The sequence below is a fragment of the Sulfitobacter sediminis genome, from assembly GCF_040811725.1.
GTDB classification, from domain to species: Bacteria; Pseudomonadota; Alphaproteobacteria; order Rhodobacterales; family Rhodobacteraceae; genus Sulfitobacter; species Sulfitobacter sediminis.
In genome coordinates this window covers 115,344-168,688 of record NZ_JBFNXX010000010.1, presented here as the reverse complement: position 1 = coordinate 168,688, position 53,345 = coordinate 115,344, and the positions used below count along the sequence as shown (strand labels likewise).

The 53,345-nt window shown below is 64.2% G+C and carries 55 protein-coding genes and 1 pseudogene (1 of these 56 only partly in view); 27 read left to right on the top strand and 29 right to left on the bottom strand.

Annotation, left to right across the window (positions count from 1 at the left end):
- Positions 1-202 precede the first annotated feature (202 nt).
- The gene (locus AB2B41_RS14415; protein ID WP_367878510.1) at positions 203-1,123 is read right to left on the bottom strand and encodes an NAD(P)-dependent oxidoreductase; all 921 of its coding nucleotides are present in this window, start codon (positions 1,121-1,123) and stop codon (positions 203-205) included.
- A gap of 55 nt (positions 1,124-1,178) precedes the next feature.
- On the opposite strand from AB2B41_RS14415, the gene AB2B41_RS14410 reads away from it, so the two are divergent.
- Complete coding sequence (locus tag AB2B41_RS14410) at positions 1,179-3,647, top strand: penicillin acylase family protein (RefSeq protein WP_367878503.1); 2,469 nt, start codon at positions 1,179-1,181, stop codon at positions 3,645-3,647.
- Positions 3,644-4,207 carry a pseudouridine synthase gene (locus tag AB2B41_RS14405; protein WP_367878502.1) on the top strand — a complete coding sequence of 188 codons (564 nt, stop codon included), beginning with the start codon at positions 3,644-3,646 and terminating at the stop codon, positions 4,205-4,207. The genes AB2B41_RS14410 and AB2B41_RS14405 overlap by 4 nt, the downstream gene beginning before the upstream one ends.
- A 2-nt stretch (positions 4,208-4,209) precedes the next feature.
- Here AB2B41_RS14405 and AB2B41_RS14400 read toward each other — a convergent pair whose 3' ends face one another.
- From AB2B41_RS14400 to trkA, 5 genes are all read right to left on the bottom strand, one after another.
- Positions 4,210-4,611, bottom strand: a complete 402-nt coding sequence (locus AB2B41_RS14400) for a DUF2177 family protein (protein WP_367878501.1) — start codon at positions 4,609-4,611, stop codon at positions 4,210-4,212.
- 97 nt (positions 4,612-4,708) lie between these two features.
- Positions 4,709-6,007 carry a GTPase HflX gene (gene hflX / locus AB2B41_RS14395; RefSeq protein ID WP_367878500.1) on the bottom strand — a complete coding sequence of 433 codons (1,299 nt, stop codon included), beginning with the start codon at positions 6,005-6,007 and terminating at the stop codon, positions 4,709-4,711.
- Entirely contained in the window at positions 6,004-6,243 is a 240-nt protein-coding gene (gene hfq, locus AB2B41_RS14390) for an RNA chaperone Hfq (RefSeq protein ID WP_007119530.1), read from the bottom strand. Before hfq ends, hflX begins: the two co-directional genes overlap by 4 nt.
- A 156-nt stretch (positions 6,244-6,399) precedes the next feature.
- Entirely contained in the window at positions 6,400-7,938 is a 1,539-nt protein-coding gene (locus AB2B41_RS14385) for a TrkH family potassium uptake protein (protein ID WP_367878499.1), read from the bottom strand.
- A gap of 15 nt (positions 7,939-7,953) precedes the next feature.
- Positions 7,954-9,330, bottom strand: a complete 1,377-nt coding sequence (trkA, locus tag AB2B41_RS14380; protein ID WP_367878498.1) for a Trk system potassium transporter TrkA — start codon at positions 9,328-9,330, stop codon at positions 7,954-7,956.
- 142 nt (positions 9,331-9,472) lie between these two features.
- On the opposite strand from trkA, the gene AB2B41_RS14375 reads away from it, so the two are divergent.
- On the top strand, positions 9,473-9,946 hold the full coding sequence (locus AB2B41_RS14375; RefSeq protein ID WP_367878497.1) for a hypothetical protein: 474 nt from the start codon (positions 9,473-9,475) through the stop codon (positions 9,944-9,946).
- A 54-nt stretch (positions 9,947-10,000) separates the two neighbouring features.
- Here the strand turns inward: AB2B41_RS14375 and ntrX are convergent, their stop codons facing one another.
- From ntrX to dusB, 5 genes are all read right to left on the bottom strand, one after another.
- The gene (gene ntrX / locus AB2B41_RS14370; RefSeq protein WP_367878496.1) at positions 10,001-11,416 is read right to left on the bottom strand and encodes a nitrogen assimilation response regulator NtrX; all 1,416 of its coding nucleotides are present in this window, start codon (positions 11,414-11,416) and stop codon (positions 10,001-10,003) included.
- Positions 11,409-13,658 (bottom strand): sensor histidine kinase NtrY-like, encoded by a 2,250-nt coding sequence (locus tag AB2B41_RS14365; RefSeq protein WP_367878495.1) that lies wholly within the window; start codon positions 13,656-13,658, stop codon positions 11,409-11,411. The genes ntrX and AB2B41_RS14365 overlap by 8 nt, the downstream gene beginning before the upstream one ends.
- 112 nt (positions 13,659-13,770) lie before the next feature.
- Complete coding sequence (locus tag AB2B41_RS14360; RefSeq protein WP_367878494.1) at positions 13,771-15,144, bottom strand: response regulator; 1,374 nt, start codon at positions 15,142-15,144, stop codon at positions 13,771-13,773.
- Positions 15,145-15,147: 3 nt separating this feature from the next.
- Positions 15,148-16,233, bottom strand: a complete 1,086-nt coding sequence (locus AB2B41_RS14355) for a two-component system sensor histidine kinase NtrB (protein ID WP_367878493.1) — start codon at positions 16,231-16,233, stop codon at positions 15,148-15,150.
- Positions 16,230-17,216 (bottom strand): tRNA dihydrouridine synthase DusB, encoded by a 987-nt coding sequence (gene dusB / locus AB2B41_RS14350; RefSeq protein WP_420014300.1) that lies wholly within the window; start codon positions 17,214-17,216, stop codon positions 16,230-16,232. The genes AB2B41_RS14355 and dusB overlap by 4 nt, the downstream gene beginning before the upstream one ends.
- Positions 17,217-17,410: 194 nt before the next feature.
- Here dusB and ispF point away from each other — a divergent pair.
- The 4 genes and pseudogenes from ispF to AB2B41_RS14330 all read left to right on the top strand — a co-directional run.
- Positions 17,411-17,893 (top strand): annotated as a pseudogene (gene ispF / locus AB2B41_RS14345) (2-C-methyl-D-erythritol 2,4-cyclodiphosphate synthase); the annotation flags it as partial.
- Positions 17,890-18,384, top strand: a complete 495-nt coding sequence (locus tag AB2B41_RS14340) for a phosphatidylglycerophosphatase A family protein (protein ID WP_367878492.1) — start codon at positions 17,890-17,892, stop codon at positions 18,382-18,384. The pseudogene ispF and the gene AB2B41_RS14340, both read left to right, overlap by 4 nt.
- Complete coding sequence (locus AB2B41_RS14335; protein ID WP_367878491.1) at positions 18,381-18,863, top strand: CinA family protein; 483 nt, start codon at positions 18,381-18,383, stop codon at positions 18,861-18,863. The genes AB2B41_RS14340 and AB2B41_RS14335 overlap by 4 nt, the downstream gene beginning before the upstream one ends.
- A 137-nt stretch (positions 18,864-19,000) precedes the next feature.
- Entirely contained in the window at positions 19,001-20,182 is a 1,182-nt protein-coding gene (locus tag AB2B41_RS14330; RefSeq protein ID WP_367878508.1) for an ammonium transporter, read from the top strand.
- Here the strand turns inward: AB2B41_RS14330 and AB2B41_RS14325 are convergent.
- Together AB2B41_RS14325 and AB2B41_RS14320 are read right to left on the bottom strand one after the other, a co-directional pair.
- Positions 20,164-21,444 carry an MmgE/PrpD family protein gene (locus AB2B41_RS14325; RefSeq protein WP_367878490.1) on the bottom strand — a complete coding sequence of 427 codons (1,281 nt, stop codon included), beginning with the start codon at positions 21,442-21,444 and terminating at the stop codon, positions 20,164-20,166. The two genes, AB2B41_RS14330 and AB2B41_RS14325, sit on opposite strands and share 19 nt — an antisense overlap.
- The gene (locus AB2B41_RS14320) at positions 21,441-21,902 is read right to left on the bottom strand and encodes a type II toxin-antitoxin system RatA family toxin (RefSeq protein WP_367878489.1); all 462 of its coding nucleotides are present in this window, start codon (positions 21,900-21,902) and stop codon (positions 21,441-21,443) included. Before AB2B41_RS14320 ends, AB2B41_RS14325 begins: the two co-directional genes overlap by 4 nt.
- Before the next feature lie 78 nt (positions 21,903-21,980).
- On the opposite strand from AB2B41_RS14320, the gene hpt reads away from it, so the two are divergent.
- The 4 genes from hpt (at position 21,981) to AB2B41_RS14300 (ending at position 24,182) form a co-directional block, all read left to right on the top strand.
- Positions 21,981-22,517 carry a hypoxanthine phosphoribosyltransferase gene (gene hpt / locus AB2B41_RS14315; protein ID WP_367878488.1) on the top strand — a complete coding sequence of 179 codons (537 nt, stop codon included), beginning with the start codon at positions 21,981-21,983 and terminating at the stop codon, positions 22,515-22,517.
- On the top strand, positions 22,514-22,690 hold the full coding sequence (locus tag AB2B41_RS14310; protein WP_367878487.1) for a hypothetical protein: 177 nt from the start codon (positions 22,514-22,516) through the stop codon (positions 22,688-22,690). The genes hpt and AB2B41_RS14310 overlap by 4 nt, the downstream gene beginning before the upstream one ends.
- Before the next feature lie 127 nt (positions 22,691-22,817).
- Positions 22,818-23,291 (top strand): c-type cytochrome, encoded by a 474-nt coding sequence (locus AB2B41_RS14305; RefSeq protein ID WP_367878486.1) that lies wholly within the window; start codon positions 22,818-22,820, stop codon positions 23,289-23,291.
- Between the two features lie 3 nt (positions 23,292-23,294).
- Entirely contained in the window at positions 23,295-24,182 is an 888-nt protein-coding gene (locus tag AB2B41_RS14300; protein ID WP_367878485.1) for a c-type cytochrome, read from the top strand.
- Here the strand turns inward: AB2B41_RS14300 and lipA are convergent.
- From lipA to AB2B41_RS14285, 3 genes are all read right to left on the bottom strand, one after another.
- A complete protein-coding gene (lipA, locus tag AB2B41_RS14295) occupies positions 24,179-25,132 on the bottom strand; it encodes a lipoyl synthase (protein WP_367878484.1) in 954 nt (317 codons plus the stop codon). The genes AB2B41_RS14300 and lipA overlap by 4 nt on opposite strands.
- 92 nt (positions 25,133-25,224) lie before the next feature.
- A complete protein-coding gene (locus AB2B41_RS14290) occupies positions 25,225-25,833 on the bottom strand; it encodes a hypothetical protein (protein ID WP_367878483.1) in 609 nt (202 codons plus the stop codon).
- A 113-nt stretch (positions 25,834-25,946) separates the two neighbouring features.
- Positions 25,947-27,056, bottom strand: coding sequence for a DUF6456 domain-containing protein (locus AB2B41_RS14285; protein ID WP_367878482.1), 1,110 nt, complete (start codon positions 27,054-27,056; stop codon positions 25,947-25,949).
- A gap of 187 nt (positions 27,057-27,243) precedes the next feature.
- On the opposite strand from AB2B41_RS14285, the gene AB2B41_RS14280 reads away from it, so the two are divergent.
- Positions 27,244-27,606: a DUF6477 family protein gene (locus tag AB2B41_RS14280; protein ID WP_420014299.1), complete on the top strand. Its 363-nt coding sequence runs from the start codon at positions 27,244-27,246 to the stop codon at positions 27,604-27,606.
- Here AB2B41_RS14280 and AB2B41_RS14275 read toward each other — a convergent pair.
- The gene (locus tag AB2B41_RS14275; RefSeq protein WP_367878481.1) at positions 27,599-29,137 is read right to left on the bottom strand and encodes a trimethylamine methyltransferase family protein; all 1,539 of its coding nucleotides are present in this window, start codon (positions 29,135-29,137) and stop codon (positions 27,599-27,601) included. The genes AB2B41_RS14280 and AB2B41_RS14275 overlap by 8 nt on opposite strands.
- Before the next feature lie 195 nt (positions 29,138-29,332).
- On the opposite strand from AB2B41_RS14275, the gene guaA reads away from it, so the two are divergent.
- From guaA to AB2B41_RS14250, 5 genes are read left to right on the top strand one after another with little or no spacing between them, the layout of a single operon-like run.
- Positions 29,333-30,907, top strand: coding sequence for a glutamine-hydrolyzing GMP synthase (gene guaA, locus AB2B41_RS14270; protein WP_367878480.1), 1,575 nt, complete (start codon positions 29,333-29,335; stop codon positions 30,905-30,907).
- Entirely contained in the window at positions 30,898-31,176 is a 279-nt protein-coding gene (locus AB2B41_RS14265) for a putative quinol monooxygenase (RefSeq protein ID WP_367878479.1), read from the top strand. Before guaA ends, AB2B41_RS14265 begins: the two co-directional genes overlap by 10 nt.
- Positions 31,173-32,036 carry a DMT family transporter gene (locus tag AB2B41_RS14260; RefSeq protein WP_367878478.1) on the top strand — a complete coding sequence of 288 codons (864 nt, stop codon included), beginning with the start codon at positions 31,173-31,175 and terminating at the stop codon, positions 32,034-32,036. Before AB2B41_RS14265 ends, AB2B41_RS14260 begins: the two co-directional genes overlap by 4 nt.
- Positions 32,037-32,077: 41 nt before the next feature.
- Positions 32,078-32,995 (top strand): DMT family transporter, encoded by a 918-nt coding sequence (locus AB2B41_RS14255; protein WP_367878477.1) that lies wholly within the window; start codon positions 32,078-32,080, stop codon positions 32,993-32,995.
- Positions 32,996-33,019: 24 nt separating this feature from the next.
- Positions 33,020-33,874, top strand: a complete 855-nt coding sequence (locus tag AB2B41_RS14250) for an ATPase (protein ID WP_367878476.1) — start codon at positions 33,020-33,022, stop codon at positions 33,872-33,874.
- Between the two features lie 3 nt (positions 33,875-33,877).
- On the opposite strand, the gene AB2B41_RS14245 is transcribed toward AB2B41_RS14250, so the two are convergent.
- Positions 33,878-34,435 (bottom strand): hypothetical protein, encoded by a 558-nt coding sequence (locus AB2B41_RS14245; RefSeq protein ID WP_367878475.1) that lies wholly within the window; start codon positions 34,433-34,435, stop codon positions 33,878-33,880.
- 130 nt (positions 34,436-34,565) lie between these two features.
- On the opposite strand from AB2B41_RS14245, the gene metA reads away from it, so the two are divergent.
- Genes metA through AB2B41_RS14225 form a run of 4 tightly spaced genes read left to right on the top strand, consistent with a single transcriptional unit; the run spans position 34,566 to position 37,990 of the window.
- Positions 34,566-35,486: a homoserine O-acetyltransferase MetA gene (gene metA, locus AB2B41_RS14240; RefSeq protein WP_367878474.1), complete on the top strand. Its 921-nt coding sequence runs from the start codon at positions 34,566-34,568 to the stop codon at positions 35,484-35,486.
- A 13-nt stretch (positions 35,487-35,499) separates the two neighbouring features.
- Entirely contained in the window at positions 35,500-36,459 is a 960-nt protein-coding gene (locus AB2B41_RS14235; protein WP_367878473.1) for an alpha/beta fold hydrolase, read from the top strand.
- Positions 36,460-36,510: 51 nt separating this feature from the next.
- Positions 36,511-37,380 carry a polyphosphate kinase 2 gene (ppk2, locus tag AB2B41_RS14230; RefSeq protein ID WP_367878472.1) on the top strand — a complete coding sequence of 290 codons (870 nt, stop codon included), beginning with the start codon at positions 36,511-36,513 and terminating at the stop codon, positions 37,378-37,380.
- Positions 37,373-37,990: a TetR/AcrR family transcriptional regulator gene (locus AB2B41_RS14225; RefSeq protein ID WP_367878471.1), complete on the top strand. Its 618-nt coding sequence runs from the start codon at positions 37,373-37,375 to the stop codon at positions 37,988-37,990. The genes ppk2 and AB2B41_RS14225 overlap by 8 nt, the downstream gene beginning before the upstream one ends.
- Here AB2B41_RS14225 and AB2B41_RS14220 read toward each other — a convergent pair.
- The 4 genes from AB2B41_RS14220 to AB2B41_RS14205 form a co-directional block, all read right to left on the bottom strand.
- On the bottom strand, positions 37,987-38,985 hold the full coding sequence (locus AB2B41_RS14220) for an LLM class flavin-dependent oxidoreductase (protein ID WP_367878470.1): 999 nt from the start codon (positions 38,983-38,985) through the stop codon (positions 37,987-37,989). The genes AB2B41_RS14225 and AB2B41_RS14220 overlap by 4 nt on opposite strands.
- Before the next feature lie 208 nt (positions 38,986-39,193).
- Positions 39,194-39,697, bottom strand: coding sequence for a 30S ribosomal protein S9 (gene rpsI, locus AB2B41_RS14215; protein ID WP_367878469.1), 504 nt, complete (start codon positions 39,695-39,697; stop codon positions 39,194-39,196).
- A 2-nt stretch (positions 39,698-39,699) separates the two neighbouring features.
- A complete protein-coding gene (gene rplM / locus AB2B41_RS14210; protein ID WP_367878468.1) occupies positions 39,700-40,161 on the bottom strand; it encodes a 50S ribosomal protein L13 in 462 nt (153 codons plus the stop codon).
- Positions 40,162-40,318: 157 nt separating this feature from the next.
- Entirely contained in the window at positions 40,319-41,749 is a 1,431-nt protein-coding gene (locus AB2B41_RS14205) for an aminotransferase-like domain-containing protein (RefSeq protein ID WP_367878467.1), read from the bottom strand.
- A 98-nt stretch (positions 41,750-41,847) separates the two neighbouring features.
- Here AB2B41_RS14205 and AB2B41_RS14200 point away from each other — a divergent pair, with 98 nt between their 5' ends.
- Complete coding sequence (locus AB2B41_RS14200; protein WP_367878466.1) at positions 41,848-42,078, top strand: YjiS-like domain-containing protein; 231 nt, start codon at positions 41,848-41,850, stop codon at positions 42,076-42,078.
- Positions 42,079-42,138: 60 nt separating this feature from the next.
- Here the strand turns inward: AB2B41_RS14200 and AB2B41_RS14195 are convergent, their stop codons facing one another.
- Positions 42,139-42,567 carry a PaaI family thioesterase gene (locus AB2B41_RS14195; RefSeq protein WP_367878465.1) on the bottom strand — a complete coding sequence of 143 codons (429 nt, stop codon included), beginning with the start codon at positions 42,565-42,567 and terminating at the stop codon, positions 42,139-42,141.
- Positions 42,568-42,626: 59 nt separating this feature from the next.
- Between AB2B41_RS14195 and AB2B41_RS14190 the strand changes: the two genes are divergently transcribed.
- The 4 genes from AB2B41_RS14190 (at position 42,627) to gluQRS (ending at position 46,477) form a co-directional block, all read left to right on the top strand.
- Positions 42,627-43,412 carry an enoyl-CoA hydratase gene (locus AB2B41_RS14190; protein ID WP_367878464.1) on the top strand — a complete coding sequence of 262 codons (786 nt, stop codon included), beginning with the start codon at positions 42,627-42,629 and terminating at the stop codon, positions 43,410-43,412.
- A gap of 249 nt (positions 43,413-43,661) precedes the next feature.
- Positions 43,662-45,014: a methylenetetrahydrofolate--tRNA-(uracil(54)-C(5))-methyltransferase (FADH(2)-oxidizing) TrmFO gene (trmFO, locus tag AB2B41_RS14185; RefSeq protein ID WP_367878463.1), complete on the top strand. Its 1,353-nt coding sequence runs from the start codon at positions 43,662-43,664 to the stop codon at positions 45,012-45,014.
- A gap of 9 nt (positions 45,015-45,023) precedes the next feature.
- Entirely contained in the window at positions 45,024-45,632 is a 609-nt protein-coding gene (locus AB2B41_RS14180) for a class I SAM-dependent DNA methyltransferase (RefSeq protein ID WP_367878462.1), read from the top strand.
- On the top strand, positions 45,632-46,477 hold the full coding sequence (gene gluQRS, locus AB2B41_RS14175) for a tRNA glutamyl-Q(34) synthetase GluQRS (RefSeq protein ID WP_367878461.1): 846 nt from the start codon (positions 45,632-45,634) through the stop codon (positions 46,475-46,477). Before AB2B41_RS14180 ends, gluQRS begins: the two co-directional genes overlap by 1 nt.
- Before the next feature lie 14 nt (positions 46,478-46,491).
- Here the strand turns inward: gluQRS and hisI are convergent, their stop codons facing one another.
- Positions 46,492-46,848, bottom strand: a complete 357-nt coding sequence (gene hisI / locus AB2B41_RS14170; protein ID WP_367878460.1) for a phosphoribosyl-AMP cyclohydrolase — start codon at positions 46,846-46,848, stop codon at positions 46,492-46,494.
- Between the two features lie 78 nt (positions 46,849-46,926).
- Here hisI and AB2B41_RS14165 point away from each other — a divergent pair, with 78 nt between their 5' ends.
- Positions 46,927-47,388: an iron-sulfur cluster assembly scaffold protein gene (locus AB2B41_RS14165; protein ID WP_367878459.1), complete on the top strand. Its 462-nt coding sequence runs from the start codon at positions 46,927-46,929 to the stop codon at positions 47,386-47,388.
- Between the two features lie 289 nt (positions 47,389-47,677).
- Here the strand turns inward: AB2B41_RS14165 and AB2B41_RS14160 are convergent, their stop codons facing one another.
- The 5 genes from AB2B41_RS14160 to sciP all read right to left on the bottom strand — a co-directional run.
- On the bottom strand, positions 47,678-47,806 hold the full coding sequence (locus AB2B41_RS14160) for a hypothetical protein (RefSeq protein WP_367878458.1): 129 nt from the start codon (positions 47,804-47,806) through the stop codon (positions 47,678-47,680).
- Between the two features lie 96 nt (positions 47,807-47,902).
- Complete coding sequence (gene recG / locus AB2B41_RS14155; RefSeq protein ID WP_367878457.1) at positions 47,903-49,993, bottom strand: ATP-dependent DNA helicase RecG; 2,091 nt, start codon at positions 49,991-49,993, stop codon at positions 47,903-47,905.
- Complete coding sequence (gene ligA / locus AB2B41_RS14150; RefSeq protein ID WP_367878456.1) at positions 49,990-52,275, bottom strand: NAD-dependent DNA ligase LigA; 2,286 nt, start codon at positions 52,273-52,275, stop codon at positions 49,990-49,992. The genes recG and ligA overlap by 4 nt, the downstream gene beginning before the upstream one ends.
- A gap of 88 nt (positions 52,276-52,363) precedes the next feature.
- Positions 52,364-53,071 (bottom strand): response regulator transcription factor CtrA, encoded by a 708-nt coding sequence (gene ctrA, locus AB2B41_RS14145; RefSeq protein ID WP_367878455.1) that lies wholly within the window; start codon positions 53,069-53,071, stop codon positions 52,364-52,366.
- 96 nt (positions 53,072-53,167) lie between these two features.
- Positions 53,168-53,345 carry the 3' portion of a CtrA inhibitor SciP gene (sciP, locus tag AB2B41_RS14140; protein WP_367878454.1) on the bottom strand. It continues 101 nt past the right edge of the window, so only the last 178 of its 279 coding nucleotides appear in the window; the start codon falls outside the window, past its right edge; its stop codon occupies positions 53,168-53,170.

Genomic DNA, 53,345 nt, shown 5'->3' with positions numbered 1-53,345 from the left:
CTCTACACCCCGCAAGAATGCTGGAACTACTTTTGCGAGGCCGGATATGCTTCTACGTAAACTGGAAAAGCTTTAGAGCCCATTCACCGGGATTTCATTCACGCGCCGTGGGCAATGAAGGCACCTTTGCCCCCTCTTTTTGGCCGCATAAAGTCCCGGAGGTTTGGAGGCAGAGCCTCCAAATGCCCCGCAGGGGCATCCATCACCCCATCGCCCGCAGCCGCTTGATCAGGCTCGAAGTATCCCAGCGCCCGCCGCCCAGCTTCTGCACGTCCTTGTAGAACTGGTCAACGAGCGCCGTCACCGGCAGGCTCGCCCCGTTCTCATCCGCCGTGCGCAGGCAGATACCGAGATCCTTGCGCATCCAGTCCACCGCGAAACCGTGGTCGAAGTGGTCGTCCAGCATGGTCTCGTAGCGGTTCGACATCTGCCATGACCCGGCCGCCCCTTGCGAAATGACCTCGACAACCGCGCGCCCGTCGAGCCCCGACTTCTCGGCGAAATGCAGCGCCTCCGACAGCCCCTGCACGAGCCCGGCGATGGCGATCTGGTTGCACATCTTGGTCATCTGGCCGGCACCGCTCTCGCCGATGCGGCGGCAGATCTTGGCGTAGACATCCATCACCGGCAGGGCGCGATCAAAGGCGCCCGCGTCCCCGCCGCACATGATCGAGAGCTGCGCGTTCTCGGCACCCGCCTGGCCACCCGAGATCGGTGCGTCGACAAAGCTGATCTGCGCCGCGTCGGCAGCGGCATAAAGCTCACGTGTGACCGCCGCCGAGACCGTCGTGTGATCGACAAAGATCGCCCCGGCCTGCATCCCCGCAAAGGCCCCATCCTCGCCCAGGCACACCCCGCGCAGGTCGTCGTCGTTGCCGACGCAGGCCATAACGAACTCCGCACCCTGCGCCGCCTCGCGCGGCGTCGCGGCGGAAGCACCGCCGTATTCCTTCACCCAGGCCTCGGCCTTGGCCGCCGTGCGGTTGTAGACGGTGACCTCGTGACCGGCCTTCTGCAAATGGCCCGCCATCGGTCCACCCATTACCCCAAGTCCCAGAAACGCGAGCTTTGCCATTTGCTTTTCCTTGCTATTCAGTTGCGCTATGCCCGATCTACCTATCATCCCTCGCGCGGCGGTCAATCTGGACCATGCCGCGCGGCCCTTGCCGGAGATCTGAATGGCGCTGATATTCCGTTGGCTCATCCGCCTCACGGCGGGGCTCATTCTGCTAAGCGTGCTGAGCGTGGTGACTGTCTACTGGCTCGCCTCCCGCTCGCTGCCGGACTACGACGATGCGGTGACCGTGCAGGGCCTCTCGTCTCCGGTGGAGATTGTCCGCGACAATGCCAACGTGCCGCATATTTTCGGAGCAACCGATCACGACGTCTTCTTCGGGCTGGGCTTTGCCCATGCGCAGGACCGGATGTGGCAGATGATCATGTTGCGCCGCACCGCTCAGGGGCGGCTGAGCGAGGTTTTCGGAACCGCCACGCTGGAGATCGACAAGGTGCTGCGCCGCTTCGACATCTACACGCTGTCGGTTCAATCGGCCGAGGCGCTCGATCCCCGGACCAGGGCCGCGCTGGAAGCTTATGCCGCGGGCGTGAACGCCCGACTTGAGCAGATCAATACCGAGGCTCTGGGGCGCGGCGCGCCCGAGATGCTGCTGTTCAATGCGCCCATGGCGCCCTGGCGTCCGGCGGATTCCATTGCAATCACCAAGTTGATGGGCGTCCAGCTTTCGGGTCATCTGGAAGCCGAGGTAATCCGGGCCCGCACCTCGCTGGCGCTGCCCGATCAGGATCGGCTCAAGGACATCCTTCCCGACAGCCCCGGCCAGGGTGTCGCGGCCTTGCCCGAGTATCAGGCGCTGGTTCCGGGCGCGCCGCGCCACGCCGGGAACATACCGCTGAACCCGCACCCGCTCTCACCCTTCAAGCCCCGCGAACTGGCCGGTGCATCGAACGCCTGGGCCGCCGCCCCTTCCCGCTCTGCCTCCGGCGGCACGCTGCTCGCGAACGATCCGCACCTCGGCTTCACCGCGCCCGCGATCTGGTATCTTGCCCGGCTGGAGTTGCAGTCGGGTGGCGTGATCGGCGGCACGATCCCCGGCATGCCGGTGGTACTGACCGGCCGGAGCGCAGACCTGGGGTGGGGCCTCACCTCGGCCTACCTCGACGATCAGGACATCTTCATCGAGGAGCTCAACCCCGATAACCCGGAAGAATACCGCACTCCGGACGGCTTCAAGCCTTTCGAGACCCGGCCCTCGATCATCACTGTCAAGGATGCCGACCCCGTCACCCTTACCCTCCGCTGGACCGACAACGGCCCCGTCCTGCCCGGCACCCACTACAACCTCGCCAGCATCACGCCCCCCGGCCATGTGACCACCGTCAGCTGGACCAACCTCAGCCCACGCGACACTTCGCTCGCCGCCGCCATGCGGCTGATGGAAGCAAAGTCGGTCGAGGAAGGGCTCGCCGCCGCCGAAGGCTATGTCGCGCCCGCCCAGAACCTCACTCTGGTCGATCGCGAGGACATCGCGATGAAGATGATCGGTGCCATGCCCCGACGCGACGCCCAGCACCAAAGCCAGGGCCGCCTGCCCGCGCCCGGCTGGATCGCCGCGAACCGCTGGCAGGGCCGGATGCCCTATGCCGCCAATCCCGAGTTCGTGGCACCCGCCGGCGGTATCCTCGGCAATACGAACAACAAGACGGTCAACCGCCCCTTCCCGAACCATGTCTCCTTTCTCTGGGGTGACACGCAGCGTGTTCAGCGCTGGCAGCGCCTGATGCAGAACCGGCAGGTCCATACGCGCGACAGCTTCATCGAGGCACAGCTTGACACTGTCAGCTTCACCGCCCGCTCGCTCCTGCCGCTCATGGGCGCGGAGCTGTGGTTCACCGGAGAGGCCGCGCCTGACGGCACGCCCGAGCGCCAGCGCCAGCGCGCTCTCATACTGCTGGCGGGCTGGTCGGGCGAGATGAACGAACATCTGCCCGAGCCGCTGATCTACGCCGCCTGGCTGCGCAGCCTGCAGGCGCGGCTCATCCAGGACGAACTCGGCCCGCTGGCCGAGGAGTTCACCCATGTCCAGCCGCTCTTTATCGAGCGCGTGTTCCGGGACGTGGAAGGTGCGGGTGTCTGGTGCGACGTGATCCAGTCCACCCGGGTCGAGACCTGCCCCGAGATGGCCCGGCTGGCGCTGGACGACGCGCTGATCTGGATCAACGAGACTTGGGGCGACAACCTTGAGAGCCTGCGCTGGGGCGACGCGCATCAGGCAACCCACGACCACCAGGTTCTGGGCGAAGTGCCGGTGCTGCGGTATTTCGTGAACATTCGCCAGTCGACAAGCGGCGGGGACAACACCCTGCTGCGCGGGCGCACCAAGGGCACGATGCCCAATCCCTTCTACAACGTGCACGGCGCGGGCTATCGCGGCGTCTATGATTTCGCCGATCGGGATTCTTCGGTCTTCGTCACCTCGACGGGCCAGTCGGGGCATTTCCTGTCGCGCCACTACGACGACATGGCCCAGCTCTGGCGGCGCGGCGAATATATCCCGATGTCGCTGGACGAAGACCTTGCCCGTGCTGCCGCCGTGGGCGTGACTGTTCTGACACCCGCCCCCCGATGAACCGTGTGATCCTTTTCAACAAGCCCTTCGGTGTGCTGTCGCAGTTCACCGACAAAGGGACCGAGGGCAGCACCCGCCCCACCCTGTCCCCCTTCATCGACCAGCCGGGGTTCTACCCCGCCGGGCGGCTCGACAGGGACAGTGAGGGCCTGTTGGTCCTGACCGACAACGGCGCGCTGCAGGCCCGCATCGCGCATCCGAAATACAAGCGGCCCAAGACCTACCTCGTACAGGTCGAAGGCACGCCAGACGGAGCCGCGCTCGAGGCGCTGCGCAAGGGCGTCGATCTGAAAGATGGTCGCACCAAACCGGCGGAGGTGGCTGAAGTCGATCCGCCCGAAAACCTGTGGGAGCGCGATCCCCCCGTCCGGTTTCGCAAGACGGTGCCGGATGCCTGGCTGCGCATCACCATCCGCGAGGGGCGCAACCGGCAGGTGCGGCGCATGACGGCACATGTAGGGCTTCCGACGCTGCGGCTGATCCGCGAGAGCGTGGGGGACTGGCGTCTGAACGACCTGCGCCCCGGTGCATGGAGATGGGCGTCGGAGACGGGCGGCTGACGCTAGCCGACCGCCCGCGTAACAGCGACCCCGATCACGGCGACTACGCCGGTCAGGCACGTCCCCCAGGTGAAATCCGTCAACACCATTTGCCAGGTCCAGTCCTTCATCACGGCGAGCGATGTGAACTCATAGGTGCCATAGCCCGCTGCGCCGATCAGTGCCGCGTTGCCAAAGACCCAGAGCAGTGACTTGTCCTGTTGCAGCGCTGGCCAGGAGACGAACCAGAGCACCACGGCTACGAAGAAGGCATAGAACGCGAAGGCTGGGCCGATACGGATCTCCTCGGCCAGCAGGTGTCCGATGTCACGGTCGAAGACAGGTTTGATGAGATAGCTGAGGCCGACATAGTCGATGGCCAGGAAGGCCACGAGGCTGGTGAGGTACAGGATCAGGACGGTCATGGCAGGCTCCGAAATCGGGTTGGTGCGCTTCGAGATGGGGCGGGATCCGGAAAATTCGAATTTTCCGGCCCGAAGTTTTCGAAAACTTCGCCCGCGCTCAAAGCCGCTGGAACTGCGCTTCCTGTTTCGCGGACCAGCGCACGGTCAAATCGAAGCCGTCCTCGGTCTGTTTCTCCTCGACCACCACGTCCTGATCGAAAAGCCAGGCGCGCTTCTTGCCCTCCTTGAAATCCAGATGCAGATCCGCCTCGCGCACCGCGCCCTGCAGGGCTTCGGCGATGACACGCTGCAAGGCGTCCAGCCCCTCGCCCGTAATGGCAGAGATCGCCAGCACCGCGTCGTCGCGCCCTGCCCGCGCCCGCACGGCGTCCGCACGGTCGGGCGGGAGAAGATCGACCTTGTTCCAGACCTCGAATGTCCTGGTGTCTTCAAGCACCCCCAGCGAGACGAGGATCTCGCGCACGTCCTCGGCCTGTTCCTCGGTCTCGGCATGGGAGATATCGCGGACGTGCAGGATGATATCGGCGGCCAGCACTTCTTCCAGCGTGGCACGAAAGGCGGCGACAAGTTCGGTGGGCAGATCGGAGATGAAGCCCACGGTATCCGACAGGATCACCTCTGGCCCATCGGGCAACACAAGGCGACGCATGGTCGGATCGAGCGTGGCGAAGAGCATGTCCTTCGCCATCACCTCCGCCCCGGTCAGGCGGTTGAAAAGCGTGGATTTCCCGGCGTTCGTATAGCCCACGAGTGCAACGATGGGATAAGGCACCTTGGCCCGCGCCGCACGGTGCAGCGCGCGGGTCTTGACCACCTTCTCCAACTGCCGCTTCAGCCGGACGAGTTGTTCGTCGATGGCGCGGCGGTCCGCCTCGATCTGCGTCTCACCGGGACCGCCGACAAAACCGAGGCCGCCGCGCTGCCGCTCAAGGTGGGTCCAGGCGCGCACGAGCCGCGTGCGCTGGTAGTTGAGAGCCGCCATTTCGACCTGCAGAACACCCTCGCGGGTGGCCGCGCGGTCCGAGAATATCTCGAGGATCAGGCCCGTCCGGTCGAGAAGCTTCACCCCCCAGACCTTCTCGAGGTTGCGCTGCTGGACAGGGGTCACCGGACCATCGACCAGCACCAGTTCGATCTCGTTCTCCTTCAGCCGCTCCTGAAGGTCCGCGATCTTGCCTTTTCCTAAGAGCTTGCCCGCGTCGACCGTCCGCAATTGCACAACCTCGGACCCGACCACCTCGAGCGCCGGCAGCGCACGGGCAAGCGCGACAGCCTCGGCCAAAGCCGGCTCGGGCGCACGGCGCTCGGGATCGGTACGGATATCGGGATGCAAGACCCAGGCGCGGGTGACCCGCGGCCCCTCGGTCTCGTCAATCTGGAATGGCGCTTTGCTCAAGAAGCGTCTTCGCCCTCATACAGGCTGATCGGCTGGCTGGGCATGATAGTCGAAATCGCGTGTTTGTAGACAAGCTGCGACTGCCCGTCGCGGCGCAAAAGCACGCAGAAGTTGTCAAACCACGTGATGACACCCTGAAGTTTGACGCCGTTGATCAGGAAAATCGTGACCGGTACCTTGGTCTTGCGTACGTGGTTCAGGAACGCATCCTGAAGGTTCTGTCTGTCAGACGCCATCGGTGTTCTCACTTCATTTTTTCTTGCTGGCGCCCGCGTATCGGGCCCCCCCGTCCGAGCAACTATGTCGTGGAGTAAGCCGAGTTTCCACCCCAAATTTTGCGCACCTGCAGAAAATCCGGACCGGGTCGTCTCTACTTCTCGATTGTAGGTTTCCTAAGAACGCCACAGATCCGGGGTCAGGAGGGCGATGATCGCCAGCGTTTCAAGGCGTCCGAGGACCATCGCGGCACAGAGGATACCCTTGGCCATGGCGGTAAGCTCGATCAGGCGAATGGGCGCATCCGCGCCGTATTCGGTCAGCGGTCCGGTGGTTGAAAGGCTGGCCACAGACAGAACGATGGCCTGTTCAAAGGTGCTGCCCGTCAGCGTAAAGGCCAGCGTGATTCCGGCAAGCGAGATCGCGAAGAGCATGAAGAAAATCCAGGCGATGAAGGCGCCGTTGCTTTGCAATCGCCGCCCAACCGCGCCTGCCCCGCTGACCGAACTGGGATGAACCAGGCGCTCCATCTCGCGCGTGCCGTTCTGATAGAGCGCGAAAACGCGCAACAGCTTGACCCCGCCCGCCGTCGTGGCCACCCCCCCGCCGATGAGCGATAGCCCAAGCAGTATGAGCCCCGGCGTGCCGAGCCCCGACCAGTCCTGCGCGGCTGCCCAGTGTTCGGAGACAAACCCGGTGGTGGTCAGAAAGGACATCACCGTGAAGATCGACCCCCAAAGCGCGTATCCCGCATCCGACAGCTGCTCCATCGCGGCAACATCGAAGGCCCCGAGGAAATGCCGTGCAAAAATCAGGATCGGCACAGCGATCACCACGAAAATACCGATCCGGAATTCGGGATCGGTCATCAGCCCGCCCTGCGTGGCGGTCACGGTGTCCTTGGAAAAGGTCAGCCGTGACAGGGCAAAAAGCATGAAAAGGACCATCACCGCCTCGCCCGTCACGCCCACGCCGGATTCCTGCACACCGCCGATGGGAGAGATGCCCGACGTGGCCATGACCGACATGGCATGGCAAAGCGCGACCAGCGTCACCTCCCCACCGAACAGCAGCAACAGCCACAGCAGCAGCGTCAGCCCCGCGTAGATCGGGAAGAACGCGGTGAAGGCGCGCAGCAGCCGCTGGCGCGGGTCGATGGTCGCGGCGCGGCTGCTCAGCGCGCTGTCGCGCCTGCCGGGCTCGGCCTGGGCCGTGACCTCAAAGCCGCCGAGATGGAGCGGCGCAAGGATCGCCGAGGCCGCGACCCACATCAGCAATCCGCCCATCCAGCCGACCTGCGCGCGCCACAGGTGCAGTGTCCCGCTAAGCCTCTCGGGGTCGTGAAAGAGCGTGGCACCAGTGGTGGTCAGGGCGCTGACCATCTCGACGTAGGCATTCAGGAAGCGCGTTGTGGGCAGCGCCTCCACGAAGGGAATCGCGAAAAAGACCGGCAGCAGGATGAAAGCGGAAAAGAGCGACAGGAGCGGGCCAAGCGCGGTCTGCTCGGTGCGGCCACCGGAAAGGACCACGGCCAGCATCAGGAAGACCACGCCGCCCAGAAGCCCCGCGTAAAAGAACGCCCGCGCGGCGTCGAGATCGCGCACGATGACGCCGTGCACCGCCGGCACCAGCATCGACAGCGCACCGATCCCGAAAAGCAGCAGGAACAGCGGCAGTTGGACCAGCTCCGCTCGGATATAGCTTTGGCGGCTCATCGCTGGCCCCGCTCCCTAGAAAAAGTCGATGGAGACCTGCAAGAGCTGCTCGACCTGCGGCACATCCTCGGCCAGCGCAAAGACGGCGATGACGTCGCCTTCATCGATGCGCGTGTTGCCAAGTGGCCGGATCACCTTGTCGCCCTTGCGGACCATGCCGATCAGCGCGCCTTCGGGAAAGTCGATCTCGCCCACCGTGCGCCCCGCAATGGGCGAGGTGGAGAGCACTTCGGCCTCGATCACCTCGGCCTCCGCGTCGCCAATGGAATAGACCGCTCGCACCCGGCCGTGGCGGATGTGCCGCAGGATCGAGGACACAGTGGTGGCGCGGGGGTTGATGTAGGCATCGATGCCTAGCGGCGTCATCAGCGGCACGAGCGTCGGATCGTTGATCAGCGCGATCACGTAATCGCAGCCTTCCGCCTTGGCGCGTACGCAGGCCAGCATGTTGGTCTTATCGTCGTCGGTCACCGCCAGCATGGCGTCGGCACGGGCGATTCCCGCCTCCGCGAGCAACGCCGCATCAAGGCCATCGCCGTTCAGCACGATCGTCCGTTCCAGCGCCTCGGCGGCGCGTTCTGCGCAACGGCGGTTCTTCTCGATCACCTTGGTGCGGATGCGGCGAATGTCGGATTCGAGATGCTTTGCAACTGTAAGACCCACGTTACCGCCGCCGACCAGCACCACACGTTCCTGTTTCGAGACCTTTTTGCCGAAAATCTCCATCGTTCGCGCGATGTCATCGCGGTGTGAAAACACATAGCAATCGTCGCCCACGAAAAGCTGGTCCTTGGATTCCGGCGCAAAAAGCGTCCCCTCGCGCCGCACCCCGACGACCGTGGCGCGCAGGGTCGAAAAGAGATCGGTCAGTTGCCGCAGCGGCGTGTTCACCACTGGACATTCATCCTCGATGGTGATTCCCAGAAGATGCGCCTTTCCCTCCATGAACACCTCGGTGTCAAAGGATGCGGGAGCCGAGAGGCGCTGCAGGGCAGCGGCGGCCACTTCCTTCTCGGGCGAGATCACCACGTCGATGGGCATGTGGTCGCGCCGGTAGAGGTCGGAATAGATCGCGTCCAGATAGGATTGCGAGCGCAGGCGCGCGATCTTGCGGTTGATGCCAAAGACCGAGTGGGCCACCTGGCAGGTGACCATGTTGACCTCGTCGGAATGGGTCGCGGCAATGATCATCTCGGCATCGCGGGCGCCAGCGCGCTCAAGAACGTCGGGATAGCTCGCAAAGCCAGCAATACCCTGAACGTCAAGGCTTTCCGTCGCCATGCGCACCAGATCGGGGTTGCTGTCCACGACGGTCACATCGTTGCGCTCGCCACTGAGATGCCGCGCGATCTGCCAGCCCACCTGCCCCGCACCGCAAATGATAATCTTCATGCGCGTTCCTTCACGCCCCTCGCGCGGGCCACAGGCACAGGGCCGCACACCCGCTGGTCAAGCCTGTTTAGAGTGGATGCGTCGTCCCATGGCAAGGGTGAATTACGTTGCCTCGACGTCCGAAAGGGCGCAAGATTGTCATATGAAACCTAGCCTTCGTGCCTGTTTTGCCGCCCTTGCGCTGCTGGCGGCCTGCGCCCCGGTCGAGACCTATTACAAGCCCGGCGTGGCAGTCGACCGCCTGAACCGGGACACGACCGCCTGCGAGGTCAAGGCGCTGCGCGACGTCCCCGTCACCACGCTCACGCGGCCACGGCCGCCCATCTTCGTGCCGGGCAACCGGGTCTGCGACGCGGATGGCAACTGCCGGGGGCATCGCGGGTATTACATACACGGCGGTTACGAAACCTACGATCCGAACCTTGGCCTCCGCCTGCGGGTCGAACGGCAGTGCATGGCCGACAAGGGTTATGTCCCGGTGTCGATCCCGGTCTGTCCAGACACCGTGGCCCGCGCCGTGCCCCCGCGTGCGACGACCCGCATGCCAACGCTTACCGAACGATCTTGCGTGATCCGCAACCGGGATGGCAGCTTCCAGATCGTGACGCGCGGCTGAGCTTCGGTCATGGAACAGCGGTGACCCGCGACCGGTCGTATCGGCGCAGAACCCCTAGCTGTCCTCCGTCTCCTTCTCCTCGTCCACATGGGCCACACGCACCCCGGACTTGGCCGAGGTGACGACACCCAGCGACTTGAGCTTGCGGTGCAGGGCCGACCGCTCCATGCCGACAAAATTCGCGGTGCGGGAAATATTGCCGCCGAAGCGGTTGATCTGGGTCAGCAGATATTCCCGCTCGAAGGCTTCCCGCGCCTCGCGCAGAGGCAGCGTGGCCAGGGCCGAGGACAGGACAACGCGGCCATCATCTTCACTGCGATCGTCCTCACCCGGCAGCTCGCGGGCCTCGATCGGTCCCGTACCGTCACCGAGGATCAGCACGCGTTCTACAAGATTCTTCAACTGCCGCACGTTGCCCGGCCAGACCATCGTCTGCATCAGCGCGACAGCATCCTCCGACAGCTCCCTTTGCGGCAGGCCCTGCGAGGCATTGAATTCTGCGATGAAGTGTTGGGCCAGGATCGGAATATCCTCGCGCCGGTCCTCCAGAGAGGGCACCGCGATGGGTACGACATTCAGACGGTGATAAAGCTCCTCGCGGAAGCTCTCCGCTTCAATGGCGGCCTGCAAGTCCCTGTTGGTAGAGGAAATGACCCGCAAGTCGACGCGCACCTTGTCGTTGCCGCCGACGCGGGTGAACTGCTGGTCGACGAGCACCCGCAGGATCTTGGACTGGGTGCCGATTGGCATGTCGGCCACCTCGTCGAAGTAGATGACCCCGCCATGCGCCTGCTCCAGCAGCCCCGGCTCCACGCCCCGGTCAGGGCTTTCGCGGCCAAACAGAACCTCTTCCATGCGGTCAGGCTCCACTCCCGCGCAATTCACGGTGACGAAGGGGGCCGAGGCGCGGTTGGAGTTGGCGTGAATGTAACGCGCGGCGATTTCCTTGCCGCACCCGGCCGGCCCGGTCAGCATCACGCGGCCGTTCGACTTCGTGACCTTGTCAAGCTGGCCAACCAGCGCGCGAAAGGCAGCGGACTGGCCCAGCATCTCGGCACTGGCCACATCGCGGCGCTTGAGCGTCTGGTTCTCGCGGCGCAGGCGCGAGGTTTCCATGGCGCGGCGGATCACCACGAGCAGTTGGTCGATATTGAAGGGCTTCTCGATGAAATCGTAGGCCCCCTGCTTGATCGCCGCCACTGCGATCTCGATGTTGCCGTGGCCCGAGATGATGACAACCGGTACGTCCGGATTGTCTCGCTTCGTGGCTTTGAGGATGTCGATCCCGTCCATCCGGCTGTCCTTGAGCCAGATATCGAGAATCATCAGCGCGGGTGGCTCGGCGTTGATCGCCGCCATGGCGTCGTCGGAATTTCCGGCGAGGCGGGTCGCATAGCCCTCATCTTCCAGAATATCCGAAATCAGTTCACGAATATCGCGCTCGTCGTCCACGATCAGAATGTCACCCATCCGCTGTCTCCATTCGTTTCTCTGTTGTCGTTGCCGGCGCGATGGGCAGCGTGATCACCGCCATGGCACCAAAGTGGTCCTGCCCGTCGAAAACGGGCGCGTTTTCGAGGCCAAGGCTGCCGCCGTGTTCCTCGATGATCTTCTTGACGATGGGCAGGCCAAGGCCCGTCCCCTCGCTGCGGGTCGTTACATAGGGTTCGAACAGCCGCGCACGGTCCTCGGGAAGGCCGATACCGTTGTCTGCGATGGTGATCGCAACGTCGGTTTCGCCCGCCTTCATGGTGACCGCGATCTGCGGCGCCAGATTGTCCGGTGCGGCCTTTTTCTGCAGGGATTCAATCGCTTCCCCGGCATTCTTGATAAGGTTGGTGAGCGCCTGAGAGATCATCGTCGCGTCGATATCGGCCATGACCGGACCGTCTGGCAGATCGGCCGTGATGCGGACGTCGGGTTGCCCGGTCTGCTGCAAAAGCACCGCGTCGCGGACCAGTTGCACTAGGTCCTGTTTCGCCGTCTCCGGCTCAGGCATCCGGGCAAACTTGGAAAACTCGTCTACGATCCGGCGCAGATCGCCTGTCTGGCGAATGATCACGCCGGTCATCTGCTCGAGGCTGTCGCTGTCGTCCCCCACCTTCGGGGCGAATTTGCGCCTGATGCGTTCTGCCGATAGCTGGATCGGGGTCAGCGGGTTCTTGATCTCGTGCGCGATGCGGCGCGCCACGTCGCCCCAGGCGGCCATCCGCTGCGCGCTCACCAGGTCGGTGACGTCGTCGAAGGCCACCACGTAGCCTTCCAGCCTGCCGTCCTCGGCCCGGCGCGTGGCCATACGCACCAGCAGATTCTCCATGGCCCCCTGGCGCGAGACCTTGACCTCGCCCTGCGCGACCTCGCCGGGGCCCGATGAGATGGTTTCGAAGAGCGGCCCGAACTCGGGGATGGCCACGGCCAGCGCCACCGACTGCTGGTCCTCCGACCAGTCCAGCAGGCGCATCGCCGACCGGTTGACGAATGTCACGCGACCTTCGGGATCAAGGCCAACGACACCCGAGGTGACCGAACTAAGCACCGAGTCAAAAAGCCTCCGGCGCCGCTCGATCTGCCGGGTATTGTCGAGCAGCGTCTCCCGCTGGACCTGAAGCTGCTTGGTCATCTGGTTGAAGTAGCGCCCGAGCATGGCGATCTCATCGTCACCTTCCTCCTCGCGCACCTGCACATTCAGATTGCCCGCGCCCACCTGCTGGGCCGCACCGGTCAGGCGCCCGACGGGGCCCGAGAGCCGCTCTGCGAACCACAGGCCAAGCCAGACAGCGGCAAGAATCAGGATCACCGCAAATGCAAGGTAGAGCAGGCCGAACTCGAAAAGCAGCCTGCCGCGTTCGGATTCCAACTGCTGGTAAAGCCGCGCGGTCTCCGTCGTATCATCGAGCAATGACAGGATGTCCCCGTCAACGTCACGGCTGACGTAGAGGTACCGGTCCAGAAACGCCTGCATCGGCACAAGCGCGCGGAATTCGTTGTTCTCCCAATCCTCAATGACAACGAGCCCCTCCTCGTTCGCCTCGGCAATCTGCGCGGACGTCGGCCGTTCGAAGTCGAAGAGATAGGACCTGTCGCCGCGCGCGCGGATTTGGCCGGTACCGTCGATCAGATAGGCCTCGCGCAGACCCCGCTGGATCTGACGTTGCCCTTCGCCCAACAATTCGCTGTCCGAGAGCAAAATGCCCTGCCGTCGGGCGCTGTCGATGCTGCGTGCCAGCGCCTCGGCGTCGGATATCAGGTCACTGCGCTGTTCCGCCTCATAAGCCTGGGCGGCGGCAAGGGACGATCCGACCACGCCGCGCACCCGGTCCGAGAACCAGCCTTCCAGACCGACGTTCACGGTGAGCCCAGCGAAAACGGCCACGGTGACGGTGGGAATCAGGGCCATGAGCGCAAAGACGCCGGTCAGGCGCAGATGCAGGCGGGAGCCTGCGGATTTCGCCCGCCGTGCCGCGATCAGCCGCGCAACCTCCGACAGGACAAGCGCCGCGACCAAGAGGACATAGACAAGGTCTGTAAGCAGAATCAGACGGAGCGAAAGTGTATCTGCACCTTGCCCCAGCGGCCCCAGCACCTGGTAGGTGGCAAAGGCCAGAACCGGCCCGAGAACGACGAGGCTGAGCGTGGCAAGATTGCGCACACGTTTGACCCGCCGCAGGCGGCCAAGCCGTTCCAGGGTAAAACTGCGTGACAGGGTTGCCACCCGCTGTCCTCACCGATGATGTGGTGCCCGCACGCACCAACCGCCCTATTTTGTGGTCCTGATCCCGCTCAACGCTTGGCTGAGGCATGATGGCCACGGTTATGTGGCGGTTTTACATCATTTTGCGCCCCCTTGTCACCTCAATATCCAGATCGGTGATCTTCTTGCGCAGGGTATTGCGGTTGATGCCGAGCAGATCGGCGCATTTCGCCTGATTCCCGGAGGTGGCGGCGAGAGAAATCTCAATAAGCGGCATCTCGATTTCCCGCAGGATGCGCGCGTAAAGGCCGGGCGGCGGCAGCATCGAGCCATGCTGGTCGAAGTAGCGCCGCAGATGCCGTTCCACCGATGCCCCGAGGCGCTCGGTATTGGCCTGCGCGTGAACCGGTTCGGGCGCGGGCTGTGCACCCAGCACCTGTTCGGCTTCCGCCTGGCTGATCTCGGGCGCCCGGCTGGTCAGCGCGAGTTGGCGCATGGCATGCTCCAACTGGCGCACGTTGCCGGGCCAAGAGTAATTGGCAAAGACCTTGCTTGCCCCTTCGGAAAGCCTGCGCGCCGGCCCGCTGCCGCCGTCAGCGCGTTCGAGGAAATGGCTGGCGAGCAGTTCGATATCCTCGACCCGGTCGCGCAGGGAGGGGACATGCACCGTCGCCCCCGACAGCCGGTAGAAAAGATCGCGGCGCAAGTCCCCCTTCTTCATCGCCTCGGCAAGGTCGGACTGGCTGGTGGCAAGGAAACGCGGCGTGTATTCGCCCGGCGCATCCATCATCCGCGCGATGCGCGCCTGAACCTCAAGCGAGATATCGGCGATCTCGTCGATCAGCAACGTACCGCCCCGCACCCGGGCCAGCACGCGTGCAGGTCCCTCGATGTCCTGGAGATCGGCCCCGGTGACCGTCACGAATGGCAGCGTGCGCCGGTCCGAGAAATCATGGATCGCCTTGGCGATCAGCGATTTGCCGGTTCCGCTTTCACCCCAGATCAGTACTGGCAGATCGGTGTTCATCACCCGCGCCACCAGCCGGTAAAGCGCCTGCATCACAGGTGTGCGGCCAACCAGCGGCAGGTCCTCGCGGTCGGCATCGGAAACGGGCGTCGCGGGGGCCGCCCGCGCGGCGGTCTCGCGGCGGTTGAGCGCCCGCGCGGTGCGTTTCATCAGGTCCGGCAGGTCGAAGGGCTTTGGCAGGTAGTCGAAGGCATCGGCCTCTGCCGCCTTGATCGCCGTCATGATGGTGTTCTGCGCCGAGATCACGATCACCGGCAGGTCGGGCCGGTCCTGCGCGATCTTCGGCAGCATCTCGAGCCCGTTACCGTCCGGCATGGCCACATCGGTGATCACCGCATCGCCGCGCCCCTCGCCCACCCAGCGCATCAGGGTCGTCAGGCTGGAGGTGGCATGCACCTTGCAGCCCGCGCGGGTCAGGGCCTGTGTCAGGACCGTGCGGATCGTGCGGTCGTCGTCGGCGACAAGAACGGTGCCATCCATATGTCAGCTCTCCTTGTTGTTCCTGGATTTCTCGGCGGGGGCGCGGGGCAGTGAAATGCGGAAAACGGTATGGCCGGGTACGCTGTCGACAGAGATCCAGCCGTCGTGCTCGGAAATGATCTTGGACACCAGCGCAAGGCCAAGGCCGGTGCCGTTCTCGCGGCCCGATACGAAGGGATCGAAGACATCGCCCTTGATGTTCTCAGGCAGGCCCGGACCATCGTCGATGATCTCGATCTGCAAGGGCAGCGACTGGCCGGTGCCATCGGCACGGCGCATGCGGAAGGAATGCTCGAAATAGGTGTGCAGGCGGATCGTACCGCCGCCTTCCCCCGCGGCCTCGGAGGCATTTTTGAGCAGGTTCAGCACCACTTGCAAGAGCTGATCCTTGTCGCCAAGCGCGTAAGGAAGCGAGGGGTCGTAGTCTTCCACGATCTTCATCTGCGCCCCAAAGCCCAGCAAAGCGGAGCGGCGCGCACGGTCCAACACGTCATGCAGGTTAACCGGTGCCCGCACGGGTTCAGAGAGGTTGCCGAACTGCTCGACCTGACCCAGCAGCTTCACGATCCGGCGGCTCTCGGCGACGATAAGATCGGTCAGTTCCAGCTCTTCCGCGCCAAGGTTCATCGACAGAAGCTGCGCCGCGCCGGTGATCCCGGCCAGGGGGTTCTTGATCTCGTGCGCCAGCATCTCGGCCATGCCGATGGCGGATTTCGCGGCGGATTTCACCGAGTGGTTCTGCGTCATCCGCCCCGACAGCTCACGCGGGGAGATCATCATCAGCATATGTCCCGGCACGCCCGACAGCGGCGCGATCTGCAGCGCGGACTTCTGCGGCGCGCGCTGCCCCGAACCGACGTCGACGTCATTGACAAACAACGCAGTGCCCCCGTCTCGGGCGCGGTTGAAGGCGTCCTCGATCGGGTAGTCGATGGCAACCATATCCCAGACTGGCACGCCGGTGACGGATTTGGCCGAAGCGTTAAAGAACCCCTCGGCCGCCGGATTGACGTCGTCAATCGTGTCGTCAGCCGCGATGAGCAAGGTGGGAATGGGCAAAGACGCCCAGATGCGACGGTCCGAGTTCATGCCGCCGCCTCTTGTTTCACGGACAGCATGGCTTCCGGGATCAGCCTGCGCGCCTCCTGCGGTGACGGCGCGGTCAAGACCGCCCGGCGCAGGTCCGGCGGCGTGGCGCAGGTGTCCATGTACCAGCCAAGATGCTTGCGCGCGACCCGCGCACCGAGCGCGTCTCCGTAAAAGCGAAGCATGTCGTCGTAATGCGCCAGCACCATCTCCGCGAAGGCATTGCCTTGCGGCACATGCGGCGCAGGCCTGCCAAAAAGCGCATGCGCAACCTTGGCCAGCAGCCAAGGTCTGCCCTGCGCGCCGCGTCCGATCATCACACCGTCCGCACCCGATTGTTCCAGTGCCGTACGTGCCGCTCCCGCCGACGTGATGTCGCCGTTGGCAATGACCGGAATTTTCACCGCCGATTTCACCCGCGCGATCGCCCGCCAGTTGGCGCGGCCCTTGTAGAACTGGCAGCGCGTACGCCCGTGGATCGTGATCATCCTGATCCCTGCCGCTTCGGCCCGCCGGGCGATCATCGGCGCGTTCAGCATCTCCTCGTCCCAGCCAAGCCGGGTTTTCAGCGTGACGGGCACGTCAACCGCATTCACCACCGCCTCGATCAGCCGCAGGGCATGATCTGGCGTCTTCATGAGCGCCGACCCCGAGGCACCATTCGTCACTTTCTTGGCCGGGCAGCCCATGTTGATGTCGATGATCCGCGCACCCTGACCCGCGATCATGCGGGCAGCCTCAGCCATCGGCGCGGCCTCGCGGCCTGCGAGCTGTACGGCGGCACCCTCGACGCCCAGACCCAGCTCCGCCTTCTCGCGCGTGCCGGGGCGCCGGGCCAGCAGTTCCTGACTGGCGACCATCTCGGACACCACCAGCCCCGCACCGAAGCGCGCCACGAGCGACCGGAACGGCAGATCGGTGATTCCGGCCATCGGGGCCAGAAGGACGGGAGGTGCCAGATCGTTCGGCAGGGCCGTGTGGCTCACGTGCTTAATCCTTGTGCGACTACTGTGGATGTAGCCAGACCCGGCCCAACCTTCAATGTTTCAAGCGCAAAGCGAGGGCATCACACAGTCCCCCTGCCCAATTATTGTGCAGACCGCACGCGCAATTGCGCCACCCGCCTACATTGCCTAGACAGGGCGCAAGAATGCAGAGGCGAGCGAAGGGACCCGCGCAAATGATGGATATCCGCACCGGCAACGGCTTTGACGTCCATGCCTTTGGCCCGGGCGATCACGTGATCCTCTGCGGCGTGCGTATACCCCACGAGAAGGGACTCGTCGGCCATTCGGACGCCGATGTGGGCATGCATACGGTCACGGACGCCATCTACGGTGCGCTGGCCCAGGGCGACATCGGCCAGCACTTTCCGCCTTCCGATCCGCAGTGGAAAGGTGCCGCCAGTGCAATGTTCCTGCGGCACGCGGTGGATCTGGCCGCCGGGATGGGCTTCACCATCTCCAACGCGGATTGCACGCTGATCTGCGAGACCCCCAAGATCGGGCCGCATGCACTGGCGATGCGCGAGGAGATGGCCCGGCTCATGGGGATCGAGCTCGAGCGGATGTCGGTGAAGGCGACGACGTCTGAACGGCTTGGCTTCACAGGTCGCGGCGAAGGGATCGCCTGCATGGCCACCGTCACTTTGGTGAAACCATGATGCCGGCGCGGCTGATCGGCACGGTGCTGGGCGTGGGATACCTGCGCCCTGCACCGGGCACCTGGGGATCGCTGGTCGCGCTGCCCTGGGGATGGCTTTTGCACGTGCTGGGCGGTTTGCCCTTGCTCGCGGCGGGGACTGTCGCGGCCTTCGTCCTGGGCTGGTGGGCCACGGCCCGGATGACGGCAGGCACCGATGACCACGACCCCTCCGAAATCGTCGTGGATGAACTGGTGGGCCAGTGGATCGCGCTCCTGCCGCTCAGCTACGCCGCCTGGTCGATGGGCATCTCCATCCTCGCCATGTGGCCCGGCTGGATCGCCGCCTTCCTGCTGTTCCGCCTCTTCGACATCCTCAAGCCCGGGCCCGCCGGCTGGGCAGACCGGCGGGGTGATCCGCTTGGGGTGATGCTGGACGACGTGATTGCAGGGATCTTCGCTGCCTTCGGCGTGCTGGCGCTCGCGGCACTTTATCACGGGGTGATCCAATGACCCTTGCAGAAGAACTGCTGCACCTGTCGCGCGAAAAAGGCGTGATGCTGGCCACGGCGGAAAGCTGCACAGGCGGCATGGTGGCCGCCGCGCTCACGGATGTGGCGGGCTCCTCGGACATGATGGAGCGCGGCTTCGTCACCTATTCCAACGCCGCCAAGGTGGAGATGCTGGGGGTCAGCCCGGCAACACTCGAAGCGCAGGGCGCGGTCTCAGAGGAAGTCGCGCATGAGATGGCGCGGGGCGCATTGGCCCACTCGAAAGCGCAGGTGGCGGTGTCGATCACCGGCATTGCCGGGCCCGGCGGGTCCGAGCACAAGCCCGAAGGGCGGGTCTGTTTCGCTGTGGCGACGCGCGATACCGTCAGGGTCGAGACCCAGGACTTCGGCCCTCTCGGCCGCGAAAATGTAAGGCGCGCCGCCCGCGATCACGCGTTGCGCCTGCTGCGGGACACCGTTTCAGAACTGCCCGCGAAATAGGCAAATAGACGCTCTGACCGCGCAAAAATCCGTCACTTTCACAAATGCACGGATAGTCCGCACCCCGCCCCTTTCATGTGCGGAAGCCTTGAACAAGGTGCGCAGACCAATTGACTGCGACACTCGAGAGAAACCCGATGAATGCCGCCGATACCGCGTGGATCATAACCGCCACCGCTCTTGTCCTGCTGATGACCCTGCCGGGTCTCGCGCTGTTCTACGGGGGTCTCGTGCGCGCCCGCAACGTGCTGAGCGTCTTCATGCACTGCTACGCCATCGCCTGCCTGATGTCGGTGCTGTGGTTCCTGGTGGGCTATTCCATCGCGTTCGGTTCGGGTGAGAGCGGTTTTTGGGGCGGCCTGGGCAAGATCGGGCTGACCGGTGTCACGACCGACTCGTTGAGCGGCACCCTGCCCGAGGTTCTGTTTTTTGCCTTCCAGATGACCTTTGCGATCATCACCCCTGCCCTGATCGTCGGCGCCTACGTGGAGCGTATCAGCTTCGGCTTCATGCTGCTTTTCTCGGGTCTCTGGATGCTGCTGTGCTATGCGCCGGTCGTGCACTGGGTCTGGGGCGGCGGAATGCTGGCCGATGGGGGCATCTTTGGCGAAACAGGCGTGCGCGATTTTGCGGGCGGCATCGTGGTGCATGAGACCGCCGGGATCGCGGCGCTGGTGCTCGCCGTCATGCTGGGCGCGCGCAGGAACCAGACGACGCCGCCGCACAGCCCCGGCTTTGTGATGATCGGCGCGGCGCTTCTCTGGGTCGGCTGGTTCGGCTTCAACGGCGGCTCGCAACTGGCTGCGGACGGCGGTGCGGCCATGGCGCTGACGGTCACCCATATCTCTGCGGCGACCGCCTCTCTCAGCTGGGCGCTGTGGGAGAAGATCAAGTTCGGCAAGGCGTCCCTTGTCGGTATCGTGACCGGCACCATCGCGGGTCTGGCCTCGATCACCCCCGCCTCCGGCTTTGTCGGTCCCTGGGCGGCGCTGCTGATCGGTGCCGTGGCCGGTGTGCTTTGTCAGGAAGCGGTGACCTTGGTGCGCAACAAGCTCAAGATCGACGACACGCTAGACGTCTTCGCCGTTCACGGCGTGGGCGGTATCTTCGGCACGATCATGATCGCGGCACTGGGTGCAGGTTCGTGGGCGGCACAACTGGGATCGCTGGTGATCGTCGGTATCTTCACCGTGGTCGTCACATCCGTGCTGGCCCTGATCTGCCGCGCGATTATCCCGATGCGGGTGGACGAGGAGACGGAGACCAATGGCCTCGACCTCTCGGTACACGGTGAGCGTGCTTACGACATCACAAGCTGAGTGGTGAAGCCGCGCAGGGAAGCCCCCTGCGCGGCCTCCCAGAGAGCTTGGGCCCGTTCCTCTGACAAAAGCGCGTTTGCCTTGTGGCGCAGCTTCTGGGCGCGGACATCCAATGTCATCGGTGCCATCAAATCATGTTTGAGACGGCGCATCGCGCCATTTCTGAGCGTAACGGAAACCTCAGCCTGTGTCTCCGACAGGCGCGCCTCCTCGCTCACTCTGACCTTCTCGCGCAGGGCCCCGACTTCCGCATCGCGGGTGATCTCATCGGTGAAATTCGCAATCGCTCCGGTGTCGTGGCCGAGGATGGCCATGGCGGCAGTCTGCCGGTAGCTGAACTTCGCGGCGAGACCGGTGATAGGCTCGGCGATATTGCAAACAGTCATCCAGCGCGGATGGGTGCGCACATGAAGCCCCTCGATCTCCGCAGCATCAAGCCCGGCAGGCCCCAAGGCCTCGAGCATGGCGTGCAGGCCATGGCAGCAGGCGTGGAACTTGTGGGAGATGCTGAGGATATGCCAGTCGCCCTTTGGCAGGCTGACAGGGTTCGCCATGCCGTGATGCGTCGGCCCAAAGCCCAGCGGCCCGGCCAGGCCGTCGCGCGCACCGGTCATGCCCGCCTGCGCCCAAAGCGCGGCCTCGACCCCGGTGCGGGCGGCAAGCCCGGCGTTCAGCGGCTTGGCCATGGTGCCGAACTGCGATTTCAGCCCCGAGGCCATGCTGGCGCAAAGCCCCAGCGCGTTGCGCGCGGTATCCTGATCCAGACCCAACAGGCGGCAGGCCCCCAGCGTCGCCCCGAAGGCACCCGCCGTCGCGGTCTGGTGATAGCCCACCTGGTAGTGATCCCGGCCGAGCCAGAGCCCCACGAGGATCGACGCCTCGACGCCAAGCGTCGCGGCCTCGTTCAGCGTGTCGAGATCGGCTCCGATGTCCTCGGCCAGCGCCAGCACCGCCGGAACGACGGCGACCGACGGATGTCCGATATGGGCGAAGTGAGTGTCGTCGTAATCCAGCGCATGGCTGAGGGTGCCGTTGATCAGCGCCGCCGTGGGTGCCGAAGCGGTCCCACCGCCCAAAACGCTGTTCGATCCCTTGCTCAGCGCCATTTGGGTCTGCGCCACATCGGCAAAGGCCTCGTCCCGCGCGCCCGCAAGGCCGCAGGCCGCCCAGTCGAAAAGCGACAGGCGCATCATCTCTTGCGCGCTGTCGGGCACGTCCGCTTCGAGGAAACGCAACAACTGGTCAGTGATCGTCTCGGTCATGCGCTTGCGGCTCCATTGCCATAAAGCGTGCGGGCGCGGTCCTCGAAAGCCCTGACCACGCGCTGCATCGCCTCGTTGAAGACAACCCCGATAATGCCCTGCAGGACACGATTGCGGAATTCGAAATCGACGTGGAAATGGACCTTGCATCCTTTTTCCGTGTCCTCGAACCGCCAGTTCGATTTCATGTACTTGAACGGACCGTCAAGGTACTCCGTGTCGATCTTTCGCGCCTCCGGCCATAGCAGCACGCGGCTGGTGAACCGTTCGCGGAACACCTTGAAACTGATCACCAGATCCGCATCCATCAGCCGATGATCGCCCATGTCCTCGTCCCGCCGGATGCGGGCGGCAGCGGTCCAGGGCAGGAATTCCGGGTACTTCCCCACGTCCGCAACAAGGTCGTACATCTGCTGAGCGCTGTAGGGCAGCTCTTTGGTCTCGGAGTGGGTCGGCATTGCTTTCCAGGTACGCTCGGGGTAGCCCTGTGTCACCGTTTAGACACGCGAATTCAAGGGCTAAGGGCGGAGAGTTTCATGACAGATCGTCGCTATGTCATTGACGAGATGATCTCGGCCAAGTCCATCGCCGCGCGGATCGAGGAATTGTGCCGCGAGATCCGCAAGGAGTTCGCCGAAACCGATAAACTGGTGGTTGTAGGGCTGTTGCGTGGTTCTTTTGTCTTTATCGCTGATCTGGTACGCGAGCTGGACCTTCCCATCGAAGTGGATTTCCTTGAGGCATCAAGCTATGGCGACGCGATGGAGAGCAGCCGAGAAGTGCGCATCCTCAAGGATTTGCGCGGCGCAATTGAAGGGCGCGACGTGTTGGTTGTCGAGGACATTGTAGATACGGGCCATACGCTCCACCACGTCACAAACCTTCTGAAATCGCGCGAACCCGCGCGACTCAGGACCATCGCCCTGCTAGACAAACCGTCTCGCCGCGAAGTGGATATGAAGGCGGATTGGACCGGTTTCGAAATCCCCGACGAATTCGTCGTCGGCTACGGCATCGACTTTGCGCAGCGCAACCGAAACCTGCCCTTTATCGGAAAGGTGCGTTTCGAATGATGAACCCCATCTGGCTTTTGCGGATGTCGAAATGGGCGCGCAACCCGCCCTCGGCGGCGCGGGTCAAGCTGGTCTTTGGCGTCATCGCCCTGGCCGCGCTGATCTGGGGGATCGAGTGGATGGGCTGGTGGCCCGACTGGGCCACCGCGGAACGCATCCCGCGCAAGCTTTGATCGCCGGCCCGTTTCGCCCCTGGGCAGTGCTCCGCGCGTTCACGACAATGTTACCGCGAATTGAGCGGCTTGGAGTAATCTGGTTCCCATTCAGGCCGCGCAAAGCGGGCATTCTGGGAGGACAACAATGAAGTTATTTACCAAATCTCTAGCCGTTGTCGGGGTGAGCGCCGCAATTATCGCAACTACAGCGCTTGCTGACAGCCATGCCAAGGTGAATCCGGCCGTCGCTGCACGCCAGAGCCAGATGCAAATCATCGGCTACAGCATCGGCATCCTGGGCGCGACAGCCAAGGGCGAGATGGAGTTCAATGCCGAAATGGTCGCATCGGCCGCGCGCAACATCAATGCGCTCGCACAGATGGACCGGGCATCGCTCTGGATCGACGGCACCGAACAGGGGGCTGAGGCCGGATCGCGCGCCAAGGCCGAGATTTGGATGGATACCGAGGGTTTCGACAAGAAGATGCAGGCGCTTGCGGACGCGTCCGCCGCCCTGATCGATGCCCAGGATGCCGCTGCGGTGGGTGCCGGCATGGGCGCGCTTGGCGGGGCCTGCAAGGATTGCCACGAGACCTTCCGCGGTCCGAAGAACGAATAAGCCTTGAAACGGCTGATCGGCCTGCTTGGCGTTCTTGCCATGGTCGGGCTGGCGGTGGCATGGGCGCTCACGCGCCCTGCGCCGCTGGATAACGACTTTGCCGCAGATCACGCGCCGGACGTGGAAAACGGCGCGCTGGTCTTTGCGGCGGCCGGCTGCGCCTCCTGCCACGCGGCGCCTGAGGCCGACGGCGAAGCAAAGCTCGTGCTTGCTGGCGGCCACGCCTTTGCCAGCGACTTCGGCACATTCTACACGCCGAACATCTCTCCGGGGCCCGAGGGGATCGGCGGCTGGACGCTCGCCGCCTTTGTCCGTGCCGTCACCAAGGGCGTCTCGCCCGATGGCCAGCACTATTATCCCGCTTTCCCCTACAGTGCCTACCAGCACATGACACCGGGCGACCTGAGCGATCTTTTCGCCTATATGCAGACCCTGCCGACGGCAGATACACCCAGCCAGCCGCACGACGTGGGTTTCCCCTTCAACATCCGCCGCGCCCTGGGGTTCTGGAAACTGCTCTTTGTCACCAACACCTACACGATGGCGGGCGATCTGCCGCCCGAATTGACGCGTGGACGCTATCTGGTCGAGGCGCTGGGACATTGCGGGGAATGCCACACGCCCCGGAACGGGCTTGGCGGGCTGGATCGCTCGGCTTGGCTCGCCGGTGCGCCGAACCCCTCGGGCAAGGGACAGATACCCAATATCACCCCTGCCAAGCTCGACTGGTCGGTCGAAGACCTGATCTACTACTTCGAAAGCGGGTTCACACCTGACTACGACAGCGTCGGCGGTTCGATGGCGGCGGTGGTCAGCAACCTCGCGCAGCTTCCCGAAAGCGACCGCGCGGCGATCGCCGCCTATCTCAAGGCCGTGCCGCCTGTGAACTAGGCGAGCCCCAGCTTGCGGTTCCGCGCCGCGCGCAACCGCGCGAAATCCTCGCCCGCGTGGTAGGACGACCGCGTCAGCGGCGTGGCCGAGACCATCAGGAACCCCTTGCCATAGGCCGCCTTTTCGTAGGCCGCGAACTCGTCGGGATGCACGAAACGGTCGACGCGGTGGTGCTTGGGCGTCGGCTGCAGGTACTGGCCGATGGTCAGGAAATCGATGTCGGCGGCGCGCATGTCCTCCATGACCTGGATCACCGCCTGCCGGTCCTCGCCAAGGCCTACCATGATGCCCGACTTGGTGAACATCGACGGATCAAGCTCTTTGACGCGCTGCAACAGGCGCAGAGAATGGAAATAGCGCGCCCCGGGCCGCACCTCGGGATAGAGACCGGGCACGGTTTCGAGGTTGTGGTTGAAGACATCCGGCTTCGCCTCGACCACCTTCTCCAGCGCCTCGGGGCCGCAGCGGATGAAATCCGGCGTCAGGATTTCGATCGTCGTCTCCGGGCTGCGGTGGCGCACGGCGCGGATGGTCTGGGCAAAATGCTCCGCCCCGCCGTCCTCGATATCGTCGCGGTCGACAGAGGTGATCACCACGTGGTTCAACCCCAGCTTGGCCACCGCATCGGCCACGCGGCCCGGCTCGAAGACATCGAGCGCCTCGGGCGGCTTGCCCGTGGCGATGTTGCAGAAGGTACAGGCCCGGGTACAGACCTCGCCCATGATCATCATGGTGGCATGGCCCTGGGACCAGCATTCGCCCACGTTGGGACAACCCGCCTCTTCGCAGACCGTCACCAGCTTGTTGTCGCGCATGATGCGCGCGGTTTCGGCATAGCCCTTGCCGCCAGGTGCCTTGACCCTGATCCAGGCGGGCTTCTTGGGCTGGGCGTTATCGGGCTTGCGCGCCTTTTCTGGATGGCGCTGAGCGGGAATCTTAAGATCGCGCATGGGGACCTCCGGTCGGTTGGTCCCTATCTAACACATTCTCCGGGCGACAAAAGCCCGGGGCGGCGCATTGCCGCTATGCGGCAGCGACGGGCTCAGAAAGGCATGCGCCAGCCGACACTCAGCGCGGTAGACCCGCTTTCCGCCTCGAAGGCACCGAAAGCGTCCGAGCGGTGATGCAGGCGGACGAACATAGTGTTTTCCGGATGCCCGGTATCGATCTCCAACTCCGCCAGCCAGTAGGCGAAGGTGCGCTGCGATTCCCCCGTGCGGTCGATCTCGACCTGCGGCACCTTCGTTGCATGGGACAGCCCGAGGCCAAAGGACGCGCTCTCAAGCCAGCGCGGCCAGGGATCGGGCGGCACGTAGCGCAGCACCAGCGGCAGGTTGAACTCGAAATGATCCTGCCTTCCTGCGTGGGCAACAGCCTGAAACTGCGCGCCAAAGTGAAAACGGCTGCGCGCGATACGCCTCTCCCAGCCGATCCCGACCCCGATCAGATAGGAATCCGCAAACTCCACCGCGAAAGGATCGACCGCCTGTTCGAAGGTGTTCTTGGTCAGCACTGCGCCAAAGGCGTCAAGGTAGAGGCGGCGCGTCTCGTCGGCGTAACCCGGAAGGCCGGCCAGAAAGGCTGCCAGAGCGAACACGGAAATGCGGGCCAAACGGCGCCAGAAGCCGCCAATCTCGTTCCTTGTCTTCATCGCCGCCCTCCCAAGAGACGCAGGCGGGCCTAGGCGGGCCTGCGGTGACACGTCGGGAGGGTATCGGAGCGTCCCTCCACAGCCATTGATCTATCTCATATCAGGACAGGAACCTAGCCGATCATGGCACCCGCCGCGCCGACCGTCTCATCGTAGTACCGCCTGAGCCGCATCAGCGCGATCCGAAGCACGATCTTGCCCGACCGGGCCGACCAGCCAAGCCGCTTTTCGGTTGTTTCCAGACCTTCCAGGAAACAGCAACAGTGCAAGGCGACCTCCGACAATCCCGGTCCGAGGTTCACAAGCGCCCCCTGCACCCGCGCCCGCGCGGCCGCCGACCGGCTGTCCTCCGTCGCCGATGGCTCGGGCTCCGGCATCGGGATGGCGGATACGAACCGCTCCCAATCCGTCGCCGGACCGCCATTCATCTGCGCCAGTTCGAAATCCTCGCGCAACCGCTCGCCGGCATGGACCAGCGCTTCGTTCAGGAACGGTTTTCCCTCGCGGTCGCGCCGCCGTGCGAGCGCGCTGAGCGGGCTTTCCCCCATGCCGTAGCGCGAGCGGCGCGCCGGATCGCCGTCCTCGCCCGCATTCGTACCTTGGCCGTGGACCGGCGCCGTGGTCTCCTCTGCCCCTATGTCCTGCGGCACGCCGAAACGGTCCAGCAACCCGCCCAATGCGCTGCGCCCTGCGCCGGTGATGTGGTACCGCACGATGCGGCCACTGTTGGCAGGTGCAATCCAGTCCTTCAGGGCCATCGCCTGCGCGACCGCCGCATCGACCGTGGCCGTCCGTGCCGTGCCCCCGCCCGGCATGTCGCGCACGACGACCGCCTTGTCGAGATCGGCCGCCACGGCAAGGATCGCACCCGTCTCGCACAGCCGCCGCAGCGCCCGCATGGCCTCGCGGGCCAGCGTTTCTTCATCGGGCATGTCCAGGGCGGAATGTGAAGTCATCGGCGGGCGGTCCTTCGCGCCTTTGCGCATAATCTGAGGGGGTGTCCCGAGCTTGCGGAGCGCGGCATCGACAAGCGGATCGTCGCGCCGCATCTCAACCTTGCGGATCTGGCGCAATATGGTCGAGGCATGGCATCCCGCCTGCCGGGCAAGCGCCCGGATCGGCTGTCCGCCTTCGGTATGCGCGATGTAGTGAAGCGCCCCCGCGGGCACCCAGTCAGGCAGCAAGCCCGCAGCCTGCCGCCCTGCAAAATCAAGGTCAGTCACCTTTCCATCATCCCCCATGATATGTCGATGGCATTTATCCACAGACCTATACACAACCTAAAATTGAATTTGTTACCTGATCGTTAAAATCCGGCAATTTCTTAATCATTGTTTCTAAAACATCAACAGTGGTGAAAGCGCCGTGCGCGCTCTCGACCCGTCGCGCAACACCCGCTCAGGTTGTGCCATGGTGGCATCTGATCGGGACCAGATCCCCGGTCGCCCACACCGCGAGGAGAGCCCGATGCAAGACATCCTGACCATGCTGAACACCCTGCACCGCCCGCGACTGATGATGCGCGCCGCGCGAATCGGTGCCGAGGATTACCGCCGCGCCGTCCAACTGCCGAGGCTGCTGGGATACGGCGTGCTGCCCCGCCACGGGGCGGCCCTCCTGAAACTCATGGAGATCGAGGCCGATCTCGAACAGCAACGCAAGGCGTCGGATGCAGGCTACAACCTGGTCCGCCATATTGATGTGCTGATCGCGATGGTGGCCGAGGCCCGCGTGCTGCGTGCAGCGCAGCAGGCCCCGGCGCCGGTCACATGAAGCTGTCGGGCTCCGACAGTTTCTTCTGTGCGACGAAGGCATCCAGCGCCTCGCGGATGGACGGGTCCATGTCCGGTTGCTGGTAAGTGGCGAGCATCTTCTCGACACGCAGCGCGGCCAGCGCCTGGGTGTCGCGCGCGCCCTCGTCTTCCCAGGTCTCGAAGGGCTTGTAGTCCAGAAGGTCGGACTTCCAGAAGGCGCTCTTGAAATTCGCCTGCGTATGGGCGCAGCCGAGGTAGTGCCCGCCGGGGCCCACTTCGCGGATCGCGTCCATGGCCTGGGCGTTCTCGTCCATCTCGATCCCTTTGGCGAGATGATGCAATACGCCAAGTTGATCTGCGTCCATGACGAACTTCTCGAAAGAGCTCACCAGCCCGCCCTCCAGCCAGCCGCAGGCATGCAGCATGAAGTTTACGCCGGACAGCAGCCCCATGTTGAGGCTGTTCGCGGTCTCGTAAGCCGCCTGTGCATCGGGCAGCTTCGAGCCGCAGAAGGACCCAGCAGACCGGTAAGGCAGGTTCAGCCTCCGCGCGAGCTGTCCCGCGCCATAGGTGATATGCGCAGCCTCCGGCGTGCCGAAGGTGGGCGCGCCCGAATTCATGTCGATCGAGGTCACGAAGGCCCCCATGATCACCGGTGCACCGGGCTTGCACAGCTGGGAATAGGCGATGCCCGCCAGCGTCTCGGCCAGCACCTGCGTCAGCGTCCCCGCCACCGACACCGGCGCCATGGCTCCGCCGACGATGAAGGGCGACACGATGCAGGCCTGATTGTTCTGCGCATAGACCTCAAGCGCCCCCATCATCACGTCATCGAAAACCATGGGCGAGTTGATGTTGATGAGCGAGGTCATCACCGTGTTCTGCGCCACGAAATCCTCACCAAAGAGGATCTTGCACATATCCACCGAATCCTGCGCGCGGCTGGGTTCGGTCACCGAGCCCATGAACGGCTTGTCGCTCAGCGTCATATGCGCGTGCAGCATGTCCAGGTGCCGCTTGTTCACCGGCAGGTCCGTCGGTTCGCAAACCGTCCCACCCGAATGGTGCAGCCACTTGGACATGTAGCCCAACTTCACGAACTTGTTGAAATCCGCCATCGTCGCATAGCGCCGCCCACCGGCGGCATCGCGCACGAAAGGCGGGCCATAGACGGGGGCCAGCACGAGGTTATTGCCCCCCACCTCGACGTTGCGTGCGGGGTTGCGGGCGTGCTGGGTGAAGGAGGACGGAGCCGTCGCGCAAAGCTTGCGCGCCAAACCGCGCGGGATGCGCACGCGCTCGCCGGTGATGTCGGCCCCGGCCTCGCGCCAGCGCGCGATCGCTCCGGGGTTGTTGATGAAGTTAACGCCGATCTCTTCCAGCACCGTCTCGGCGTTGTGCTCGATGATCTGAAGCGCCTCTTCGGTCAGCACCTCGAAATTCGGGATGTTGCGTTCGATGAACTTCGCCGTTTCAAAAGATACCGCGCTGCGTTCCGCGCGCCGCGCGGCCCCGCCGCCACCCCGTCCGCGCCGTGCTCTTTCCGACATAATCCGTTCCTTTGGTCAGAGTTTGCACTCTGCTATCCCAAATCCGCGGAACCGCTCTAACGGATACCGGCCTTTAACGGTGAAAAGCGACATCGTCCCGCCTGCATCTCTTTCTGGCCCCATAAAGTCCCGGGGTTTGGGGCAGAGCCCCAATGCGGCCTTGCCAGCCGTGCCAAGCACACCTAATCAGGCGCTATGAATGACATCTCCGCCCCCGCCGACCACGACCGCCTGCTGATCATCGATTTCGGCAGCCAGGTCACCCAGTTGATCGCCCGCCGCCTGCGCGAGCTGAAGGTCTATTGCGAAATCCACCCCTTCAACACGGTGGATGAGGCCTTTCTGGCCGACTTCGCGCCGCGCGCTGTGATCTTCTCGGGCGGCCCGGCGTCGGTCATCGACGCAGGCTCCCCCCGCCCGCCCGAAAAGGTCTTCGATCTGGGCGTGCCGATCCTCGGTATCTGCTATGGCCAGCAGGTCATGATGGAAATGCTGGGCGGCAAGGTCGAGCGCGGCCACGGCACCGCCGAATTCGGCCGCGCGTATGTCACACCCGGTGCGCAGAAACTCGATCTGCTGGAGGGCTGGTTCGCCACCGACCGCGAGCAGGTCTGGATGAGCCACGGCGACCATGTCAGCCGAATCGCCCCCGGCTTCGAGGTCTTTGGCACCTCGCCCAACGCGCCCTTTGCCATCACCGCCGACACCGCGCGCCACTTCTATGCGGTGCAGTTCCACCCCGAGGTGCATCACACGCCGAACGGCTCGAAACTCTACGAGAATTTCGTGCGCCTCGCTGGCTTCGAGGGCGACTGGACGATGAGCACCTACCGCGAAGAGGCGGTGGCCGCGATCCGCGAGCAGGTCGGCGACAAGCACGTCATCTGCGCCCTCTCCGGCGGCGTCGATTCCTCCGTTGCCGCCGCCCTCATCCACGAGGCGGTGGGCGACCAGCTGACCTGCGTCTTCGTGGACCACGGTCTGTTGCGAAAGAACGAGGCGCAGGAGGTCGTGGCCATGTTCCGCGACCACATGAACCTGCAGGTCATCCACGCCGACGAGACCGAGCTGTTCCTCGGTCAGCTCGAAGGCCAGTCGGACCCCGAGACCAAGCGCAAGATCATCGGCAAGCTCTTCATCGACGTCTTTCAGAAATACGCCGACCAGATCGACGGGGTCGAGTTTCTCGCCCAGGGCACGCTCTACCCCGACGTGATCGAATCGGTCAGCTTCTCCGGCGGCCCCTCGGTCACGATCAAGAGCCACCACAACGTGGGCGGCCTGCCCGAAAAGATGGGTCTGAAACTGGTCGAACCCCTGCGCGAGCTGTTCAAGGACGAGGTCCGCGCACTGGGTCGCGAACTTGGTCTGCCGCCCTCCTTCATCGGGCGTCACCCCTTCCCCGGGCCGGGCCTCGCCATCCGCTGCCCCGGAGAGATCACGCGCGAGAAACTCGACATCCTGCGTGAGGCGGACGCGGTCTATATCGACCAGATTCGCAAGCACGGCCTATACGACGAGATCTGGCAGGCCTATGCGGCGATCCTGCCCGTACGTACCGTGGGCGTCATGGGCGACGGGCGCACCTATGATTTCGCCTGTGCGCTCCGCGCGGTGACATCGGTCGACGGCATGACCGCGGATTACTATCCCTTCACCCATGAATTCCTTGGGGAGACCGCCACCCGGATCATCAACGAGGTCAAGGGCATCAACCGCGTGACCTACGACATCACCTCCAAGCCGCCGGGAACCATCGAATGGGAGTGACCCTCAACGGATACCTGCGCTGCGCCAACGACGCCGAGGCCGCGCGCGTGCGCGCCGCACTGGAGGAGCACATCCGCCTGACACGGGCCGAACCGGGCTGCATCTCTTTCGAGGTCACCGCGACGGAGGACCCGCTGGTCTGGCGTGTGGCCGAGGAATTCACCGACCCCGCAGCCTTCAAGGCCCATCAGGCCCGCGCTGCCGCCTCGGCCTGGGCGCAAGAGACCAAAGGCATCGCCCGCGACTACACGGTCGAAGGCCTGGAATGAACCCCACCCTGCGCGCGTCCCTGTGGATGCTGGGGGCGATCTTCAGCTTCACGATGATGGCCATTGCCGGGCGCGAGCTGGGCGGCACCTTCGATACCTTCGAGATCATGATGTGGCGGTCGGTCTTCGGGGTGGTGATCGTCCTCGCCCTCGCCTTCTGGTTCGGCACGCAGCGGCAGATCGGCGTCGGCGCGATCCGGCTGCATTTCATCCGCAACATCTTTCACTTCGCAGGCCAGAACCTTTGGTTCTATGCCGTCACCGCCGTGCCCCTCGCGCAGGTCTTCGCGCTGGAATTCACCACGCCCCTCTGGGTGATCGTACTGTCGATCTTCATCCTCGGTGAAAGGCTCACGCCGATGCGGGCGGTGGGCGCGCTGATGGGTTTCGCGGGCATCCTGATCGTCGCCCGTCCCGACCCGTCTGGCCTGAACGCGGGGCTGATCGCCGCTGCCACCTGCGCCATTTTCTTCGCGCTGACCTACGTTTTCACCAAAAAGCTGACCCGGACCGAGAGCATCACCGCGATCATGTTCTACCTGACCTTCTTCCAGCTCATCTTTGGCATCATCGCGGCCGGCTACGACGGTGACATCAGGGTACCCGGCCTGCCCGACCTGCCCTGGCTGTTGCTGGTGGGGGTCTGCGGGCTGCTCGCGCATTTCTGCATCACCAAGGCGCTCTCCATCGCGCCCGCCGCCGTTGTCGCCCCTATCGACTTCGCGCGCCTGCCCATCATCGCCATCGTCGCCGTGCTGGTCTATGGCGAGGCGCTGGACCTTTGGGTCTTCGTCGGTGCCGTCATCATCTTTGCGGGTAACTACCTCAACATCTGGTCCGAGACGCGCAAAACCGCATGAACCGGATCGTCCCGGCGCCCCATGGGCGCTAGACCGTTGCCATGACGCAAAAATCCCTCTCCCCCCGCGCCTGGACCGAGATGTCGCTGCTTGCGCTGATCTGGGGTGTCTCCTTCGTCTCGATCCGCATCGCCCTTGACGAGATCGGCCCCCTGACGGCGGTGGCCCATCGGGTCGGCTGGGCCGCTCTGGTGCTGTGGCTGGTCGTGCTTTTCATGCGCCTGCCCGTGCCCCGCGACCCGAAGGTCTGGGGCGCATTCCTCGGTATGGGGCTTCTCAACAACGTCATCCCCTTCGGCCTCATGGCCTGGGGGCAGTTGCACATCGAAAGCGGTCTCACCTCTATCCTGAACGCAACGACGGCGATCTTCGGCGTCCTCGTCGCGGCCCTCGTCTTTGCCGACGAACGGCTCACCGCGCGCAAGGGGCTCGGCGTCACCCTCGGCTTTGCAGGTGTGGCCACGGCCATCGGCCTTGAGAACCTGCGTTCCCTCGATCTCCGCTCGCTTGCGCAACTCGGCGTTCTGGGCGGAACGGTCTCCTATGCCTTCGCGAGCGCCTGGGCCCGCAAAACCCTCTCCGGTCAGCCCCCGCAGGTCGCCGCCGCGGGCATGGTCACCATGGCGACGCTGATCATGCTGCCCGCCGCATGGATGCTCGAAGGTCCTGTCACCCTCGATCTCGCCCCGCGCACGATGCTCGCCATCGGCTATTACGCGATCCCCGGCACTGCACTTGCCTACCTGCTCTACTACCGCGTCCTTGCCATGGCGGGCAGCGGCAACCTGATGCTGGTCACGCTCCTCATTCCGCCTGTCGCCATCGTGCTGGGTGCCACATTGCTTGGGGAAAGCCTGCGCCCGGCGGCCTATGGCGGATTTGCCCTGCTTGCCCTTGGACTGACCTTGATCGACGGGCGCATCTGGCGCAGCCGGAACCTTCACGCTAGGAAGGGCTGATCTGTCAGCTTCCGGACCTGCCCCATGCTCTACGCCTCCGCCCAAGACTGGCGCGCCGCCAAGCGCCGCAAGGTTCTCGTCTTCGGCATGTCGGGTCTGGGTAAGACCCATGTCAGCAGCCTGCTGCGCGCCTCGGGCGACTGGTTTCATTACTCCATCGACTACCGCATCGGCACCCGCTACCTGGGCGAACTGATCGCCGACAACGCCAAGGCCGAGGCGATGAAGGTGCCCTTCCTGCGTGAGCTGTTGATGAGCGACAGCATCTACATCGGCTCGAACATCACCTTCGAAAATCTCAAGCCCGTCGCCACCTGGCTGGGTAAACCCGGCAACCCGGAAAAGGGCGGCCTGCCCATGTCGGAATACGTGCGCCGACAGGAAGCCTTCCGCCAGGGCGAAATCGGCGCGCTGCGTGACACCGCGCATTTTGCCGAACGGGCCAAGCAGCTTTACGGCTACGACCATTTCATCTGTGACACCGGCGGGTCGATCTGCGAATGGGTCGATGCCGAGAACCCGCAGGATCAATTGCTGACGGAACTCGCGCGTGAGTGCCTTCTTATCTGGATCAAGGGGGACGAGGCCCACACCCAGGAACTGATCCGCCGCTTCGACCGCGCGCCGAAACCGATGGCCTACCAGCCCGAATTCCTTGCCTCCGTCTGGGAAGACTACCTGCGCCAGCACGATTGCACCGAGGCAGAGGTCGATCCCGACGCCTTCATCCGCTGGACCTATGCCAAGGCACTGGCCCACCGCCAGCCCCGCTACGAGGCCATGTCCAAATGGGGTGTGACCGTGACCGCCGACCAGATCGCCGCCCTGCGATCCGAGGACGACTTCGTAGACCTGATCGCGGGCGCTCTCGGCGGCTGACCCCTATCCGAAACAGGCCGAAACCGCGCGTCCGATATGCGCATCCGCGCCGCGGAGCGAGAAGCGGATCAGATGCTCGCCCGCCATGCTGCGCAGGGTGGCCCATTCGCCACCTGTGCGAAGCGCCGCCATGAAGGGCGATACGGGCGGCACATTCACGCTGAGCGCCCCGCGTGTCATGTCGAAAGGCACGATGTACTCAGTCGTCCCGATCAACATGCGGTATTGCCCTGGCGGCAACGGCAGTTCGCTCAGGGTCAGAAAACTCTGCCCGGCGAAACAGAAGTAATAGAGCCCATAGCCCTGCTCCGCCTGTGTCCCGGCAAACTGATGCCGCCCGTCGGTCGCCACCCCGCTTCCCCAGTCAGACTGAACCGGTAAAGGTGATTGATCTGCCTCACCCCGCGGCGCTACGCAGAAGCGCTCGACGCATTGGTGATATTCGTGGCTCTGCACGCCCGGAGAATTGGCGAGGCATGACCAGACGCAGCGCTGAACCTCCATCGGGTCCTCCTGCGCTGCGACCGTTCCGGCAAGCCCGAAACATACCAACCATAACAAGCAAAAAAGACGCATATAGCAGCTTTGCGGCGAAAGTCGTTCGGGATCAACCAACCACGTTGCGGTGAACGCCCCTTGGCAGCTCCCGAACAGCGGTCTATCTAAACCGCTCTACGCTCAGGAAACTCCGATGCCCATCAAACTGCCCTCCAACCTCCCCGCCTTCGACGTGCTGACGCGCGAGGGTGTGATGGTGATGGACGAGGATATGGCCGCCCGGCAGGACATCCGCCCCCTGCGGATCGCGCTTTTGAACCTGATGCCCAAGAAGATCCAGACCGAGAACCAGTTCGCCCGCCTGATCGGTGCCACGCCCTTGCAGATCGAGCTGAGCCTCTTGCGCATGACCGACCACCAGACGCGCAACACCGCCGCCGAGCATATGGAGAGCTTCTACCGCCCCGTCAGCGAGGCATGGGACGAGAAATTCGACGGCCTGATCATCACCGGCGCGCCTATCGAACACATGCCGTTCGAAGAAGTCACCTATTGGGACGAACTCAAGCGCGTGATGGACTGGACCCAGAGTAACGTCTTTTCCACCTTCGGCGTCTGCTGGGGCGGGATGGCGATGATCAATCATTTCCACGGGGTCAAGAAACACCTGCTGGAACACAAGGCCTTCGGCTGCTTCCGGCACAAGAACCTCGTGCCCTCCTCGCCCTACCTGCGCGGGTTTTCCGATGAATGCGTGATGCCTGTCTCGCGCTGGACCGAGATGCGGCAGGACGAGGTCGACCAGCATCCCGATCTGGTGACGCTTCTGGCCAGTGACGAGGTCGGCCCCTGTCTGATCGAGGACGCCAGGCACCGCGCGCTGTACGTCTTCAACCACTTCGAATACGACAGCGACACGCTCAAGCAGGAATACGACCGCGACGTGGCAGCGGGCACGCCCATCAACGTGCCCTGCAACTACTACCCGGACGACGATCCGACCCGCAAACCCACCAATCGCTGGCGCAGCCATGCGCATCTGCTTTACGGCAACTGGATCAACGAGATCTACCAGGGCACGCCCTTCGACCTCGAAGAGATCGGCAAAGGCTGAGATGAACCGCGCCATGCTCTATATCGTCATTCTGGTCCTCGCGGTGGTTGTGCTGACGCAATGGCGGGCGGGCGTGCGTGAAGGGCAATGGGTGCGCGCCCATCCGCCCGCTCACGAGATCATCGAGATCGACGGCGTACCTGTGCATTACCGAATCAAAGGTGAAGGCCCCGACCTTGTCCTGATCCACGGGGCCAGCGGCAACATGAACGATTTCACCATGGGCTTCACCGACCGGCTGACCGACCGTTACCGCGTGATCCTCTTCGACCGCCCCGGCCTTGGCTGGACGGGCCGCCTTCCGGGCTACGGCGGACCCTGGAACAACGCCGAGGAAACGCCGCTCGAACAGGGGCGCCTTCTGCAAAAGGCCGCCGACCGGATCGGGGTCAAGAACCCCATCGTACTCGGCCATTCCTTCGGCGGCATCGTCAGCCTCGCCTGGGGGCTTGAACGCCCCGAAGACACCGCCGCCCTCGTCCTTGTCTCCGGCGTGGCAGAACCCTGGCCGGGCCAGCTGGGCTGGACCTACACCGTCAACGGCTCCACCCTGGGCGGTGCGCTCTTTGTCCCACTGATCACGGCCTTCCTGCCGCAAAGCTATGTCGCCTCCAGCATCGAAAGCATCTTCGCCCCGCAAGAGGCCCCCGAAGGCTATGCCGAACACCTCGGCGTCGGCCTCACCCTGCGCCGCGAAAGCACCCGCGCCAACGCCCAGCAGGTCAACGCCCTGCGCCCGCACGTGGTCGAAATGCAAAAGCGCTACGGCACGCTCACAATGCCCATCGAGGCGGTCCATGGCGATGCCGACACCATCGTGCCGCTCAAAATACACGCCGAGGTGCTGATGGGCGATGTCCCCAACGGCAATCTGACCGTGCTCCCGGGCCAGGGTCACATGCCCCAGCACACCGCGCCCGAAGAGGTCGTCGCGGTCATCGACCGCGCCGCCGCACGCGCGGGTTTGCGTTAATCCCATTAACATTCCATATAGAGAGGGTAAGACACCCCCAGCGGAGGCCCCATGGACCTGCCCTTTGACGGCGCGATCAGCGCCTATTTCGAGAACGACGCGCCCAAGGACATCCGCGAGGCAATCAAGCGCACGGACAAGGACGATATCCTGTCGTCGAGCTATCCGCATCCCGAACGCATGGCGCGCAAGGTCTACGAACGCGAGATGGAGCAGCTGCAGATCGAACTGGTCAAACTGCAATCATGGGCCCGCGAAAGCGGCACCCGCATCGCCTGCGTCTTCGAGGGTCGCGATGCCGCCGGCAAGGGCGGCACGATCAACCGCTTCCGCGCCAACCTGAACCCCCGCGCCGCCCGCGTCGTGGCCCTGTCGAAACCCACCGAGACGGAACAGGGCGAATGGTATTTCCAGCGCTACGTCAGGCACTTGCCCACCGCGGGCGAGATCGCTTTCTTCGACCGTTCCTGGTACAATCGCGGCGTGGTCGAGCATGTCTTCGGCTTCTGCACCCCCGAACAGCGCTCCCATTTCTTCACCCAGGTCGGTCCCTTCGAAGAGATGCTGGTGGACGAGGGCATCCACCTCTTCAAGTTCTGGCTCAACGTCGGCCGCGCCGAACAACTCCGCCGGATGCTCGCGCGCGAAAGCGACCCGCTCAAGAAATGGAAACTCAGCAGCATCGACGTGAAGGGCCTCGCGAAATGGGACGCCTATTCGGAGGCCATCAAGGAGACGCTGACCAAAAGCCACACCGATCACGCCCCCTGGACCATCGTGCGCTCCGACGACAAGCGCCGCGCGCGGCTCAACGCCATCCGCTGTGTGCTGCATGCCTTCGACTACACCCGCAAGGACGCCCGCGCCCTCGGCGAGATCGACAAAGGCATCTGCGGCGGACCGGACATCTGGAATGGCTAAGAAGGGCTACCATCACGGCAACCTGCGCGAGGCGCTGATCGCCGCCGCCCTCGAGCTGATCGAGGCGCGCGGGCCGATGGGCTTTACCCTGTCTGAGGCCGCCAAACAGGCGGGCGTCACACCGGCCGCGGTCTACCGCCATTTCGACGGGCGCGAGGCGCTCATCGCCGAAGCGGCCCAGCAGGGCTACGAGATTTTCGCGGACCTCATGGAATACGCCTACCAGTCCGGCCAGCCCTCCGCCCTCAAGGCCTTCGAGGCAACGGGCCGCGCCTACCTCGCCTTCGCCCGGAAATACCCCGGCCATTACATCGCGATGTTCGAAAGCGGCGTCTCTGTGAACCGCACCCCGGAACTGGCGCATGTGGCCAACCGGGCCAATGCCGTGCTGGAAAAGGCCGCCACCGACCTCAGCCAGCATATCCCCGAGGACAAGCGCCCGCCCGCGTCGATGTTCAGCGCCCATATCTGGGCCATGAGCCACGGGGTGGTCGAACTCTTCGCCCGCAACTCCCCCGGCCGCGCCTCGCCCTTCCCGCCCGAGGACCTGCTGGAGACCGGCATCGGCATCTACCTGCGCGGCCTCGGCCTGATCCGGCCCGACGACTAAGCCGAAACCGGTTCCACCACCTTCTCCATCAACACCTCCGCCGCGATGCTCAGCGACCGTTTGCGCGCCGCGTGATCATGGATCTGGCTGGTCAGGATGATTTCATCCGGTGCGAAGCGCGCGATAAAGGCGTCTATCTGCGCACGCACCGTATCGGGACTGCCTACCGCAGAGATGCGCAGCATCAAATCGACGCTGCGCCGCACGCCCGCACCGATCACCGCGTCGATATCCTCCACCGGCTCCGGTAGCTTGCCGCGCGTCCCCGTCCGCATCCGCGCGAAAGCCTGCTGCATCGAGGTGCGAAGATAGGCACCTTCGGCGTCGGTGTCCGCGGCAAAGACATTCACCGCCAGCATGAAGCGCGGCGCGTCCAGATGGGCGGAAGGCCGGAAGGTCTGGCGATAGACCTCGATGGCCTGTTCCAGCGCATCCGGCGCGAAATGCGAGGCAAAGGCATAGGGCAGCCCGAAATGCGCCGCCAGCTGCGCCCCGTACAAAGAGGAGCCCAATATCCAGACCGGCACATGGCTCCCCTCTCCCGGCAGCGCACGCACCGGCACGCCGGGTCGCGGATCGCCAAGATATCCCATCAGCTCCACCACATCGCCGGGAAAATCGTCGCTCCCCGCCCGCCGCAGCGCATGGTAAACCGCATGATCCCCACCTGGCGCACGCCCGAGGCCCAGATCGATGCGGTCCCCGTAAAGAGCCGCAAGCGTCCCGAACTGCTCGGCAATCGCAAGTGGTGCGTGGTTGGGCAGCATCACGCCCCCCGCGCCGACGCGAATCCGCTTGGTATGCGCCGCGACATGCCCGATCAGCACGGAGGTCGCCGCACTCGCGATCCCCGGCATATTGTGATGCTCGGCCATCCAGTAGCGGTGATAGCCCAGCCGCTCCGCCATCTGCGCCAGATCTGTGGTATTTCGCAGCGCCTGCGGGATGTCACTGCCTTCGGGGACAGGCGCCAGATCGAGAACGGAATATTGCATCGAAAATCTCTCCTTCACTGCCAAAATAGACGCGCCGGGATGCACATGAAAGACATCTCGAACCGGCGCGCGCCGCTCTCCCCTCTTTCTGGCCGCATAAAGTCCCGGGGTCTGGGGCAGCGCCCCAGTCAACCTCGACACAAGCGCAACAAACGAAAAAGGGCCGCACCACCCGGTACGGCCCTTCCCAGAATTCTTCGGAAAAGACTTAACGCTTGGAGAACTGGAAGCTCTTGCGCGCCTTCGCCTTACCGTACTTCTTGCGTTCCACGACGCGGCTGTCGCGGGTCAGGAAGCCTGCGGCCTTCAGCGCTGCACGGTGCGACGGATCGTAAAGCTGCAGCGCTTTCGAGATGCCGTGCTTGACCGCGCCGGCCTGACCGGACAGGCCGCCGCCCTTGACGGTTGCCATCACGTCGAACTGGCCTTCGGTGTTGGTGATGCCGAAGGGCTGGGCGAGGATCATCTGCAACACGGGGCGCGCAAAATATTCGTTCTGCGGCTTGCCGTTCACCACGACCTTGCCGGAACCCGGCTTGATCCAGACGCGCGCAACGGCGTCCTTGCGCTTGCCGGTGGCATAGGCGCGGCCCAGCTCGTCACGGACCGGCTCGCGGGAAACTTCCTCGACGGCGGGGGTGCCCTGCACCGCGCCGATGTCCTCGGTCACGACCTCGGCGAGGTCTTCGAGTGTCTTGATTTCGTCAGCCATCTTTATGCGCTCCGGGTGTTTTTCTTGTTCATGGACTTCACGTCCAGAACTTCGGGGCTCTGCGCCTCGTGGGGATGTTCCGCACCTGCGTAGACGCGCAGGTTGGTCATGATCTTGCGGCTCAGGCGGTTGCCGGGCAGCATGCGCTTGACGGCCTGCATGACAACACGCTCGGGATGCGCACCTTCGAGGATCTGCGCCTTGGTGCGGGACTTGATGCCGCCGGGGTGGCCGGTGTGCCAGTAGAAGTGCTCTTCGCGCTTCTTGCCGGTCATCTGCACCTTGTCGGCGTTGATCACGATGACATTGTCACCGCAATCCATGTGGGGGGTGAAGGACGGCTTGTGCTTGCCGCGCAGGCGCATGGCAACGATCGATGCAAGACGGCCCAGCACCACGCCCTCGGCGTCGATGATGATCCATTTCTTGTCGATTTCTGCCGGTGTCGCAGTAAAGGTTTTCATCGGCTTTTCCTATAAACGGTGATCGGGGCCGTCCGGGGACGGCACGCATCGGTGATGGGCGGGTTATAAGGATTGCAAAGGCAGCGTCAAGCCGCACACATCCGATTTATTCAAGCAAAATCAGTATGTTAAAATTTAGGTAATATATTACCCCAACTCAAACGCTGATTTGCTCCGGCGGAGAGTCGAGCAGATCGCGCAGGCATGCCATGGCCTGCTCGAAACGGCTCAGCGACACTGCGCCGTTGATGGCGATGCGCACCGCATGCGGGCTTTGTGCGTCCCGGCCCGCGAATTCCTCCGCCGCCCTGATCTGGATGCCCTGCTTTTCCGCCGCCTGACAGAAGGCCGAGGCGCGCCAGCCCTGCGGCAGCAGCAGCCAGAGAAACGGCACGTCCTTGCGCCAGCGCAGGTCGAAACGGCCAAGTGCGTTGACGGCGATCTTGACGTATTTCTCCACACCCTCGCGCGACCGTTCCATGATCTGCGGCAGCTGGGGATGCGCCAGAAGCGCCGCCGTCAGGTCGATCATCGGCGTGGCAAGGCCGAAGAACCCGTGTTCGGCCGAGCGGTGCAAGGCCGCCGACATGCCGCGCGGCCCGATCGCGCAGCCGATGCGCAACGCGGGCGTGATGGATTTCGACAGCGAGGTGACATACCAGCCCCGCTCCGGCGCAAGCAGGCGGTAGCCCTCTCCCACCGCCTGCCCCATCCGGTAACAATCGTCTTCCAGGATTTGCAGGTCCGCCCGGCGCGCCACCTCGACCAGCGCATGCCGCCGCTCCATCGGGGTGAAACCGCAGGTCGGACTGTGCACTTCCGGCGAGGTGCAGATCAACTGCGCCTCCGGGTGGCGTTCGGCGGCCTCGGCCAGTGCCTCCGGAACGATCCCGTCACTGTCGCAGGGCACCGCGACCACGTCCGCGCGCACCAGTTCCGCCGCGCGGCGAAACCCGGGATAGGCAAGTTCCTCCACGAAAATCGTCGGCCGCCTGCCCCGCAGGATCGTCTGAAAGACCAGCAGGATCGCATTCTGCCCGCCGTGGGACAGCACGATGTCGCTTTCGTCGATCCGCCCGATGGGCGAGCCCTTCAGCCAATGCACCATGGCCTCGCGCGCCGCCGTGGCGGTGCGCCGCGACGGATAATGCATCACGCCCGATGGCGGGTCCTGGGCGATCTCTCCCAAAAGGTGCCGGATCAGCTCCGCCTGCCCCCCGTTCGGCAGATGCGGCGAGAAGAAATTCATCGTCTGGCCCGCGCCCGCCGAATTGTGCCGCACCGAATCGATCTCGATCAGATTCAGGGGCACGCTCGGCGTGTTGTCCTCAAGAACCTCCTTGGGATCGGCAACAAACGTCCCCCGTCCCACCTCGGCCTGCAGTACACCGCTGTCGGTCAGAACCGTGTAAGCCCGCGCCACCGTTCCCGGCGTGATCTTGAGCTGCCAGGCCAATTCACGCACCGGGGGCAGCTTTTCCCCGATCTTCAGGCCGCCAGCGGCGATCTGGTCCCGGATCATTGTAACAACCGCTTTGTACTTTGGTTTGGCGCCATCGACGGCGTCGGGCGACCAAATTGTATCCATTACAATGTTTCCCTAGCGACTTTGTACCAATCTTTGTATCGTGTGACTGTAGTGATTTTCTGCTTTGTGTCAATACAATCGAAGTAAGGAGATTTCCCATGGCACACACCAGAACGATCCCGACCGATGCGCTCGGCATCCTCGCCCAGCCCGGCACACCCGTCGCGGCACAGCTTGCGGTGAAATTCGCGGTTCTGGTGACCACATGGGCCACTCGCCGCCGCACAAGGCTCGCCCTCTCCCGGCTGGAGCCCTGGCAGCTGCGCGATGTGGGGCTGACACCGCGGGATGCGTATATCGAATCCCGTCGCGTGTTCTGGTGGTCCTAACATCCCCGTTTAGGGCCGCCAGACCTCTTCAGACTGGGCCGGGTTTTCCCGGCCCATTTTTCATCCCATGCTGCGCGGCGGGATCGCGTAGGTCAGGCTCGCGCGCGCCACCGGCGCCTCCGTCCCTTCGGAGAACAGCAGCACATCCGTCACCGACAACTGCTTGCCCAGCTTCAACAGCCGCGCCTTGGCAATCAGCGGCACGCCCGCCTGCGGCTTGCGCATGAAATCAATGGAACAATTCGTCGTCACCGCCAGCGCCTGCGGGCCAATCTGCGACAGCGTCACCAGATAAGCCGCCACATCCGCCAGCCCGAACATCGACGGCCCCGAGATCGTCCCACCCGGACGCAGATGCCTGTCCGAGGTGATCAGCCGCATCGTGACTTCCCCCTCGCCCACGTGATCCACGTTGAAGTCTTCGGCGACCTGCTGAAAGACCTCCCGCATAAATTCATTGAGCTCTTCTGCGGTCATCACCGGTGTCATGCTTGTTCTCCCCTTCAACGTTGGCCTAGGATTGGCGCGAAACGAGGGAGAGAGGCAAGATGGCAATTCTGGACGTGACGCAACGTGGCGCCGTAACCCACCTGACGATGAACGCACCCGAGCGGCTGAATGCCCTTTCGGACGAGATGCTTGCCGCCTTGCAGGAAACACTTGACGACTTGGCCGAGGACAAGAGCACCCGCGTCATCACCCTCTCCGGCACCGGCAAGGCGTTCTGCGCCGGTCACGACCTGCGCCAGATGACGGCCATGCGCCAGTCCGAGGACGGCGGTGCCGCCGCCTTCAAGGACCTCTTCGACCGCTGCGCCCGTGTGATGGCGCGCGTCCAGTCCATGCCCCAGCCCGTCATCGCCCAGGTCCACGGCATCGCCACCGCCGCGGGCTGCCAGCTTGTCGCCACCTGTGACATGGCCGTCGCTGCGGACGGCACGAAATTCGGTGTCAACGGCGTGAACATCGGGCTCTTCTGCTCGACCCCCATGGTCGCGCTCTCGCGCAACATCCCGCGCAAGCAGGCCTTCGAGATGCTGACCACGGGCGAGTTCATCTCGGCCAAGCGCGCCCGCGACCTTGGCCTTGTGAACCGCGTGGTGCCGGAACCGGCGCTGGCCGACGAAACGGCCAAGCTTGCCGACCTCGTCGCCTCCAAGCTCGGCGCTGCCGTCAAGATCGGCAAAGAGGCGTTCTATCACCAGATCGCCATGAACACCGCCGACGCCTATGCCTACACGGGCGACGTGATGGTGCAGAACATGCTGCGCGACGACACCCGCGAGGGAATCGACGCCTTCCTCGAAAAGCGCGCGCCCGACTGGGATCAGTGATTGTTTCCAATTCGCGTCCTGATTGTTGAAAACAAACTTCTATCAATTCTGGCACAATTGGGGCATGTTTATGTCAGGGCAGATGCCCACCGAATATTTGGGTCGCCGCCGGCGGAAGGTCCCTCCAGATCAGCCTCTCACTGATCGGCCATTCCCGCAGCGGCGACCCCAAAAGTTCCCCTCAAAACGAACTGCCGCTGCGACGCCAAGCCTGTTGCGCGCCCGCGCGCCCTGCCCTAGATCGCGCCTATGACAGAGGAACTTCACATTATAGGCGGCGGCATGGCCGGGTCCGAGGCCGCCTGGCAGGCGGCGAACGCAGGCGTGCAGGTCGTTCTGCACGAAATGCGCCCCGAGGTCGGCACCTTTGCCCATCAGACGGGGCTTCTGGGCGAGATGGTCTGCTCCAACTCCTTCCGCTCGGACGATTCGGAACAGAACGCCGTGGGCCTGCTGCATTGGGAAATGCGCGCGGCAAACGGGCTGATCATGTCCTGCGCGGACAAGCACCGCCTGCCAGCAGGCGGCGCGCTGGCCGTGGACCGCGATCCCTTCGCCCAATCGGTCACAGATGCGCTCATGGCCCATCCTAAGGTGCGCGTGGAACACGGCGAAATCACCGAACTGCCGCGCGAGGGTCACTGGATCATCGCCACCGGCCCCCTCACCTCCGGCGCTCTGGCCGAGGCCATCGCCGCCGAGACCGGTGCCGAGGCGCTCGCCTTCTTCGACGCCATCGCCCCCATTGTCTATTTCGACAGCATCGACATGTCGAAGGCCTGGATGCAGTCCCGCTATGACAAGGGCGAGACCGAAGAAGAGCGCACAGCCTACCTCAACTGCCCGATGACCAGGGACCAATACGAAGCCTTCATCGACGCGCTGCTGGCCGCCGACAAGACCGAATTCCGCGAGGGCGAAACGGCAGGTTATTTCGACGGTTGCCTACCCATCGAGGTCATGGCCGAGCGCGGCCGCGAAACCCTCCGCTTTGGCCCGATGAAGCCGGTGGGCCTCACCAACCCGCACGACCCCGATGTGAAACCCTACGCCGTCGTGCAGCTGCGGCGCGACAACAAGCTCGGCACGCTCTACAACATCGTGGGTTTCCAGACCAAAATGAAGTACGGCGCGCAAACCGCTGTTTTCAAGATGATACCCGGACTTGAGAACGCGTCCTTTGCCCGCCTCGGCGGCATCCACCGCAACTCCTTCATCAACTCCCCCACACTACTCGACAACCAGATGCGCCTGCGCGCGCGCCCCAACATCCGCTTTGCAGGCCAGATCACCGGGGTCGAAGGCTATGTCGAAAGTGCCGCCATGGGGCTGCTCGCGGGCCGCATGGCCGCTGCCGAGATTATGAGCACCCCCATCGAACCGCCCCCAAACACCACTGCCATGGGGGCACTCATCACCCACATCACCGGCGGCGCGGATGCCAAGACCTTCCAGCCGATGAACGTGAACTTCGGCCTCTTCCCGCCTGTGGAGGGCCTCAAGGGCGGCCGCCGCGGGCGCAAGGACCGCTACAAGGCCTACACCGACCGGGCCAAGGCCGACTGGCAGGGCTGGCTGGACAGGGAAGCCGTGCCTGCCTAAGCTTCCGGCATGACGGACAGCTTTCTCGACAAGGTCTACGCCGCGCGCAACGAAGCCGAAACGCGCGCGATCTACGACGCATGGGCGGCCAGCTACGAAAAGGAAGTGGCCGAGAACGGCTATGTCACGCCTGAACGCTGCGCCAGGGCACTCGCTGGGGTGACGAAGGACATGAGCGCTCCCATTCTGGATTTCGGTTGCGGCACAGGACTCTCCGGGCTGGCCTTAAAGCTTTCAGGTTTCACGACAATCGACGGCGTCGATCTGTCGACCGAGATGCTGGCAGAGGCCGAAAAGAAGGGCGTTTACCGCAAGACATGGCAGATCGCGGGCGACACCGCGCTTCCGAAAGGGGCCTATCCCTCTATTGCCGCCATCGGCGTTATCGGCTCCGGCGCGGCCCCGATATCAGCCCTCGACACACTGATGAAATCCCTCGGCAAGGGCGGCAGGCTGGTCTTTTCCTTCAACGACCACACGCTCGAGGACCCAATCCACGAGGCCCGCATCAGCGAATGGACCGACTGCGGCGCGGCGCGGCTCCTGTTCCGCGAACGCGGCGACCACCTGCCGGGCCTCAACATGAAGTCCAACGTCTATATTCTTGAAAAGGCTTGATGTTCCGCACCCGCTTCGCGCCTTCCCCGACCGGACCGCTGCACCTTGGCCACGCCTATTCAGCGCTTCTGGCCTTCGACATGGCTCAGGCGGCTGGCGGCAGCTTCCTGCTCAGGATCGAGGATATCGACCAATCCCGCGCCCGCCCGGAATGGGAGGCGCAGATCTACGATGATCTGCACTGGCTTGGTATCCGCTGGCCTGAACCCGTGATGCGCCAGTCCGACCGGCAGCCCGCCTATGACGCAGTTCTCGACCAGCTCTGGTCGCGCGGCCTGCTCTACCCCTGCACCTGTTCCCGCGCCGACATCGCCGCCGCCGCCTCCGCCCCGCAGGAAGGCGCACCGCTGCTGGGCCCTGACGGAATGGTTTACCCCGGCACCTGCCGCGAGAGCGCGGACCGCACCGGACGAAGACCTGCCGGTACCTCCCTGCGCCTCGACATGGCCATGGCACTGGAAGGGATCGACAGGCTCCATTTCACAGAAACAGGCACGCGCGCCGGCGAGATCACCATCTCCGCTCAGCACCTGATCACCGAGGTCGGCGACGTCGTCCTCGCCCGCCGCGACATGGGGACCTCCTACCACCTTTCCGTGGTCATCGACGACGCCGCCCAAGAGATCACCCACGTTGTCCGGGGCGAAGACCTCTTCGAGGCCACCGCGATCCACGTTCTGCTCCAACAGTTGCTCGATCTGCCCACGGCCGTCTACCACCACCACCGCCTGATCCGAGACGAGACCGGCAAGCGTCTTGCCAAGCGTGACGACGCACGCGCCATCCGCCTTTACCGGGACGAAGGGAAATCGCCCGACGATATCCGTGTCATGGTAGGCCTTTAGCAGGCGAAGCTCACCTAGACAGGCGCCGACAACTCAACCGTCTCACCGTCCCGCACCGCCCGGTAAAAGCAATTCGGCCGCCCCGTATGACAGGCTGGCCCCGTCTGCCGCACCAGCACCAACAGGCAATCCGCGTCGCAATCGTACCGGAAATCCACCAGTTCCTGCACGTGCCCGCTGGTCTCGCCCTTGACCCAGAAGGCCTGCCGCGACCGGCTCCAATAGGTGACGCGCCCCGTCTCCAGCGTACGCGCGATGCTCTCGGCATTCATCCAGGCCAGCATCAGCACATCCTTGCTGGTCGCATCCTGCGCGATGGCCGGTATCAGCCCCGCCTCGTTGAACCGCAGGCTCTCAGGATCGAACGGCATGATGTCGCTCCCCTTCAAAAGTTTTTGCATCTCGCTTGCGCAGGTTTATGTAGGCAATGGCAAGCAAAGGGAACAGCCATGTCGGGCGATACGGACCTGATCAAACTCTATTCATCGCGCATCCTGGCGCTCGCGGCGGATATTCCGCACCTCGGGCGGCTGGAAAACCCCGATGCGACGGTCAAGCGCCGCTCGCCGCTTTGCGGCTCCACCGTCACTGTCGACGTGCGCGTCGAGGATGGAAAGCTTGTCGATCTCGGCCAGGACGTGAAGGCCTGCGCATTGGGGCAGGCTGCCGCAGCCGTGACCGGTGCGGGTGCGATGGGGGCCACGTTTGACCAGATCACGCGCGGCCGCGACCAGCTGCGCGCCATGCTGAAGGAAGGCGGCCAGGTGCCGGAGGCGCCCTTCGACGGGTTCGAGGTGCTGAAGCCTGCGGTTGATTACAAGAACCGCCACGCCTCGATCATGCTCAGCATCGAGGCCATCGTGGAAGCCATGGAAAACACCATGGCTGCTGAGAGCGTGGGCAAGGCCTAGCCTCAGACAGAGGCTTTCTGCGCCGGGACCACTGATACCGAAAGCCAAGGCCCCGGATCAGGTCAAGGTCACATCGCGCCGCGAAACCCCCAACATCCAATCCGGCACCCCATACGCCCTAGCCAAAAAAAAGCGCCGCACATCCGAAGCGGATGGCGGCGCAGGGAAGCGTTTCTCATGTGGGACCCATCGGTGCCCAAATGCCGATCAGGGACAGGCAGTGTCGATCGGCTGCATCAGATCGGGACGGATGCAAATGGCACAAACGGCATGAGAGCGCAGGCAGAAATCAAACAAAAGACGGAAGATAGAGACCGAAAACCAGCATCAAGACCAGCGCCGCCGCACCCACCGCATCCTGCAAGAGCGTGTCCTGCGAGCGTGTGGCAATGGCCTTGAGTGTTCTGAGCGTCGTCATCGGTGCCTCCGTCTTTGTTGCCTCTTTGTTCTCATTTCTCGGCTCTCCTGTAAAGAACTTTTTGAGAACATTCGCGAACAAAGTGGAACGCGCGACCTAACCGACTGAAATCAAACGGATCGCCTCATCCTGCCGCATCAGCCACAAAAGCATCCGCGCGGCCTTGCCCCGGTCCGACGTCAGATCGGGGTCATCCGCCAGAAGCTTGCGTGCATCCGACAGTGCCGTCGCCATCAGCCCCGCCTGCCGCTCAAGGTCCGCCACCCGGAACCGGGGCACCCCCGATTGCGCCGTCCCGATCAGGTCACCGGTCCCGCGCATCCGCAAATCGGTTTCGGCAATGGCAAAGCCGTCCTCGGTCTCCCGCAGGACCTCCAGCCGCTGCTGCCCGCCCTCGCTGAGGGGCTGCTGATACATCAGCAGGCAGGTCGAGGCCCCCTCGCCGCGCCCCACACGCCCCCGCAGCTGATGGAGTTGCGCAAGGCCAAAGGTCTCGGCCCGTTCGATCACCATGATCGTCGCATTGGGCACGTTCACCCCCACCTCGATCACGGTGGTGGCCACCAGAACCTGCGTGCGCCCCTCCACGAAGGCCTGCATCGCCGCGTCTTTCTCCGCGGGCGGCATCTGCCCGTGGACCAGCCCCACGACCCCCTCACCCAAGGCCGCGCGCAACCGCTTGAACCGCTCCTCCGCCGCGATCAGGTCGCTGACCTCGCTCTCTTCGACCAGCGGGCAGACCCAGTAGCACTGCCGCCCCTCGCCAATCGCCGCGCGCAGACGCTCAACCACCTGGTCCAACCTGTCCGTGCTCACCAGCGCCGTCTTGATCGGCTGCCGTCCGGGCGGCTTTTCGTCGAGGACCGAGACATCCATGTCCCCGTATTGCGCCAGCGCCAGCGAGCGAGGGATCGGCGTCGCCGTCATCACCAGCACATCCGCCCGGTCGCCCTTCTGCCCCAGTTCCAGCCGCTGCCGCACGCCGAAGCGGTGCTGCTCATCCACCACCGCCAGCCGAAGATCGGCGAACGCCACATCCGCCTGAAAGACCGCATGTGTCCCCACCAGCACCTGAATATCCCCACGCGCTAATGCCGCAAGCTTGGCCTGCCGCTCGCTGCCCTTGTCCCGGCCCGTCAGGATTTCCAGTACCACACCCGCTTCTTCCGCCAGCGGCCGCAGCCCCTCCAGATGTTGCCGTGCAAGGATCTCCGTCGGCGCCATCAGCACGCCCTGCCCCCCGGCCTCTACCGCGCAGAGCAGCGCCATGAAAGCGACCAGCGTCTTGCCCGCCCCCACATCGCCCTGCAGCAAGCGGTTCATGCGCTGGGGGCTGGCCATATCCCCGGTGATCTCGGCCACTGCGCGGGACTGCGCCCAGGTGGGGGTGTAGGGCAGCGACGCCAGCACGCGGGCCTGCAAATGCCCGTCGCCTTTCGTCACTCGCCCCTTCTTGCGCCGTTCCCGCTGCCGGGCGAGCGCCAGCGTGATCTGATGCGCAAAAAGCTCATCATAGGCCAGCCGCTCCCGTGCGGGGGCCGTGGCCGACACATCCGCCAGCGTCTGCGGATCATGGGCCGTCCGCACGGCCTCCCCGAAATCCGGCCACCCGGCGCGCGCCTTCTGCGCAGGATCGATCCATTCCGCCATCTCGGGCACGCGCTTCAGCGCCCCGCGCGTGGCCTTGTACATCAGTTTCTGAGAAATGCCGCTGGTCAGCGGATAGATCGGCTCGAAGGCCGGAATTTCACCCGCCTCCTCCTCCGGCACGGCGAAATCGGGGTGCACCATCTGCGCGATCCCGTCGAAAAGCTCCACCCGCCCCGACACCACCCGTCGCGACCCCGGCGGCAGCAATTTCTCCAAATAGGGCCCCCGCGCGTGGAAAAACACGATCTGAAAACTGGTCGCCGAATCCTCCGCATGGATCCGGTATGCCCCGCCCTTGTTCCGGGGCGGCCGATGCGCACCAATCGTTACCGCCACCGTCAAAGTCGCAGGCAGCACCGCGTCCTTCAGCGTGTCCTGCCTGCGCCGATCAACGCCCGAATAGGGCAATGTAAACAACAGATCGCGCGGCGTCTCGACATGCAACTGCGCGAAATGCTGCGCCGTCTTGGGCCCCACCCCGTCGAGCGTCTCGAGCCCCGCGAAGAGCGGGAACAGAGGCTCGGGCCGCTGGCTCATGCCTCGCCGATCAGGCTGAGCCAGCCCTCCTCGTCCAGCGTCTCGATCCCCAGTTCCGCCGCCTTCTTGGCCTTCGACCCAGCGCCGGGCCCGGCAACCACGATATCCGTCTTGGCACTGACCGAGCCCGAAACCTTCGCCCCCAATCGCTCCGCCCGCGCCTTCGCCTCGGCCCGCGTCATCCGCTCCAGCGTGCCGGTAAAGACCACGGTCTTGCCCGCCACGGGGCTCCCCGAAGTATCCGCGCGCGCAACCTCCTGCACCTCCAACTGCGCGATCAGCCGGTCGATGGACGCCCGCTCCCGCTCCTGCGCGAAGGCATTGACGAGCGAGGACGCCATGACGCTGCCCACCCCGTCGATCCCCATCAGGTCGTCCCAGGCCGGCCCCTGCATCTCCCGCGCCTCGGCCATGGCGGCCTCGAAGGCCTCCCATGTGCCGTAGTGCAGCGCGATCAGGTTCGACGCCGCCTCACCCACGTGCCGGATGCCAAGCGCAAAGATCACCCGGTCCAATGGAATGCGCCGCTTGTCCTCGATGGCCTTGAAGAGGTTGGTCGCCGACTTCTCGCCCCAGCCCTTGACCTGCGCCAGAGGCTTCTGCGCGAGGTGCCGGATGGCCCGCTCAAGGGCCGCGTCATCCGTCTCGTCCACCGGAATCTCAACGCCGCGAAGCAGCTCCGCGTATTTCTGACGCGTCTCCTGTGCCCGCTCGGACTGGCTGAACTGCTGCTCAAGAAAGTCCTCCAGCCGATCCTTCAGCTTGCTGCCCCCCGCATCCCGCGCCTGCAGCGTGAAGATATCGGCGGGCTCCTTGATCCAGTGGATGAAGTAGAAAAGCTCCACCTGCTTTGCCCCGAGCCCCTCGATATCGAAGGCCGCGCGCGACACGAAGTGCTTGAGCTTTTCGACCGCCTGCGCCGGGCAGATCATGCCGCCCGTACACCGCCGCACCGCATCTCCGGGTTCGCGCACCGCAGCACTGCCGCATTCCGGGCAGGTATCGGGAAAGACATAAGGCTCCGCATCCTTGGGCCGCTTCGATAGATCCACATCCGCCACCTTGGGGATCACGTCCCCGGCGCGATAGACCTGCACCCAGTCGCCCACGCGGATGTCCTTGCCGCCGCGTATCTCGGCCCCCTTGCTGTCCAGCCCCTTGATGTAGTCCTCGTTGTGCAGCGTCGCGTTCGACACGACGACGCCTCCCACCGTCACCGGCTGCAGCCGCGCCACGGGCGACAACGCGCCGGTGCGTCCCACCTGGATGTCGATGGCCCTGAGCCAGGTCCACGCCAGCTCCGCCGCGAACTTATGCGCCACCGCCCAACGCGGCGTGGTCGACCGGAACCCCAGCCGCTCCTGCAGCCGCAGGTCGTTCACCTTGTAGACCACGCCGTCGATGTCATACCCCAGCGTCGCCCGCTGTTCTTCGATCCGCGCATAATGCGCGAGCAGCGCCTCCGGCCCATCGCACAAGGCCGTCAGCGGATTGGTGGAAAATCCCAACTCCGCCAGCCGTTCAATCGAGCCCAACTGTGTCTCGGCCAGCGGTGCCGAAAGCTCCCCCCAGCCGTAGACAAAAAAGCGCAAGGGCCGCGACCGCGTGATCTCGCTGTCAAGCTGGCGCAAAGACCCCGCCGCCGCGTTGCGCGGATTGGCAAAAGGTTTTCCACCCGCCGCTTCCTGCCGCGCGTTCAACGCCCCGAAATCCGCGTGGCTCATGTAGACCTCGCCGCGCACCTCCAACACCTCCGGCGCGCCTTCCAGCCGCTCGGGGATATCGTCTATGGTCAGCGCATTCGCGGTCACGTTCTCGCCCACCGCGCCATCGCCGCGCGTGGCGGCATGGGCCAGCCTGCCCCCTTCGTAGCGCAGGGACAGTGACAGCCCGTCGATCTTGGGCTCCGCCGTGTAGTCGAGATGCGCCTCCGCCCCCAGTCCGAGATATTTGCGGATCCGCGCGTCGAATTCGGCCACGTCCTCCCGGTCGAATGCATTGGCAAGCGACAGCATCGCCACCGCATGGGTGATCTTGGAAAACCCGTCAGCCGGCGTCGCCCCCACCTGGTCCGAGGGGCTGTCGCTGCGTTTCAGATCGGGAAACCGCGCCTCGATATCCGCGTTGCGCTGCTTGAGCGCATCGTAGGTCGCGTCGTCAATCGTCGGATCGTCGGCGGTGTGGTAATCCAGATTGGCCTGCCGCAAAACTTCGGAAAGCCGCGCAAGCTCCTCAGCCGCCTGATCCCTTGTCAGCGCTTCGACCGCGATCTTCGACGTCATGCACCCCACCCCTGCCCGGATACTGCCTTGGGGAGTACAGATAGGTCGCCCGACAATTCAGGTCTAGGTCGATTTCACCTTGCCCGGGTCAGGCCGATTTCGCCATCTTGATCGTCGACGGTTCCGGATCGCGCAGGACATAGCCCCGGCCCCAGACGGTCTCGATATAGTTCTCGCCGCCGGTCGCCTGGCTCAGCTTCTTGCGTAACTTGCAGATGAAGACGTCGATGATCTTCAGTTCCGGCTCGTCCATGCCGCCATAGAGGTGGTTGAGGAACATCTCCTTGGTCAGCGTCGTGCCCTTGCGCAGCGACAGCAGTTCCAGCATCTGGTATTCCTTGCCGGTCAGATGCACGGCCTGGTTGTCCACGCTCACCGTCTTGGCATCGAGGTTCACGGCGATCTGGCCGGTCTCGATGACCGACTGCGAATGCCCCTTGGAGCGCCGGATGATCGCATGAATGCGCGCGACCAGCTCCTCGCGGTGGAAAGGCTTGGTCAGGTAATCATCCGCCCCGAACCCGAATCCCTTGATCTTGTTCTCAGTATCGTCAGAGCCGGAGAGGATAAGGATCGGCGTCTCGATCCGGCTGAGGCGCAACTGGCGCAGAACCTCATGTCCGTTCATGTCGGGCAGGTCGAGGTCCAGCAAAATAAGGTCATAGTCGTAGAGCTTGGCCAGGTCGATTCCCTCCTCGCCAAGGTCCGTCGCATAGACGTTCAGATTGGCATGGGTCAACATCAGCTCGATGCTGCGGGAAGTGGTGGGGTCATCCTCGACAAGCAGTACGCGCATTCACAGTCTCCAAACAACGACATCAATATCGGACCGGATCGTGAACAAAAAAAGTTAACCACCCGTTACCTTTGTGTGGAAAACTATGGGCACAACTTAAGATTGTCTATACTTTTGTAGTGCCGTGGCCTTCAAAGCCGCCTCACCGTGTTCCGTGACCGCGCGCACCCACTCCAGAAACTCCTCCTCGCTGATCTGGTATCGCTCCAGCGCCTCGGACTGGGAAATCAGCCCATACACCACCCCCCGCACCACCGCGGCCTTGCGCGACGCG

Coding starts and splice junctions, on each gene's coding strand:
- AB2B41_RS14415 (WP_367878510.1), bottom strand. CDS start 1,123: ATGATAGGTAGATCGGGCATAGCGCAACTGAATAGCAAGGAAAAGCAA.
- AB2B41_RS14410 (WP_367878503.1), top strand. CDS start 1,179: ATGGCGCTGATATTCCGTTGGCTCATCCGCCTCACGGCGGGGCTCATT.
- AB2B41_RS14405 (WP_367878502.1), top strand. CDS start 3,644: ATGAACCGTGTGATCCTTTTCAACAAGCCCTTCGGTGTGCTGTCGCAG.
- AB2B41_RS14400 (WP_367878501.1), bottom strand. CDS start 4,611: ATGACCGTCCTGATCCTGTACCTCACCAGCCTCGTGGCCTTCCTGGCC.
- hfq (WP_007119530.1), bottom strand. CDS start 6,243: ATGGCGTCTGACAGACAGAACCTTCAGGATGCGTTCCTGAACCACGTA.
- AB2B41_RS14385 (WP_367878499.1), bottom strand. CDS start 7,938: ATGAGCCGCCAAAGCTATATCCGAGCGGAGCTGGTCCAACTGCCGCTG.
- trkA (WP_367878498.1), bottom strand. CDS start 9,330: ATGAAGATTATCATTTGCGGTGCGGGGCAGGTGGGCTGGCAGATCGCG.
- AB2B41_RS14375 (WP_367878497.1), top strand. CDS start 9,473: ATGAAACCTAGCCTTCGTGCCTGTTTTGCCGCCCTTGCGCTGCTGGCG.
- ntrX (WP_367878496.1), bottom strand. CDS start 11,416: ATGGGTGACATTCTGATCGTGGACGACGAGCGCGATATTCGTGAACTG.
- AB2B41_RS14360 (WP_367878494.1), bottom strand. CDS start 15,144: ATGGATGGCACCGTTCTTGTCGCCGACGACGACCGCACGATCCGCACG.
- AB2B41_RS14355 (WP_367878493.1), bottom strand. CDS start 16,233: ATGAACTCGGACCGTCGCATCTGGGCGTCTTTGCCCATTCCCACCTTG.
- AB2B41_RS14340 (WP_367878492.1), top strand. CDS start 17,890: ATGATGCCGGCGCGGCTGATCGGCACGGTGCTGGGCGTGGGATACCTG.
- AB2B41_RS14335 (WP_367878491.1), top strand. CDS start 18,381: ATGACCCTTGCAGAAGAACTGCTGCACCTGTCGCGCGAAAAAGGCGTG.
- AB2B41_RS14330 (WP_367878508.1), top strand. CDS start 19,001: ATGAATGCCGCCGATACCGCGTGGATCATAACCGCCACCGCTCTTGTC.
- AB2B41_RS14325 (WP_367878490.1), bottom strand. CDS start 21,444: ATGACCGAGACGATCACTGACCAGTTGTTGCGTTTCCTCGAAGCGGAC.
- AB2B41_RS14320 (WP_367878489.1), bottom strand. CDS start 21,902: ATGCCGACCCACTCCGAGACCAAAGAGCTGCCCTACAGCGCTCAGCAG.
- hpt (WP_367878488.1), top strand. CDS start 21,981: ATGACAGATCGTCGCTATGTCATTGACGAGATGATCTCGGCCAAGTCC.
- AB2B41_RS14310 (WP_367878487.1), top strand. CDS start 22,514: ATGATGAACCCCATCTGGCTTTTGCGGATGTCGAAATGGGCGCGCAAC.
- AB2B41_RS14305 (WP_367878486.1), top strand. CDS start 22,818: ATGAAGTTATTTACCAAATCTCTAGCCGTTGTCGGGGTGAGCGCCGCA.
- lipA (WP_367878484.1), bottom strand. CDS start 25,132: ATGCGCGATCTTAAGATTCCCGCTCAGCGCCATCCAGAAAAGGCGCGC.
- AB2B41_RS14290 (WP_367878483.1), bottom strand. CDS start 25,833: ATGAAGACAAGGAACGAGATTGGCGGCTTCTGGCGCCGTTTGGCCCGC.
- AB2B41_RS14280 (WP_420014299.1), top strand. CDS start 27,244: ATGGTGGCATCTGATCGGGACCAGATCCCCGGTCGCCCACACCGCGAG.
- AB2B41_RS14275 (WP_367878481.1), bottom strand. CDS start 29,137: ATGTCGGAAAGAGCACGGCGCGGACGGGGTGGCGGCGGGGCCGCGCGG.
- guaA (WP_367878480.1), top strand. CDS start 29,333: ATGAATGACATCTCCGCCCCCGCCGACCACGACCGCCTGCTGATCATC.
- AB2B41_RS14265 (WP_367878479.1), top strand. CDS start 30,898: ATGGGAGTGACCCTCAACGGATACCTGCGCTGCGCCAACGACGCCGAG.
- AB2B41_RS14260 (WP_367878478.1), top strand. CDS start 31,173: ATGAACCCCACCCTGCGCGCGTCCCTGTGGATGCTGGGGGCGATCTTC.
- AB2B41_RS14255 (WP_367878477.1), top strand. CDS start 32,078: ATGACGCAAAAATCCCTCTCCCCCCGCGCCTGGACCGAGATGTCGCTG.
- AB2B41_RS14250 (WP_367878476.1), top strand. CDS start 33,020: ATGCTCTACGCCTCCGCCCAAGACTGGCGCGCCGCCAAGCGCCGCAAG.
- metA (WP_367878474.1), top strand. CDS start 34,566: ATGCCCATCAAACTGCCCTCCAACCTCCCCGCCTTCGACGTGCTGACG.
- AB2B41_RS14235 (WP_367878473.1), top strand. CDS start 35,500: ATGCTCTATATCGTCATTCTGGTCCTCGCGGTGGTTGTGCTGACGCAA.
- ppk2 (WP_367878472.1), top strand. CDS start 36,511: ATGGACCTGCCCTTTGACGGCGCGATCAGCGCCTATTTCGAGAACGAC.
- AB2B41_RS14225 (WP_367878471.1), top strand. CDS start 37,373: ATGGCTAAGAAGGGCTACCATCACGGCAACCTGCGCGAGGCGCTGATC.
- AB2B41_RS14220 (WP_367878470.1), bottom strand. CDS start 38,985: ATGCAATATTCCGTTCTCGATCTGGCGCCTGTCCCCGAAGGCAGTGAC.
- rpsI (WP_367878469.1), bottom strand. CDS start 39,697: ATGGCTGACGAAATCAAGACACTCGAAGACCTCGCCGAGGTCGTGACC.
- rplM (WP_367878468.1), bottom strand. CDS start 40,161: ATGAAAACCTTTACTGCGACACCGGCAGAAATCGACAAGAAATGGATC.
- AB2B41_RS14205 (WP_367878467.1), bottom strand. CDS start 41,749: ATGGATACAATTTGGTCGCCCGACGCCGTCGATGGCGCCAAACCAAAG.
- AB2B41_RS14200 (WP_367878466.1), top strand. CDS start 41,848: ATGGCACACACCAGAACGATCCCGACCGATGCGCTCGGCATCCTCGCC.
- AB2B41_RS14195 (WP_367878465.1), bottom strand. CDS start 42,567: ATGACACCGGTGATGACCGCAGAAGAGCTCAATGAATTTATGCGGGAG.
- AB2B41_RS14190 (WP_367878464.1), top strand. CDS start 42,627: ATGGCAATTCTGGACGTGACGCAACGTGGCGCCGTAACCCACCTGACG.
- trmFO (WP_367878463.1), top strand. CDS start 43,662: ATGACAGAGGAACTTCACATTATAGGCGGCGGCATGGCCGGGTCCGAG.
- AB2B41_RS14180 (WP_367878462.1), top strand. CDS start 45,024: ATGACGGACAGCTTTCTCGACAAGGTCTACGCCGCGCGCAACGAAGCC.
- gluQRS (WP_367878461.1), top strand. CDS start 45,632: ATGTTCCGCACCCGCTTCGCGCCTTCCCCGACCGGACCGCTGCACCTT.
- hisI (WP_367878460.1), bottom strand. CDS start 46,848: ATGCCGTTCGATCCTGAGAGCCTGCGGTTCAACGAGGCGGGGCTGATA.
- AB2B41_RS14165 (WP_367878459.1), top strand. CDS start 46,927: ATGTCGGGCGATACGGACCTGATCAAACTCTATTCATCGCGCATCCTG.
- AB2B41_RS14160 (WP_367878458.1), bottom strand. CDS start 47,806: ATGACGACGCTCAGAACACTCAAGGCCATTGCCACACGCTCGCAGGAC.
- recG (WP_367878457.1), bottom strand. CDS start 49,993: ATGAGCCAGCGGCCCGAGCCTCTGTTCCCGCTCTTCGCGGGGCTCGAG.
- ligA (WP_367878456.1), bottom strand. CDS start 52,275: ATGACGTCGAAGATCGCGGTCGAAGCGCTGACAAGGGATCAGGCGGCT.
- ctrA (WP_367878455.1), bottom strand. CDS start 53,071: ATGCGCGTACTGCTTGTCGAGGATGACCCCACCACTTCCCGCAGCATC.